36 protein-coding genes and 1 pseudogene (2 of these 37 cut by a window edge) are annotated in these 57,671 nt (G+C 63.3%); 22 read left to right on the top strand and 15 right to left on the bottom strand.

Features of this window, described 5'->3' with window-relative positions; translation table 11 throughout:
* On the top strand, positions 1–1,711 hold the 3' end of the coding sequence (locus tag NUH19_RS07720; RefSeq protein ID WP_262315979.1) for an MMPL family transporter. The gene continues 2,024 nt to the left of window position 1, outside the view; 1,711 of the gene's 3,735 nt are visible here — the last part of the coding sequence; the start codon falls outside the window, past its left edge; the stop codon is at positions 1,709–1,711.
* Positions 1,712–2,029: 318 nt separating this feature from the next.
* Here the strand turns inward: NUH19_RS07720 and NUH19_RS07715 are convergent, their stop codons facing one another.
* A complete protein-coding gene (locus NUH19_RS07715; RefSeq protein WP_262315978.1) occupies positions 2,030–2,398 on the bottom strand; it encodes a hypothetical protein in 369 nt (122 codons plus the stop codon).
* Positions 2,399–3,464: 1,066 nt separating this feature from the next.
* Positions 3,465–4,526 carry a D-alanine--D-alanine ligase family protein gene (locus NUH19_RS07710; RefSeq protein ID WP_262315977.1) on the bottom strand — a complete coding sequence of 354 codons (1,062 nt, stop codon included), beginning with the start codon at positions 4,524–4,526 and terminating at the stop codon, positions 3,465–3,467.
* A 194-nt stretch (positions 4,527–4,720) separates the two neighbouring features.
* Here NUH19_RS07710 and NUH19_RS07705 point away from each other — a divergent pair, with 194 nt between their 5' ends.
* On the top strand, positions 4,721–5,716 hold the full coding sequence (locus tag NUH19_RS07705; RefSeq protein WP_262315976.1) for a D-2-hydroxyacid dehydrogenase: 996 nt from the start codon (positions 4,721–4,723) through the stop codon (positions 5,714–5,716).
* A 177-nt stretch (positions 5,717–5,893) separates the two neighbouring features.
* Positions 5,894–7,351, top strand: a complete 1,458-nt coding sequence (locus tag NUH19_RS07700; RefSeq protein WP_262315975.1) for an NCS2 family permease — start codon at positions 5,894–5,896, stop codon at positions 7,349–7,351.
* Between the two features lie 94 nt (positions 7,352–7,445).
* Here NUH19_RS07700 and NUH19_RS07695 read toward each other — a convergent pair whose 3' ends face one another.
* Positions 7,446–7,820, bottom strand: a complete 375-nt coding sequence (locus tag NUH19_RS07695) for a winged helix-turn-helix transcriptional regulator (protein ID WP_262315974.1) — start codon at positions 7,818–7,820, stop codon at positions 7,446–7,448.
* Between the two features lie 143 nt (positions 7,821–7,963).
* Between NUH19_RS07695 and NUH19_RS07690 the strand changes: the two genes are divergently transcribed.
* On the top strand, positions 7,964–9,145 hold the full coding sequence (locus tag NUH19_RS07690; RefSeq protein WP_262315973.1) for an NADH-dependent flavin oxidoreductase: 1,182 nt from the start codon (positions 7,964–7,966) through the stop codon (positions 9,143–9,145).
* Between the two features lie 433 nt (positions 9,146–9,578).
* The gene (locus NUH19_RS07685; protein WP_262315972.1) at positions 9,579–15,764 is read left to right on the top strand and encodes a S8 family serine peptidase; all 6,186 of its coding nucleotides are present in this window, start codon (positions 9,579–9,581) and stop codon (positions 15,762–15,764) included.
* A gap of 217 nt (positions 15,765–15,981) precedes the next feature.
* Here NUH19_RS07685 and NUH19_RS07680 read toward each other — a convergent pair whose 3' ends face one another.
* The 3 genes and pseudogenes from NUH19_RS07680 to glpK all read right to left on the bottom strand — a co-directional run bounded on the left by NUH19_RS07680 (position 15,982) and on the right by glpK (position 20,075).
* The gene (locus tag NUH19_RS07680) at positions 15,982–16,686 is read right to left on the bottom strand and encodes an MIP/aquaporin family protein (RefSeq protein WP_262316003.1); all 705 of its coding nucleotides are present in this window, start codon (positions 16,684–16,686) and stop codon (positions 15,982–15,984) included.
* Between the two features lie 8 nt (positions 16,687–16,694).
* Positions 16,695–18,532: pseudogene (gene glpO, locus NUH19_RS07675) on the bottom strand (type 1 glycerol-3-phosphate oxidase).
* Positions 18,533–18,566: 34 nt separating this feature from the next.
* Positions 18,567–20,075: a glycerol kinase GlpK gene (glpK, locus tag NUH19_RS07670; RefSeq protein WP_262315971.1), complete on the bottom strand. Its 1,509-nt coding sequence runs from the start codon at positions 20,073–20,075 to the stop codon at positions 18,567–18,569.
* Between the two features lie 681 nt (positions 20,076–20,756).
* On the opposite strand from glpK, the gene glf reads away from it, so the two are divergent.
* Entirely contained in the window at positions 20,757–21,866 is a 1,110-nt protein-coding gene (gene glf / locus NUH19_RS07665; RefSeq protein ID WP_262315970.1) for a UDP-galactopyranose mutase, read from the top strand.
* Positions 21,867–22,022: 156 nt separating this feature from the next.
* Here the strand turns inward: glf and NUH19_RS07660 are convergent, their stop codons facing one another.
* From NUH19_RS07660 to NUH19_RS07645, 4 genes are all read right to left on the bottom strand, one after another.
* On the bottom strand, positions 22,023–23,663 hold the full coding sequence (locus NUH19_RS07660) for a hypothetical protein (protein WP_262315969.1): 1,641 nt from the start codon (positions 23,661–23,663) through the stop codon (positions 22,023–22,025).
* 575 nt (positions 23,664–24,238) lie between these two features.
* A complete protein-coding gene (locus NUH19_RS07655) occupies positions 24,239–25,303 on the bottom strand; it encodes a PTS sugar transporter subunit IIC (protein WP_420844679.1) in 1,065 nt (354 codons plus the stop codon).
* 19 nt (positions 25,304–25,322) lie between these two features.
* Positions 25,323–26,261, bottom strand: coding sequence for a 2-dehydropantoate 2-reductase (locus NUH19_RS07650; RefSeq protein ID WP_262315967.1), 939 nt, complete (start codon positions 26,259–26,261; stop codon positions 25,323–25,325).
* A gap of 149 nt (positions 26,262–26,410) precedes the next feature.
* A complete protein-coding gene (locus NUH19_RS07645) occupies positions 26,411–27,265 on the bottom strand; it encodes a helix-turn-helix transcriptional regulator (protein WP_262315966.1) in 855 nt (284 codons plus the stop codon).
* A gap of 126 nt (positions 27,266–27,391) precedes the next feature.
* Between NUH19_RS07645 and NUH19_RS07640 the strand changes: the two genes are divergently transcribed.
* Both NUH19_RS07640 and NUH19_RS07635 read left to right on the top strand, forming a co-directional pair.
* Positions 27,392–29,206, top strand: a complete 1,815-nt coding sequence (locus NUH19_RS07640; RefSeq protein WP_262315965.1) for a glycoside hydrolase family 127 protein — start codon at positions 27,392–27,394, stop codon at positions 29,204–29,206.
* A gap of 444 nt (positions 29,207–29,650) precedes the next feature.
* Complete coding sequence (locus tag NUH19_RS07635; RefSeq protein WP_262315964.1) at positions 29,651–32,251, top strand: glycoside hydrolase family 38 N-terminal domain-containing protein; 2,601 nt, start codon at positions 29,651–29,653, stop codon at positions 32,249–32,251.
* A gap of 166 nt (positions 32,252–32,417) precedes the next feature.
* On the opposite strand, the gene NUH19_RS07630 is transcribed toward NUH19_RS07635, so the two are convergent.
* Positions 32,418–33,143 (bottom strand): GntR family transcriptional regulator, encoded by a 726-nt coding sequence (locus NUH19_RS07630; protein WP_262315963.1) that lies wholly within the window; start codon positions 33,141–33,143, stop codon positions 32,418–32,420.
* Between the two features lie 72 nt (positions 33,144–33,215).
* Between NUH19_RS07630 and NUH19_RS07625 the strand changes: the two genes are divergently transcribed.
* The 4 genes from NUH19_RS07625 to NUH19_RS07610 all read left to right on the top strand — a co-directional run bounded on the left by NUH19_RS07625 (position 33,216) and on the right by NUH19_RS07610 (position 38,645).
* Entirely contained in the window at positions 33,216–35,606 is a 2,391-nt protein-coding gene (locus tag NUH19_RS07625) for a glycoside hydrolase family 38 N-terminal domain-containing protein (protein ID WP_262315962.1), read from the top strand.
* Entirely contained in the window at positions 35,593–37,434 is a 1,842-nt protein-coding gene (locus NUH19_RS07620) for a class I mannose-6-phosphate isomerase (RefSeq protein ID WP_262315961.1), read from the top strand. Before NUH19_RS07625 ends, NUH19_RS07620 begins: the two co-directional genes overlap by 14 nt.
* A gap of 73 nt (positions 37,435–37,507) precedes the next feature.
* Positions 37,508–38,392 (top strand): ROK family protein, encoded by an 885-nt coding sequence (locus tag NUH19_RS07615; protein WP_262315960.1) that lies wholly within the window; start codon positions 37,508–37,510, stop codon positions 38,390–38,392.
* Between the two features lie 52 nt (positions 38,393–38,444).
* Positions 38,445–38,645 (top strand): DUF3955 domain-containing protein, encoded by a 201-nt coding sequence (locus tag NUH19_RS07610; RefSeq protein ID WP_262315959.1) that lies wholly within the window; start codon positions 38,445–38,447, stop codon positions 38,643–38,645.
* Between the two features lie 84 nt (positions 38,646–38,729).
* On the opposite strand, the gene NUH19_RS07605 is transcribed toward NUH19_RS07610, so the two are convergent.
* Together NUH19_RS07605 and NUH19_RS07600 are read right to left on the bottom strand one after the other, a co-directional pair.
* On the bottom strand, positions 38,730–40,841 hold the full coding sequence (locus NUH19_RS07605; protein WP_262315958.1) for a glycoside hydrolase family 3 protein: 2,112 nt from the start codon (positions 40,839–40,841) through the stop codon (positions 38,730–38,732).
* Between the two features lie 106 nt (positions 40,842–40,947).
* Positions 40,948–42,081, bottom strand: a complete 1,134-nt coding sequence (locus NUH19_RS07600; RefSeq protein ID WP_262315957.1) for a GntR family transcriptional regulator — start codon at positions 42,079–42,081, stop codon at positions 40,948–40,950.
* 612 nt (positions 42,082–42,693) lie between these two features.
* Between NUH19_RS07600 and NUH19_RS07595 the strand changes: the two genes are divergently transcribed.
* The 10 genes from NUH19_RS07595 to NUH19_RS07550 all read left to right on the top strand — a co-directional run bounded on the left by NUH19_RS07595 (position 42,694) and on the right by NUH19_RS07550 (position 54,715).
* A complete protein-coding gene (locus NUH19_RS07595; RefSeq protein WP_262315956.1) occupies positions 42,694–44,016 on the top strand; it encodes a family 43 glycosylhydrolase in 1,323 nt (440 codons plus the stop codon).
* 13 nt (positions 44,017–44,029) lie between these two features.
* Entirely contained in the window at positions 44,030–45,619 is a 1,590-nt protein-coding gene (locus NUH19_RS07590; RefSeq protein ID WP_262315955.1) for a type 2 periplasmic-binding domain-containing protein, read from the top strand.
* 105 nt (positions 45,620–45,724) lie between these two features.
* Positions 45,725–46,645 (top strand): ABC transporter permease, encoded by a 921-nt coding sequence (locus NUH19_RS07585; RefSeq protein WP_262315954.1) that lies wholly within the window; start codon positions 45,725–45,727, stop codon positions 46,643–46,645.
* On the top strand, positions 46,639–47,544 hold the full coding sequence (locus tag NUH19_RS07580; protein WP_262315953.1) for a carbohydrate ABC transporter permease: 906 nt from the start codon (positions 46,639–46,641) through the stop codon (positions 47,542–47,544). The genes NUH19_RS07585 and NUH19_RS07580 overlap by 7 nt, the downstream gene beginning before the upstream one ends.
* Before the next feature lie 236 nt (positions 47,545–47,780).
* Positions 47,781–48,416 carry a DUF624 domain-containing protein gene (locus tag NUH19_RS07575; RefSeq protein ID WP_262315952.1) on the top strand — a complete coding sequence of 212 codons (636 nt, stop codon included), beginning with the start codon at positions 47,781–47,783 and terminating at the stop codon, positions 48,414–48,416.
* 80 nt (positions 48,417–48,496) lie between these two features.
* Complete coding sequence (locus NUH19_RS07570; RefSeq protein ID WP_262315951.1) at positions 48,497–49,462, top strand: Gfo/Idh/MocA family protein; 966 nt, start codon at positions 48,497–48,499, stop codon at positions 49,460–49,462.
* A gap of 30 nt (positions 49,463–49,492) precedes the next feature.
* On the top strand, positions 49,493–50,824 hold the full coding sequence (locus tag NUH19_RS07565; protein ID WP_262315950.1) for an ROK family transcriptional regulator: 1,332 nt from the start codon (positions 49,493–49,495) through the stop codon (positions 50,822–50,824).
* Positions 50,825–50,834: 10 nt separating this feature from the next.
* Positions 50,835–52,229 (top strand): glycoside hydrolase family 30 protein, encoded by a 1,395-nt coding sequence (locus NUH19_RS07560; RefSeq protein WP_262315949.1) that lies wholly within the window; start codon positions 50,835–50,837, stop codon positions 52,227–52,229.
* A 50-nt stretch (positions 52,230–52,279) separates the two neighbouring features.
* Positions 52,280–54,454 (top strand): glycoside hydrolase family 31 protein, encoded by a 2,175-nt coding sequence (locus NUH19_RS07555; protein WP_262315948.1) that lies wholly within the window; start codon positions 52,280–52,282, stop codon positions 54,452–54,454.
* A gap of 78 nt (positions 54,455–54,532) precedes the next feature.
* Positions 54,533–54,715, top strand: a complete 183-nt coding sequence (locus tag NUH19_RS07550; RefSeq protein ID WP_262315947.1) for a hypothetical protein — start codon at positions 54,533–54,535, stop codon at positions 54,713–54,715.
* An 852-nt stretch (positions 54,716–55,567) separates the two neighbouring features.
* On the opposite strand, the gene NUH19_RS07545 is transcribed toward NUH19_RS07550, so the two are convergent.
* Both NUH19_RS07545 and NUH19_RS07540 read right to left on the bottom strand, forming a co-directional pair.
* Entirely contained in the window at positions 55,568–56,632 is a 1,065-nt protein-coding gene (locus NUH19_RS07545) for a glycoside hydrolase family 172 protein (RefSeq protein WP_262315946.1), read from the bottom strand.
* 72 nt (positions 56,633–56,704) lie between these two features.
* Positions 56,705–57,671, bottom strand: partial view of an alpha-amylase family protein gene (locus tag NUH19_RS07540; RefSeq protein ID WP_262315945.1) — the 3' portion only. It continues 635 nt past the right edge of the window; only the last 967 of its 1,602 coding nucleotides appear in the window; its start codon lies off the right edge, out of view; its stop codon occupies positions 56,705–56,707.

Genomic DNA, 57,671 nt, shown 5'->3' with positions numbered 1-57,671 from the left:
AGCGACCGGGCTGACCAAGACGCTGGCGACGGTTCGCACGACGATGACCCAGGTGGCGCTGCGCAACGTGGCCGCCACCGCGGCGGAACGCGCAATCATCACGCAGGCGCAGGCCATCGTGGCCGACGACACGGCCAGCGCCGCCGCCAAGAAGGCCGCGCAGGCCATTGTGACCAAGGCTCAGGCCAACCTGAGCGACAACCTGCAGGCCAACACCAAGGCGATCAGCGGTGTCGCCAGCCAGGCCGGCGCCTTGACGCTGCCCGATCTGACCAAGCTGCGCGAGCTCGCCGCCGCCTTGCCGAGCGACGACGACATCGCCGAGCTGAAAAGCGAGCTGCAGAACGCGCAGGCGCTGATGCAATCGGCCGCCGGCATGCTGGACCAGGCCGACGCGCTGAGCGGCCAGACCGCCAAGCTCGGTGAACTGACCACGGCCTTGACCCAGCTGCAAACCGGGCTCAAGACCCTGCAGACCAACTCCAACGCGGCCGTTCAGATCGCCACGCAGCTCAACGCCGGCGTGAACGGCTCGGGGGTTGACCTGAGCAGCCAAAAGACGATCCAAAACACGATTCAAAACGCCGCGATGACGCGGCAGCTGGCCGCCTTGACCGGCGGCGTCTCGCAGTACGTGAGCGGCGTCAACCAGGTGGCGAGCGGCACCAGCCAGCTGGCCGCCAATGCCACCGGCCTGTCGTCGGGGGCCGCACAGCTTTTGGCCGGCTCCCAGCAGTTGGCCGCTAACGTGCCGGCCCTGACCAGCGGCCTGACACAGGAACGCGCCGGGCAGCAGACCATGTACAACACGCTGGTCGGACTGACCGGTCAGATGACGCAGCTGCAAACCGGGCTCGGCTCGGCCACCGCCGGCCTGACCCAGATCGATGGCGGTGTTCAAACCGCCAACGGCTACCTCACCGGCCTCAAGCATTCCGCCGCGGCCAAGGAATTCTACATTCCCAAGGCTCAGCTGACGGGCAAGGCCTTCGAGCCGGCGCTTGACCAGTACCTGTCCAAGGACCAGACCGCGACGCAGCTCACACTGGTTTTCAAGGTCGATCCGGCCTCCGCAAAGGCGATGGCCAAGGTCACCGCGCTGCAAAAAGAGGTCCAAAACCAGCTCCGCGGCACGGCGCTGGCCGGCGCCACGGTGGCAATCGGCGGCCAAACCGCGTTCACCGCGGATACCCGCGACGTTGCGTCCAGCGACTTCATGCGAACCGCCGTCATCATGCTGGTCGGCATCGCGCTGGCCCTGATGGTGGTGACCCGCTCGCTGCTGCAGCCGGTCTACATCCTCGGAACGCTGCTGTTGGCCTACTTCTCCTCGCTCACGCTGACGCGCCTGCTCAGCGCGGCGTTGCTCGGCCAGGCTGAGCTGACGTGGAACACGCCGTTCTTCGGCTTCATCATGCTGATTGCGCTGGGCGTCGACTACAGCATCTTCCTGATGATGAAGTACCGTGAGTTCGGCCAAGAGCTGGCGCCGAGCCGCGCCATGGTCCAGGCCGCCGAGATCATCGGCGCCGTGGTCATCTCCGCGGCGATCATTCTCGGCGGCACCTTCGCCGCCCTGATGCCGTCCGGGGTGCTGACGCTGATTCAGGTCGCCATCACCGTGATGATCGGGCTGATCATTTTGGTGGTGCTGCTGCCGATCATTTTGTCGGCGAGCGTCGCCTTGACCTACGATCGGCACGACGCGTAACCGCTGAACCCGCAAACCCAACCGCTATCGGTTGCGGCTTGCGGGTTTTTCGCTGTGGGGACCCAACACCTTCGCGCGGCAGGCAGACTGCGCAAAGTGCGGTGCGTGGCCCTTGCTTGACCGCCGCGGAGGCACCGATTTTTGGCCAAAAAAATACCACGAGCAAGCTCGTGGCAGTGGTCGGGTGCGGGAACCTTCAGAACGCCGAAGCGCCGATTCCGTACCCCGACCGTGGTTTGGCACCGTCGTTCAGTATCGCATGTTTACGCGGCGGCGTCAACGGCAATCGGGCGGCGGGGGCGGCATTCCGCCGCGACGTCACCGTGCCGTCGCGACCGTGGCCGCCTCACGCACCGCCTGGGGTAGGTCGGCCGCCTCCGCGAAGTCGGCCAGCCAGTTTCGCGCAATGTTCAGCGCGTGGTTGTGGTAGTAGTTCAGGATGTGCTTGTTGGAGCGGGGCAGCACGGGGGCGGTGGCGACGGACTGGGCCGCCGCCGTCAGTCGCGGAATCACGATGGCGTTAAGCGCCGCCTGCTGCGCCGGCGTCCCGTTGTGCCACGCCAGGCGGTAGTCGTTGACGCCGATGAAGTTCTCGTACTCGCGCTGCGGCAGCGCGTCGATCAGAGCCTGCACCGCGGCCTCGCCGGACGGCACCTCGGTCAGATTATTGTCTTGAAAAATAAGCATGGGAAAACCTCCACTTTTTGTATTAAAAGAAGGCCGTACACGTATGCACGACCTCCCAAGTGGTTGATCTGCATCCGTCTATGGTGGGGCACGTTGCCTTACGGTACGTTGCCGGTTGGTCACAGTGCATAGCCACTACCAACACTCTTGATACATACAGTCTTCTTTGCCTACATCGTAACCGATGTGTAGGGGAAAAGCAAGGGGCGAGTGGGCCCTGACAAATGATGTGGGGTCGTGATACACTGGCGGGGCTGGGAGCTCTGCATACCCCAGGGTGATATCGCATCTCCCGGCGGTGAGTTCTCCGTTGTCCGTTCTCTTCACACTGGTGTTCGCCCCCGCGGCGGCAACATTGCTGGCCCAGCTTATCACTGGCCTTTGGGCTGAGTGGCGTCACGCAAGCCAGCACCCTGGTCGACATGCCAGACGCTCGGTAGGTAAACACTGCGTCGTCAACAAGCGTCGCAGTAAAAAACCGCAACGTTAAGTCATGCGCCGGCCGACACGCACCGCTCACGGGTCGCACTACTTGTGGGCGGTGTTTTTTTTACGTCGCCGAAGAAAAAACGAGCGTCCCATCTCTGGACGCTCGTCGCCGGCATACATTGGGGCACTACTCCCAATGCGGTTTGTCACCGTGCCGTTCTCTTCAAGGCAATACTACCATATTCGGTAGCATTTGGCTACGTATGCGTCCTGCCATAAACGGGTTCCACCGATCATCGCCAACGCGTCCAGCTTGCACCGGTGCTTGAAGCATGACCCGCTTCAAGCACCAGCGCGACGCTAGCCGTCCCGCTAAACCCGCGCTTTGCCACCCTCTAAACGGGTTCCACCGAGCATCGCCAACGCGTCCAGCTAGTAAAGGCACTTGGGGCAAGGTGCCGCCCCAAGTGCCTTCACTACGCTAGCCGGTTGGCTAAGCGCTCGGTGCCACCCTCTAAACGGGTTCCAAAGCGCAACGCGGGAGCGTCCAGCTTGCACTGGTGCTCGAAGCATGACCCGCTTCAAGCGCCAGCGCGACGCTAGCCGTCCCGCTAAACCCGCGCTTTGCCACCCTCTGCTAGTTGGTCATTCCGTCCTCGTACAGCTTCAGCTTGCCCTTGACGATGCTTTCGACCAGCTCGCCGTACGGCACGTTTTCGGCCTCGGCCTCCTGCGGGAGCAGGGACAGCGGGGTCATGCCCGGCAGGTTGTTGGCCTCGATCACCCAGACGCCGTCGTCGTTGGTCAGAAAATCGACGCGGCCGTAGTTTTGCAGGCCGAGGACCTTCATCGTCTGAACGGCGACGCGCTTCATCTCGTTGTGGACGCCTTCGTCGAGGTTGTCCGGCGGGGTCACGAAGTCGGTGTGGCCGGCCTGGAACTTGTGCTCGAAGTCGTACCAGCCGTCGTGAACCAGGATTTCGATGGCCGGGAAGGCGTGGCCGTTGACCACGCCCAGCGAGAACTCGCGGCCGGTGATGAATTCCTCGATGATCGCGGAGTTGTCGAAGCGGAACACGTCTGTGAGACTGTCAACAAGCTCTTGTGCATCATGCACAATGTGGGTCCCGACGGAGGAGCCGCCGGAGGTTGGCTTGACCACGACCGGGTAGCCGAACGGCAGGGTGTGGCCGGTGGCGCCTTCGTCGCGGGTGATCTCGACGTAGGCCGCGGTCTTGATGCCGCGCTGCAGCATGATTTCCTTGCTGTACACCTTGTTCATGGTGATGCCAGAGGCGGTCGAGCCGCTGCCGGTGTACTTGATGTTGTTCAGGTCCAGGTAGGCCTGGACCTTCCCGTTCTCGCCGTCGCCGCCGTGCAGCGCGAGAAAGACGATGTCGGCCGCCTGGCAGATGGCCAAGACGTTGGGGCCGAACAGCTGCGTGGTGCCGTCTTGGCGCAGCGCGTTGATGTCCGCGTCGGTCAGGATGGCGTCCGAAATCTTGAGATCGGCACTGGTGTTGGCGTCGTCAAAAACGCTGACCGGTGCGGCGCCTTGTGGTAGGTCGAACCCCAGGAACAGATCGATGAAGGTGGCCTGGTGTCCCTGCGCCCGCAAGGCGTTGGTGATGCGGTAGCCGCTTGAGATCGAAACATTGCGCTCAGTGCTTCGCCCACCGGCTAGTACGGCAATTTTCATAGGTATTATGCCTCCCGATTGTTTTAGAACCTTAAGCATAACACACCAAACCCTGTTGTGATACAGAAGACACCGCTTTCACCGAACTTTTAGGATTTCGGTCGCGTTAAAATCGAATGAGGACGGTAGCCAGTCGCGTTCGTGATTGCGTATACTTAGATACACACTATCAACGCAGCAGGAGGCGGACTTTTTTGAAAATCATCACGTACGGCGCCCACGACGACGAGCTGACTTACATGACGCAATGGCAGGCGCGAACCGGCCACACGCTGGACATCCACAAGGCGCCGGCGACGGTTGCAAACCTCGCCTGGGCCGCCGGTTACGACGGCATCAACCTGCTGCAGACCACGCCGGTCACCCGCGCGATGTTCGAGCGCATCGCGAAGCTGGGCATTCGCTACGTCACCATTCGCAACGTCGGCACCGACAACATCGACCTGACCGCGGCCCGGGAGCTGGGCGTTCACCTGGCCAACGTGCCGGCCTATTCGCCCAACGCGATCGCCGAGTTCGCGGTCACCGCGACGCTGACGCTGCTGCGGCGGCTGGGGGAGAGCCAGGCGGCGCTTAACGCCGGCGATTACCTGCAGGCGACCAAGTTCATCGGCCGCGAGCTGGCGCAGCAAACCGTCGGCGTGATCGGCGCCGGCCGCATCGGGCGCGAGGCGATCCGGCTTTTTGCGGCGTTTGGCGCCAAGGTCTTGGCCTACGATCCCCACCCGGTGCAAGACGCCAGCCTGGCCTGCCGCTACGTCGACCTGCCGGCGCTTTTGGCGCAAAGCACGGTGGTCGACCTGCACGTGCCGGGCATTGCGGCCAACGACCACCTGATCGACGCCGCGGCGCTTCAGGCGATGCCGCAAGGGGCGCTTTTGATCAACACCGCCCGGGGCAACCTGGTCGACACCCAGGCGCTGATCGCGGCGCTTGAGTCCGGCCACATCGGCGGCGCCGGCATCGACACCTACGAGAACGAATCGGCCAACCTGCTGGCGCTGCACGACCAGGGCCGCTTCGAAGACGCCCAGTGGGAGCGGCTGCGGGCGCTGCCGAACGTGCTGTTGACGCCGCACATCGCCTACCACACGGAGACGGCGGTGCAGAACATGGTCGACTTCTCCTTGAATTACCTGGTCGAGTTTCTGACCACCGGCAGCACCGCCACCGAGGTGCTGCCGCGGTGAGCTCGCACAACTGAACACAATCACAAGCACCGGGCGACTTCCTCAGGAAAGTCGCCCGGTTTTTACGTTAAACACGAACATTCGTGACATAAACATTAAAATAAACCGGATTTGCGCTTGAATTTTGGCTCACAATCCCTTACACTGTGTCTATCAAAGGCGAACGAAAGGGTCATCATGGAAAAATTCTTTCAGCTTAAAGCGAATAATACTAAGTTCTCAACCGAAATTATGGCGGGTTTAACGACGTTCTTCGCGATGTCGTACATTCTCTTCGTTAACCCGCAGGTGCTGTCGCAAACCGGGATGCCGTCGCAGGCGGTCTTTTTGGCCACCATCATCGCCAGCGCCGTCGGGACGCTGGTGATGGGGCTTTTCGCCAACGTCCCTTACGCCCTGGCGCCGGGGATGGGGCTCAACGCCTTTTTCACCTACACCGTGGTGTTCGCACTGGGGTACAACTGGAAGCAGGCGCTGGCTTTGGTCTTCATCTGCGGGATGATCAACATCCTGATCACCGTCACTAAGGTGCGGAAGATGATCATCATGGCGATCCCCGAGGTCATGCAACACGCCATCGGCGGCGGGATCGGCGTCTTCATCGCCTACATCGGGCTCAAAAACGCCGGCTTCCTGCAGTTCACGTCCGATAGTAGCAACATCTTAAGCATCAACAATGCCGCCTACAACGCGGCGACCAGCAACTACAAGGACGGCGTCACCGGCGTCGTCACCGGCGGCGGCATCGTGCCGGCCCTGGTCAACTTCACCGACCCCGGCGTCCAGCTGGCGCTGATCGGCCTGGTCCTGATGACCATTCTGGTGGTCAAAAAGGTCCCAGGTGCCGTCTTGATCGGCATCGTCGCCGTCACCTTGATCGGTATTCCGATGGGGGTCACCGACCTGACCTTCAACGCCGCCAACAGCCTGGGCAGCTCCTTCTCCCAGCTCGGCACCACCTTTGGCGCCGCGTTCTCCCACGCGGGGATGGGGAGTTTGTTCACAAGCCCAACGCAGATTTTCATCTCGCTGATGACAATCTTCGCCTTTAGCTTCTCCGACACCTTCGACACGCTGGGCACCTTCATCGGCACCGGCCGCCGCACCGGCATTTTCTCCGCGGCGGATGAAAAGGCGATGGAGGACGGCCACGGCTTCTCCTCCAAGATGGACAAGGCGCTGTTCGCCGACTCCATCGCCACCAGCATCGGCGCGGTGTTTGGCACCAGCAACACCACGACCTACGTGGAATCCGCCGCCGGCATCGGCGCCGGTGGCCGCACCGGCCTGACCGCGGTCACCACCGCCGTCGCCTTCCTGGTCTCCGCCGTCTTCGCGCCGCTGATCTCCATCGTGCCGACCCAGGCCGTCGCCCCGGCCCTGATCTTGGTCGGTGTGATGATGCTGGGCAGCTTCAAGGAGATCGACTGGACCGACCTCGCCGAGGCCGTCCCGGCCTTCATGGCGTCGATCGTCATGGGTCTGGTCTACAACATCTCCTACGGTATCGCGGCCGGCTTCATCTTCTACTGCATCGTCAAGCTGATCACCGGCAAGGCTCGCGAGATTCACCCGATTCTGGCCATCGTTTCGGTCGGCTTCATCCTGAACTTCATCGTGTTGGCGGTGCTGTAAGCCGCCGCGTCAAGATTGTGAAAAAAATGTCGCAGGTCCCCGAACGGTGGGGGCCTGCGACATTTTTGGCTAACTTGGCGACAGACTGGCGGCCTCAAAACAGCAGGAAGCCGTCGTGTTCCGGGTGCAGCAAGGTGACATCCTCGCCGGCCGCGGCGCGAGCGGCGATGGCGCTTTCGCCCCAGGCCGACATCGCGACCAAAACGGTGCGTAGGCTTTTGCCGCGTTCGGTGAGGGCGTACTCGACCTTGGGCGGCACCTGGGGGTAGACGGTGCGGCTGACGATGCCGTCTCGCTCAAGCTCGCGCAGCTGCTGCGTCAGCATTTTCTGGGTGAGACCTGGGATGTTGGCGAGCAGGAAGCTCGGCCGCCGGGGACCGCCGCCCAGGTGGCAGAGGATCACGGGCTTCCACTTGCCGCCGATGACGGCCAGCGTCGCCTCGATGCCCAACCGGTAAATTTTGCTCATAACGTTGTCTCGCTCCATTTCTTACTTGCAGGTGCCTGACCGACTTTATTGTGGGTACTCGCACAATCGGCCGGTTCGCGTATACTGAATTACGTCGACAAAATGCTAACAAAAAATAAGCCAACGCACAAGGAGCAATGACAATGGACACAAACTTTCTGACACCCTACCGTTTTCACAACGGTCTGACCGTCAAGAACCGCATCGTGATGGCACCGATGACCACGATGACCAGCTTCCACAACGGGATGGTCACCACCGACGAGGTCGCCTACTACGCGCGGCGCGGCGGCGGTCCCGGCCTAATCATCACTGGCGTCGCCAACGTCGAGGCCAGCGGCAAGGGCTTTGAGGGCGAGCTGTCGGTGGCGTCAGACGCGATGATTCCCGGGCTCGCCCGGGTCGCGGCCGCGATTCACCAAGATGGCACCCGCGCGATTCTGCAGATTTTCCACGCCGGCCGCAAGAGCAACCACAAGATTCTGCGCGGCGAGCAGCCGCTCAGCGCAAGCGCCGTGGCGGCCGAGTACCCGGCCGATTCCGAGGTACCCCGGGCGATGACGGCGGCCGAGATTGACCAGCTGATTGCCGATTTCGCGGCGGCGACGCGCCGCGCGGCCGCCGCCGGCTTCGACGGGGTCGAGCTGCACGGGGCCAACACGTACCTGCTGCAGCAGTTCCTGTCGCCCCACGCCAACCGCCGCACCGATCAGTGGGGCGGGGACTTGACCCGGCGCATGGCACTGCCGCTGGCGGTCATCGCCGCCGTCAAGCAAGCGGCCGCGGCGGTTGAGCGGCCGTTCATCGTCGGCTACCGCCTGTCGCCGGAGGAAATCGAGACGCCTGGGCTGCGGCTGGCCGACACGCTGGCCTTTGCGACGGCGATTCGCGACCTGGTCGACTACCTCCACCTGTCGATGGGCAGCTACAAGCGCAGCTCGCTCAACGACAAGCAGGACACGCAGCCGCTTTTGGCCAAGTTCGCCGCGATTACCGCAGGCCACTTGCCGCTGATCGGCGTCGGCAGCATCGAGCGGCCCGCAGACGCGCAGGCGACGCTCGACTTGGGGGCGGACTTTGCGGCGCTTGGTCGCGAGCTGATTCGCGAGCCCAACTGGGTCCAAAAGGTCGCGGCAGGTGATGCCGCCAGCCTGCGCGTCAAGCTCAGCCCGGCCGACATGGCCGAGCTGGCGATTCCGCCGGTGATGCAGGACTACCTGCGTGAGTCGTTCGGTGAGGTGATTCACTTCACGACCAACGCCCGGGCCGTCGCGGATTACCAGGCCCAGCTGGCGCCGATGGAGGGCTTCGAAAAGAAGCTGTAGTCGGCGCGGCCGTAGGGCCAGGCCCGACTTCGCCAGTGGTCCGTAGCGGCGTTGCGCCGCCGGTGATTCGAAAAAAATGAGCCCCGGTTCCCCGTTCGCCACGGCAGGGAACCGGGGCTTTTCGACGCCCGATTATGAGAATGGCGAACGAAAATGTTTATTAAATTAGTAAATTATGAGAGACACGGCGACCGGCGGCTTATAAATTATAATGAGAATAAATACCGACTGTCCCCGAAACCGGCCGGTATACACGCATAAATATGCAAGAACGAATAAACTAATTGAATTATGACTTTTTTGTGAATGTCGTTGCAAAAACTTAAAACTAAAAATATAATTCGTTCTAAGCAAAACCTAGCCGAATTCTAATAAAGCCGAACGAGCTGGACGACGGGCGCTGCCATATCAAATTTTGTTCGGGGGTATTTCGATGAAGAAGACACACATTGCGACGCACCTTGCGATGACGGTGATGCTCTTGTCCTCGGTTGGGGCGAACACGCTGCCGCTGGCTCAGGTCATTGCCGCGACCAGCAGCAAGTCGAGCAAGATCGACTCGGCTTCCAAGGCCGCACTGCAAAAGGCCTTGAGTAAGGCATCCACCACCAAGACCAGCAAGAACAACGACAAGTTCAAGACGGCGATCAAGGAACAGCTGACCGCCACCGGCACCGACACCAGCAACCTGACGGCCAGCCAGATTGCCAACAAGGACGTCAAAATCATCGTCCAGCTGAAAAAGGACGCGGCGATTGAGGACACCGGCCGCGCAGACGGCGACGCGGCGACCACCGCGCAGATCAAGTCCGCGACCGACAAGGTGCTGGACGCCCAACAGACCACGCAGGACAAGGTTGAGGCGATCACCGGCAACAAGGTCAGCCACGAGTACGGCTACCTGATCAACGGTTTTGCGATCAAGGCCTCGTTCAAGGACATCCAAAAGATCAAGGCCCTGCCGAAGGTCCAAAGCGTCTCGGTGCAAAGCCTGTACGAGAAGGAAGACGCAGCCGCCAACGAGACCGGCAACGTCAGCTCCGCCTGGAACGCCGATTCCGAGCTGCCTAACGAAGGCGAAGGCACCGCCATTGCGATCATCGACACCGGGATCGATGCCAGCCACAAGGACCTCAAGCTCAGCGAGGAAGGCACGACCAACGAGAAGTACACCAAGGCCGAGATGACCGACCTGATCACGTCGACGGGGACCAAGGGGACCTGGCTGTCCGACAAGGTGCCTTACTCCTTTGACTACGGCGACAACACCAACAAGATTTCCAAGGATAACGGCACCGGTGCGATGCACGGGATGCACGTCGCCGGGATCGCGGCGGCGGATGGCACCGCGGCCAGCGCGGATGAGGAAGAAGACATCGACTACGTGCGGGGCGTGGCGCCGCAAGCGCAGCTGCTCAACATGAAGATTTTCTCCAACTCCAACGGCGGCGGTGACTGGGATGAGGTCATCATCCAGGCCATCGAGGACTCCGTCAAGCTCGGCGCCGACGTCATCAACATGTCCATCGGCGGCAAGGACGGCAACACCGACACCTCCGAGCCCGAGGAGGCGGCGGTCACCGCCGCCACCCAGGCCGGCGTCGTGGTCGCCGTGGCGGCCGGCAACTCCGGCTCCTCCGACTCGAGCAACGCCTCGTCGGACTCGGCCCTGAACAACACCAACGATAACGGCCAGCAGAGTAACCCCGGCCTGACCCCGTCGGCCATCACCGTCGCGTCCTCCGACAACACGGTCACGGTTAACCGCCAGGTCGCCGTGGCCGACGCCTCCGGCAAGCAGATTTTCTCCGCCGACTGGGCGCAGTTCTCCCTGAACAAGTCGCCGATCACCGAGTTCGCCGGCAAGTCCCTGTACTTCGCCAAGAACGGCGAGAACGGGCTGCCGGGTTACGGCGCGACGACCGACTTCGACAGCGGCGTGAAGGGTAAAATCGCCGTGGTCGCCCGGGGCAACAACCTGGACTTCACCGTCAAGCAGAAGAACGCCCTGATGGCCGGTGCGGCCGGCGTCATCATCATCGATAACCAGGCGGCCGACGACGGCACGGCCAGCGCCTTTTCCATCAGCGAAGGCATTCCGACCATCGCGCTGCACAACTCCGACGGCCTGGCCTTCCTGAAGGCCACCGGCTTCGACGGCGGCACGGACGGCGACTCGACCTACACCTTCTCGACCTCCCTGGCCAAAAAGACCCAGGCGACTGGCGGCGAGATGTCTTACTTCAGCTCCATCGGCGCATCCTCGACGCTGGACTTCAAGCCCGACATCACCGCACCGGGCGGCGGCATCTGGTCCTTGGCCAACAACGACTCCTACCAGTCCATGAGCGGGACCTCGATGGCGACGCCTTACATCGCCGGGGCCTCGGCCCTGGTCGTCGAGGCCCTGAAGCACGAAGGCCTGTTCGGGGATGACGCCGCGGCCGCGGCGACGACCGACACCTCTGGCAAAACCATCAACGACCTGATCAACGACGCGATGAACAGCGGTCAAACGGCCGAGACGACCGACGACCAGATTCCGGCCTACGTCAAGACGCTTTTGATGAACACCGCGACGCCAAAGCTTGATTCCGACCACCCGAACGCCGATGGCTCCGCGGCCATCATCTCGCCGCGCCTCGCCGGCGCCGGCGAGGTCAACGTCGGCAACGCGACCAAGTCTTTGGTCGTCGCCACCAGCGCCAACGCCGCGTCCATGCAGGGCTTCCTCGCGCTGCACGAGATCAATTCCAGTGAAAAGACCCTGGGCGTCACCCTGACCAACAACGGCAAGGCGGATGCCACCTACACCTTCGACGATTACGGTGGTGTCTACACCAACGGCAACAACGACACCGATTCGGCGCAGATGTACGACAAGCAGCTGTTCGGCGCAAGCCTGGCCATCACCTCCGTCAACGGCGGCGACCTGAGCACCAAGGGCGCCACACAGACCATCACCGTGCCGGCCGGTTCCGCCGCCACCGTCAACATCAAAATGACGCTTCCACTGACGGCCACGCAGTCCTTCGTCGAAGGCTACCTGGGCTTTGACGCGGTCGGCGATACCGCCGGCGTGACGAACCTGTCCGTGCCTTACATGGGCTACTACGGCTCGTGGAACAACGACTCCAACATGTTCGCCGACACCGCGACGGACAACTCGAACCTCTTCCAGCAGAGTTACATCGGCTACTACGCCAACGGCGATTCGACCGACGAGGATCAGTTCACCGCGTTCGGCCTGGATAACGACGGCAACATCGTGCCGGACAACGTCGCGCTGTCGCCGGAATCCTCGATCAAAACGGCGACGGTGCATGCGACGCTGTACCGCAATGCTAAGGACATCCGCGGCCAGATTTACACCAGCGACCCGACCAAGGACGCCAACGCCAAGTCTTTGCGGACCGTTTTCTACCAGGAATCGGCCTTCAAGTCCTACGCGATGGAAAGCACCGGCGGCCAGTTCGCCCAGCTCGGCGCCGCGGCCACGTACGACCAGTCCAGCCTCGACGGCAACGCTTGGGATGGCTCCGCGACGATTAACGGCGAAACCGAAACCGTGAAGGACGGCCAGTACTACTACGTCATCTCCGCCTCCAACTGGGGCTCCGGCAACACCGATCCCGACGCCGAGCTGACGGCCGACGCCGGCGACACCGAAGACACCGCGGTGGCCACCAGCGACGTCTCGACGGCCGACAACGCCTTGAAGGGCAAGCACGTCACCGTGCTGCCGATCAAGGTCGATTCGACCAAGCCGACGGCGACCATCGAAAAGGACGGCCTGGTTCAAAATTCGGACGGCTCCTACACCGTCAAGGCCACGCTGAAGGATAACCTGTCCGGCCTGGCGACGACCGGCAAGCTGGCCGTCGCGGTCAACGGCGTGATCAACACCGTCGACTACACCCTGGACGACCCGACCAACGACCTTGAACAAGACGTCACCATCGACCTGACCGCGGCCCAGGCGGCGGCGATCAACACCGCCACCAAGAACGACATCCAGCTGGGCGTCTACGACAACGCCGACAACTACGGCGAGCAGGACAACTACCTGACCGTCACCCAGGCCGGGGCCGCCGCCGACGACGCCACCGCCAAGGACACCGGGCTTTCCCTGTACGACCTGTACAACGGCGAGGTGATCAGCGGCGCCGACAAGGATTACAGCGCCAACAACTTGGCTTTGCGCGGTGAGTACACCGGCAAGTCCCTGTACCTGAACGGCAAGGCGATCAAGCTGGCGGATGACGGCAGCTTCGCCCAGACCGTCGCGGTACCGACGGACGGCAAGTGGGTCTTCACGACCGACGAAGCCGGGACGGACATCATCCGCACCATCGAAACGACCAACAAGACCACCCCTGAGTCCGTTTTGACCCTCGACAACGACGAGATCGAGACCAGCGACACTAAGGTGGAGGTCACCGGTAAGGTCTCCAACCCGGAGAACGTGGCCAAAATCACCTACACCGTCGGCATGGGGACGGACCTGTCCTTCGACTCCGTCCTGAGCGGCCTGAGCACGGCTTTGACGGGGGCGGCGACGAAGACCGACATCACCACCGACATGGCGGCCGATGGCACCTTTGACGCCAACCTGCCGACCAGCTACGGCACGTTCAGCCTGAACATCACGGTCACCGACAAGGACGGCAACTCCAGCATGGTCACCGCGCAAGTGGCCTCGTACGGCGATACCGATTTTGCCGTCGACCCGCAGAAGCTGATCACCCCGACCGACGGCGCCAAGTTCGACACACCAAACGTCGTGACCTCCGCCAACTTCGGCGGCCTGGCCGTGATCCTGATGCTCGCGTCCGGCGCCAACTACGCCTCGCAGGCTGACGACGGCACCGGCACCATCAAGATTGCCGGCCGCCTGAACGCGCCGGTCGACCACTTCTACCTGAACGACGTTGACATCATCGCCGACGCCAAGGCCAAGGGCGACACCACCGAGTACAACCCGGAGACCCGGGCGTTCTCCGTCACCCTCGACAAAATCGACCTGACCAAGAACCAGGAGCTGAAGATTCCGGCCATCGCCACCGACGACGTGACCGACGGCTCCGGCGATTACGCCGGCGACACCAGCCAGAAGATCATCACCAGCGGTTCCTACGACTTCCTGATCGACGCGACGGCGCCGAACGTGGCGCTGAACAAGGCCAAGGGCGACATCTACACCAACGAGTCGACCTACAAGCTGACCGGGACCTACGATATGTCCGCTAGCTACGTTTTGAAGATCAACAACGACATCATCGATGCCAAGCAGATGGGCTCCGCGCTTTTGAACACCGGCGCCACGGACACCACCGAACAAAAGACCTTCACCTACGAGTACCCGCTGACCAAGGGCGCCAACTCGATGAACGTCACCCTGTACGATCAGCTGAACAACAGCAACACCACGACGTTCAAGATCTACTACTACAGCGCCAAGCTGAACCAGCCGACCGTCACAACGGATACCACGGCCTTGACCGATGGCAGCGTCAAAATCACCGCCACGGCCGGCGCCGCCTTGGCCGACGCACCGACCAACGAGAAACGCAGCGTTCAGTACAGCACCGATGGCGGCAAGACCTGGACCACGCTCAACGGCAGCCTGACCACCACCCAAAACACCAAGCTGCAGTTCCGCACCACCGACCAGTACGGCAACACCTCCGACGCGGTCGAAGGGGATGTGACCAACATCGCCAAGGACGTCGCCGCAGAGGCCACCGCAGACGTGACCTACAACGCAGACGGCACCGAGGCGACCCTGACGGCCGGCTACGACAAGGACCTGACCGCAGCCGAAAAGGCGGCCACCCACCTGCAGTACAGCACGGACGACGGCAAGACCTGGCAGGATTACACCGCGCCGGTCACCATCGATCAGTCCGAAAACGTCCTGGTTCGCACCACCGACGACTTCGGCCACACCGGCACCCCGACCAAGGCCGTGATCCAGCTGAAGGCCGCAGGCGACGGCGACACGACCGGCGATACCACTGGCACGACGACCGGGACGGACGACGGCGATACCACCGGCGATACGACCGGGAGCGATGACGGCGACACCACCGGCACGACGACCGGGAGCGACGACGGCGACACCACCGGTGCCACGACCGGGAGCGACGATGGTGATACCACCGGCGCAACGACCGGGACGGATGACGGCGATACCACCGGCACCACGACCGGGAGCGACGACGGTGATACCACTGGCACGACGACCGGGACGGACGACGGCGACACCACCGGTGCCACGACTGGTGATACGACCGGGACCGACGCAGGCACCCCGAACGGCGACGCAATCGGCACCAGCGACGGCACCAGCACCGGCAGCACCATCGCCGGTGGGACCGCGACTGGCAGCACAACCGGTTCGGCCGCAACCACAATCGCCGACGGCACCGGCGTTGCCACGACCGGCACCGCGACCGGCACGACGGCGCAAGCCGCAACCGGCTCGACCAGCAGCAAGGGTTCCGACCTGCCGCAGACCGGCGAGAAGGTCGCCTGGAACGTCGCCGTGATGGGCGTCGTTCTGGCGGCAGCCGCAGCGGTTGCTGGACTGTTCGGCTTCAAGCGCAAGCAGGATTAAGCCCAAGAACTGAGTCACGCAAAGAAGACCTGGTTCACCACGCAACGGTGAATCAGGTCTTCTTTTGGTGTCGCGGCGGGTTTCAACCGGGCCAACTTGCGGGAACACCAGTCGTTCGGCGGCGTGGTGCGACCGGTCACGGGGGTTTCACGTGAAACACCGCACATGGGCTCGGCAGTGGTCCGTTCAAGTCGGTAGCCGGACCGGCAGCGGCCACTCAGAGCAGATTGAACAGCCAGGCCCCCAAGGTGCCGCCGACCACCGGCCCCAGCACCGGAATCCAGGCGTAGCCCCAATCGGCGCCGCCCTTGCCGGCGATCGGCAGGACCGCATGGGCGAGGCGGGGCCCGAGGTCACGCGCCGGGTTGATCGCGTAGCCGGTGGTGCCGCCCAAAGAGAAGCCGATCGCCGTGATCAACGCCCCGACGCCGAGCGGGGCCAGGCCGGCGGTCCACTGGCCCTTGGTGAAGGCCAAAAGCATGAAGACCAAGACCAGCGTTCCCAGCGCCTCGGAGAAGAAGTTGGCCAGCGGGTTGCGAATCGCCGGGGCGGTCGCAAAGGTGCCGAGAATCGCCGCCTGGTCGTGGGTCTCTTGCCAGTGCGGCCAGTACTGAAGCCACACCAGAACGGCGCCGACGAAGGCCCCGAGCATCTGGGCGGCGATGAACGGCACCACGCCGGCCCAAGGGAAGTGGCCGCTTGCGGCGAACGCCAGGGTGACGGCCGGGTTCAGGTGAGCGGGGCCGAGAAAGGCCGCCGCGTAAACCCCCAGCGTCACCGCCAGGCCCCAGCCCAGCGCGATCGCCAGCCAGCCGGCGCCTTGGGCCTTGGACTTGGCCAGAGACACCCCGGCCACGACGCCGTCGCCGAGCAGCACCAAAACCAACGTGCCGATGAACTCGCCCAGCGCCTGGGTCATGATCGTCGTCGTCATGCGAGCACCTCCTTTTTCAGGGCCGTCAGCTGGCTTTCGGCAATGGTCTGGTCCAGCTGAGCGGCCATCGCGGCCGCGGTCGCCGCATCCCAGTCCAGAAGCCGCGCCATTTCGGCCAGGACGGGCCGCTTCAGTGCGGCCAGGGTCTCCGCGTGAAACAGGATCGCGTTGGTGCGGCGCAGCAGGTAGTCGACCGGCGTCAGGACCATCTCCTCGTTCACCGCGTAGCGCAGCGAGAGGGTCTCCTTCAAAGACAGACCGGCCGCCGCGCCGCCTTCGCCGTAGGTCACCACGCGGCCGGTGTTGCTGCCGAAGCGGTTCGCCAGGTCAACGGCCGCCGCCTCGGGGATGCCGGCGTCTTGCGCGATGCGGGTGTAGAACTTCAGCGTCTCCTCGACGTTGGTCGGGTCAAAATGGCCCCCGGACACCTGCAGCTTCTTGCTGTCGACGGTTTTGACGGTCTGCTGGAACCGCTCGCTCAGCACCCGGCGGATTAGCGCCAGGGCCCCGGCCGCCATTTTCCGGTAGTCCGTGATTTTGCCGCCGGCCAGCGTGATCAGGCCGTCTGGCTCAAGCGTCAGCGCCGAGCCGCGGGAGACCTGAGACGGGCTCAGGTGTTCCTCGGCGTGGGCCGTCTTGAGGCCGCTGATCGCCCGTTCGACCGCCGCTCGGGTCGCCTGCTGGTTCTCGTACTGATTGACCGTGTCGATTAGCTGCTGGAAGCTTTCGTCCGAAACCTTGCCGGCGTTGGCGCCGCCGCCGTTGTAATCGGAGCTACCGTTGGCGGCGATCAGCGGCCGCAGCCCGACCCAGCTGGCCTCGATGTCGGCCAGCGCGATGTGGGCCTCGGGGTAGCGGTGGTTGATCGCATTCAGCAGGTAGGTCGCGTCGGCCGCGGTGACCGTCGGGTGCTTGTAGTCGCCGGTGAAGTCCGTGTCGGTGGTGCCGAAGTACGTTTTGCCCTCGCGTGGCACGACGAAAATCATCCGGCCGTCGTGGGCCCCCGAGTCGAAGTAGGTCGGCTGCGGCACCGAGAGCTTCGCCGCGTCGATCACCAGGTGAACCCCCTTGGTCGGGCGCAGCTGCGGCTCGTGGGTCAGCATGGCGTCGACCGCTCGCAGCTTGTCGACCCAAGGCCCGGTGGTGTTGATCACGACCTTGGCGTGAATTTCGAAGGTGGCCCCGGTCAAAACGTCCTTGGCCGTGATGCCGATCGCGCGACCCGTCGCGTCGTGCAACACGCCGGTGGCCTCGACGCGGCTGGCGACCAGCGCCCCCAGCTCGGCGGCCTCCTTGATGTTTTCGATCACCAGCCGGGCGTCGTTGTTCACGAAGTCGAGGTAGACGCCGCCACCGAGCAGGTTCTCGGTTCGCAGCCCGGGCTCGCGCTGCAGGACCTCTTTTGGATCAATCGTGTAATTGGCGTACTGGGTGCCGTCGACGCCGGCCAGCCGGTCGTACAGATCCATCGCGATTTTGACCGAAAACATGTCGTAGGTCGCCTCGGGCTCCGCGTAAATCGGCATCAGCATCGGGAAGGGCCGCGGAATGTGCGGGGCGATGCCTTGCACCACGGCGCGTTCCTTGACGGTGTCGCTCACCACGCCGACGTCGAACGTCTTCAGGTAGCGAATGCCGCCATGCACCAGCTTGGTCGAGCGCGAGGACGTGCCTTCCGCGAAGTCTTGCATCTCGATCAGGCCGGTGGTGATGCCGCTGGCGGCGGCATCGCCACGCCGGCGCCGGTGATGCCGCCGCCGATGATCAACAGATCCAAAGGCGTCGCCTCGAGCTGGGCGAGGTTTTGCTTGCGTGTTGTTGCTGAAAAAGCCATGGTATCTCCTCCTGTGTGAATGATGGCGACCGGCTCAGTCTGCGGCCGGCTTGAATGCGATGGTGGCCGCGATTGCGCGTTGCCAGCCGGCGTAAAGCTGCGTTCGCCGCGCCGCCGGCATGGTCGGTTCAAACCGCTTGCCGACGCCGGTCAGCGTGGTCAGCTCGTCCGTGTCTTGCCAGAACCCGACGGCCAGGCCGGCCAGGAAGGCGGCCCCCATCGCGGTGGTCTCCAGGTTGGCCGCCCGTTCGACCGGGGTCCCCAGAATGTCGGCCTGAAACTGCATCAGAAAATCGTTTCGCGCCGCCCCGCCGTCGACGCGCAGGGCCGGAATCCGAATGTGCGTGTCCTGATACATCGTCTCGACCACGTCGCGGCTTTGGTAGGCCAGCGACTGCAGGGTGGCCTTGATGAAGTCGTTGCGCGTGGTGCCGCGGGTGAGGCCAAACACCGCACCACGGGCGTCCGACTCCCAGTACGGGGCCCCAAGCCCGGTGAAGGCCGGTACGACGTAGACCTCGTCGCGGCTGGCCGAGGCCTTGGCCGCCTGCTCCGAATCCGGTGCCGATTGCACCAGCTCCATCGCGTCGCGCAGCCACTGAATCGCGCTGCCGGCGACGAACACCGAGCCTTCCAGGGCGTAGGTCACCTTGCCGTTGATGCCGTAGCCGATGGTGGTCAGCAAGTTGTGCGTCGACATCGTCGGCTTGTCGCCGGTGTTCATCACGATGAAGGAGCCGGTGCCGTAAGTGTTTTTGACCATGCCGGGTTCAAGGGCCAGCTGGCCGAACAACGCGCTTTGCTGGTCGCCGGCCATGCCGGCAATCGGGACGCTGCTGCCGTAAAAATGGTAGGCCGCGGTCTTCCCGTAGACCTCGGAGTTGCCACGCACCTCGGGCAACATGGCCTTGGGAATGTTCAACAACGCCAGAATCTCGTCGTCCCACTGCAGGGTGTGGATGTTGAACAGCATCGTGCGGCTCGCGTTGGTGTAATCCGTCACGTGCATCGCGCCGCCGGACAGCTTCCAGGAGATCCAAGTGTCGATCGTGCCGAACAAGAGCTCACCCTTTTCGGCGCGTTCCTGGGCCCCGGGCACCTGATCCAGGATCCAGCGAATTTTGGTCGCCGAGAAGTAGGCGTCGATCAACAGCCCGGTGTGGTCGTGAATCAGCTCGCTGTGACCGGCCGCCTTCAGCGCGTCTGCGATGTGGCTGGTCTGGCGCGACTGCCAGACCACGGCGTTGTAGACCGGCAAGCCGGTCTGCTTATCCCACACCACCGTGGTTTCGCGCTGGTTCGTGATGCCGACCCCGGCGATCTGCCGGGGCTGGATGCCGCTGTTGATGAAGGCCGTCGCAATCGTCGACAGCACCGCGTTCCAGATTTCGTTGGCGTTATGCTCCACCCACCCGGGCTGCGGAAAATACTGCGGAAACTCGCGCTGCGCGTCTGCGACGATGGTACCGGCGTGATCGATGATCAAGGCCCGGGTGCTGGTGGTTCCCTCATCAATGGCGAGGACGTATTGTTGGTCTGCCATCTGTATTCCTCCTCAAGAATTTCATTTGTACGACCCCATGATAGCGGTTTCAATTCGCCGAGTAAATCGGTTGTGTACAATTCTAATAATTAAATTGAAGACGTTTGAATTTTGCACGGCCAAAAACGGTCGAAGCCGGCGCCGCGTCCGGGTTAGGGGGCAGGGGGTCGGCGATGATACCGCGATGAGAATGATGAGAAGGGCGGCGAACGGGCGAGTCGCGGGTGGTGTGAGGGTGAGGCGAACGGACGAGTCGCGGCGGGTGACGTGGCGTTAGGGTGAGGCGAACGGGCGAGTCCGGCGGGTGACGTGAGGGGCGGCGAACGGAAGGGTGGCGGCGGGTGACGTGAGGGGCGGCGAACGGACGAGTCGCGGGGCGGCGCCGAACAAGTCGCGACGGGTGGCGGCGAAAAAGGCCGACCACCGCGGCGGTCGGCCCTGAATCCGGAGACCGGGGCTCAAGGGCCTAAGCCCGGAAACCCGGCAGTCCGGCAACCCGGCAGCCCGGCAACCCGGCAGCCCAGCAGCCCGGCAACCCGGCAGCCCAGCAGCCCGGCAACCCGGCAGCCCGGCAACCCTAAAACCCCGAAACCGGCGGCACGGCTGGCGGCGCCAGCCGGCTTCCCTTATAATGATGGGGATGCGGCGCGGCGGCGCCGGAAAGAAACGAGGAGTCGGAATATGAAAATTTTGATCGTCGGCGCCGGTCTTTACGGTGCCGTCAGCGCCAGGGAGCTGGCGGCGGCCGGCCACCGGGTGACGGTGATTGACAAGCGCGACCACATCGCCGGCAATATCTACACCGAAGACGTCGCGGGCATCCAGGTGCATCGCTTCGGCGCCCACATTTTTCACACGGCCGACGCGGCGGTGTGGCAGTACGTGAAGCGGTTTTCAGACTTCAACCGTTTCACCAACGAGGTCATCGCCAATTACAAGGGCGAGCTGTACAACCTGCCGTTCAACATGAACACCTTCAACCGCATGTGGGGCGTGACTACGCCGGCGGAGGCTCAGGCGAAAATTGCGGCCCAACGCGCCGTGCTGGCCGGCAAAACGCCGACCAACCTAGAGGAGCAGGCGATTTCGCTGGTCGGCACCGACATCTACGAGAAGCTTGTGCGAGATTACACGGCCAAGCAGTGGGGCCAGGCGCCGCGCGACCTGCCGGCGTTCATCATCCGCCGGCTGCCGGTGCGGTTCACCTTCGACAACAACTACTTCAACGACCCGTACCAGGGCATTCCGATCGGCGGCTACACCGCGCTGGTGGCCAAAATCCTGGCGTTACCAAACATTGAGGTGCGACTAAAAAGCGACTTCTTCGCGCAGCGTCAGGCCTACTTAGCCGACTATGACCGCGTGGTCTTCACCGGCGCCATCGATCAGTTCTGCGACTACCGCTTCGGGGCCTTGGCCTACCGCTCGCTGCGCTTTGAAACCCAGACGCTGGCTTGCGACAACTTCCAGGGCAACGCGGTGATCAACTACACCGACGCTGCCACGTCCTTCACGCGTATCATCGAGCACAAATTCTTCGATCTCGCCAACAGCCGACCGGGCCACACCGTGATCACCCACGAGTACCCGCAGGACTGGACGCCGGGGGCCGAGCCGTACTACCCGGTCAACAACCCGACCACCGCGGCGCTTTTGGCGCGGTACCAAGATTTTGCGGCCGCCGCTTACCCGACGGTTCGCTTCGGCGGCCGCCTGGGGGCGTATCGCTACTACAACATGGACCAGGTCATCCGCGCGGCGCTGGACGCCGTGCCGCAGGTGACCGCATAGGGTTGGCAGGTCGCGCCAGGGTGCGACCTGTTTTTGTTATATCAAAAATTAATTTGAGGGTCGCCACAGACTTGTGACGGCCTATTAATGGTGATGGTGCAGGGACCGGTGCCCTGCGGCCGCACCGGTTAGGCAAGCGCCGGTGCGATCGCGTCGTCACTGGTGGTCCAGCGGCTTTTTGCCTGCGTTTTGCTGCCACTGGGCGAACAGGCGGTGGCGGTAGGCGGCGTCCTTCAGCTGCGCGTGGTCGATGCGCAGCAGCGGCAGCATCGCGCCGTCTTCAATGGTGTCTTGGGCGGTGACGTGATCCAGGAACCACGCGGGGAAAGTCAGCGCCAGCCACTTTTGGGTGAAGGCCGCCCAGGTATCATCCAACCGCGTCGCCAGCTGCGCATCGCGCTTCGGCAAAAGCCCCGCCAGCAGCTTGTGGTAGCCGGAAAACGTCAGCCGGCCTGCAGCCAGCCGGTCGGTCAGCCGCGTGAGCTCCGGCTGCGGCGCGGTGAGGGACCGCGCAAGTAGTCGGCGCAGGTGGTGAATGGCCCGTGCGTGGGCGCGTTCAAGCGCCTGCCGCTTGGCGGGTGTGACCAGTCGGACCTGCCGCAGGGTGCCGCTGAGGGCGCCTTGGTAGCCCGGTGTCAGCTGCAGCGGGGCCAGCGCCGCGTCGTACACCAAAAACGTGGGGAGGTGCGGATTAAAGTACACGCCGTTGTCGCCATCTGCGGCGGTTTTGCGCCGCGAGCGGCCGCGCGGCGGCGTCACCACCGTGGGTTCAGGGACGCCGAACTCACTGACGCGAACACCCAGGGTGTCGACGGGGGTGAGGCGGCCGTTGGGCGCGGCCATGCACAGGGTCTGAGCCTGCAGCAGGGCGATGGTCAGTTTGGCCGGGGCGGGGGCCGGGATGAAGCGGTTGGATGCAGTAGCCGGTTGGCTCTTCGGGGTGGCGCGTGGTTTAGCTGGTGGCAGCGTCGTCAGCTGCGGAGAAGCGTCAGGATTGACGAGTTGCATAAAGAGTTGGTGACGGTAGGTCGGGTCTCCGAGCCGGTCTTTATTCACGCGAGTTGCCATTTTAGGGCTGAATTTTAGCTCAATCATTTTAATGTCGCGCGGGTGTGAAATCAGTGGTTGCTCGGGTGCAAGCCGTGCAAGCGCCTCGAAGATTGGCCGCATGATGGCAATTTGCCGTTGCTGAACCCGGGCGAGACCCGCACGTTGTGACGCCGAGAGCACACGGGCCTTCAGGGTTTGTTGTTCCTGAAACGCAGAAAAGCTAAGTTGTTCCTTTTGAAATTGCGTCAGAAGTCGCAGAAATCGGTTGCGGCTGGGCTGTGTCGGCAACAGGTTGATCCACGCCAGCGTCGGTTGAACAATTGAATCCTTGGCTTGACGCAGTAGCCGTTGGATCTTAGCGACATAAGTTGCACTGGGGGCGGCACGAAAAAAGCGCAGCCGACCGGATACTTCGAAGCGGTCGCCGATGCGCCACAAAACACCGAGGGGGGTGTGGGCCGGGTCGAACTCAAGGTAACCATCTAGTGGTGTGAACGGAATTTTGGTATTGTCGAGTAGCGACACTGCGTCAATCCGAACCGACAGCAGCTCATCTTGACTAGTCTGAAAGCGGTCGTCCAAAAGTATGCCAGCGTAAGTTCCAAGGAGCGTCACGGTTAATCGCACATTGGGGTGATTCGATTGCATGGCGGCACCTGCTTTCTTTTTTCTGTCAGTATAAGCGCGATGTCGCCAAATGTAACGAAATCTGTCTGAGTGAAACGTTGACACAAAATAAACTGTCACAAGTCGACGGACGCTCGTCAAAAAGGCCTTTAAATCAGCGATTTTTGAACCGATAGGGCTTCGTCAAAAAAAGTGGCGCAAAAAGTTTGACGCCAAATTGGTATGGTGTTATGATGCACCCAGATGATTATCTTAGTGCGGGGCGACGACTCAAAGCCACGGTCGCCGGAGTAGCCACCGCACGGGAACGGTCCGGAGCGCAAGCGCCTCCAGTACCATACCCATGCCAAGTCGCAGTGTATCGTCCACGCGACTTTAAACTCGAGAGCTTTAGTGCAACTCCTGATCCTAGGAGAAACCAGGGGGAAGGACTTCCACCCAGCCGTTGCAGTCCTGCGACCGCCACCCACAGTGTGGGGTAGCCGTGTGGCCACAGGGACGACTGGTGTACCACCCGTACCACGAATCGGTAAGACGAGGTTAGAACCTAACAGAATCAGGCCAAGGCCACCGCGTAGTGTAAGCGCGGTGGCTTCGGCGCGTCCATCGAACTCAGCAATCGCGCAGAGACCAAAAACAAGCCCGTGCCGCCCATTTTTTCCGGGTGGCACGGGCTTGTTTGCGTTGTGGTGAGGTCAGCCGAGGTAGGCGAAGACCTCTTTTTCGTCGTAAATGTGCAGCAGCTTCTCGTAAACCAGGCGCGAGGCCAGGCCGGCCGCGATTGGAATCACGAACCAAACGAGCAGCGCAATCAGCGCGTTCAGCCCGGCGTTAATCGAGGCCAGCGGCCCAACCAAGCCGACCAGCCCGAAACCGGCGCTGGCCGGGGTGCCGAGGACGTTGAGCAGCGCCACCGGGATGCCGGAGATGATCGCGGTGGTCAGAATCGGCAGCAGAATGATGGGGTGGCGGAACAGGTTGGGAATCATCAGCTTCATCGCACCCAGGCCGACGGCAATCGTGACCCCGGACTTATTGGTCCGCCAGGAGTGGATGACTAAAACCACGGTGGTCACGGCGACGCCCATGGCGGCCGCGCCGGCAGACAGGCCGTTGAGCTGAATGGCCATGCCGATCGCAACGGTGGAAATTGGGGTGATAATCAGCATCGCGAACATGCACGTGATCAGGATGCACATCAAAATCGGCTGCAGGGTCGTGAAGGAGTTGATCAAGTTCCCAATCCAGGTCGTGATTTTGGCGACGTAAGGCAGAATCAGAAAGCCGATCCAGCCGGCGCCGGCGCCGACCACGATCGGGGACAGCACGATTTTGACCGAGCCGAACTTGTTGCCGATCAAAAGCGTCAGCCCGACGGCAAGTGCGGCGGTGATCATGGTGTTGATCAGGTCACCGGTGCCGGCCGAGACGTAGATGCCGGCCGCCTTGGTGGCCGGGTTGATCGCCGCGCCGTTGAACTGCGTGACACCGGCGCCGACGTAGGCCGCACCGGCGACAATTGCCATGTCCAAGGGGCCGAGGCCGAACTGCAGGGCGATCAACGCGCCGATCAGAAGCGGGGTCGCACACTGGAACACGACGACCACGTGGGTGAGGGACAGCGCGATCGCGTTTTGGCCGAACAGCTTGAGAATCGCGGCCAAAACGGCGTTGGGGATGAGCCCCACGATGATCCCGGTGGCGGTACCGGCCAGGACCTTGTTGAAGAATTCCTTCGGCGTGAGTGTTGCTTTTTTCATATCAGCCATGGTTTGCCTCCTATTTGGCACCGACGAGCTGTTCCTTGGCGTGAATCAGCTGGGTCAGCAACGCGCAGTACGGCGTGGCGATGCCGTAGCGCTGGCCTTTTTGCCAGACCGCGCCGTTGATGAAGTCGATTTCGGTCAGCCGGTGGTTCACAATCAGGTCTTGGTACATGGACGGGTAATGCGCGGCGATGGCAGCTGTGAAGGTCTGCGCAATGTGTGTGTAGACCTCGGCCTCGTCCAGCGCGATGCCTTCATGCGCCGCGACCTTGGCGAATTCGCCGATGATGGTCTTCAGCAGCGTCTCGGCCTCCGCGGTGGCGCCGAGCTCGCCGATGTTGCAGTCCAAGAGGCTGCACAAGCTGTTCAACGTGCCGTTGACGCAGGCCTTGCGCCAGATGGCGTATTTGACGTTTTGGCTGTAGGTCGGGTTCAGCCCAGCCGCTTGGAACGCGGCCACCACGTCTTGGGTGAAGGCTTCGCCGGCCGGGGCGAAGTTTTGCAGCTCGACTTCGCCCTCCCCGAGCAGGGTGACGTGGCCCGGGCCGGTCATGCCGGCGGTCCACATCGTGATGCCCAGAATCAAGTGGTCGGCGGTGACGAAATCCTGCAAAATGTCCTCGTGACCGATGCCGTTGAGCAGGCACAGGACGTAGGTGTCGGGGCCGATAATCGGCCGCACCGCCTCGAACATCGCCCGAAGCTGGTTGGACTTGGTGAACGCGATGATCAGCTCCGCGGTTTGGCCGAGCTGGTCGATTTCTGCCGGGGAATAGATCGGCAGGTGGGCGACGGTTGCCTGGCCGTTGAAGTCGGCCTGCAGCCCGTCCTTGCGAATGGCGTCGATGTTGGCCTGCCAGCCGTCGACCAGGGTGACGTCATTGCCTGCTTGGTGAAGCATCAGCGCGAAGCGGCTACCCATACCACCGGCGCCTAAAATTGTGATCTTCATGTCGTTGCCTCCTAGTTGTGAATAATTGCACATTACGGCTTTAGTATAACGGCCCCGCTGTGACGCCACAAGAAGACAGTCATGAGAATCGGATGATAAAACGCTTCAACTTATTTACCGGGATGATAAATCGAAATATTTTATTATTTTTATCGAAGGATGAATGGCGGCCGCTCGCCACCGTGACGAAACTGCGACGGCGGCCGGCCGGTGACCTGGACGAAGCGCCGCGCCAGGTAGTTGCCGCTGGGGTAGCCGACCTGCCGCGCGATCGCGTCGATGGACTGGTCGCTGCTGGTCAAAAGCGCCAAGGCGTGGGTCAGGCGGATGCGGGTCAGCGCCGCGTCCGGGGTTTCATGCGCGACGGTCCGCATGCACCGCGCGATGTAGCTCGGCGCGTAGTTCAGCGCGGCCGCCAGCGTCTGGTACGTGATGGCTTGATCAAAGTGGGCCTCGAGGTAGCGGGTGGTCGCCGCCGCCACCCGCTGCGCCGCGTTTTGCGTCGGGGCTACCGCCCGGCTCAGCTCGAGCAGCAGGTCGTGGAAGGTGACCTGGGCGGCCAGCTGCGCTGCGTCGTCGGTGCGAATCGCCAGGGTGATCAGCCGGTCCAAAAGCGGCGCGGTCAGGGCCAGGGGTGCGGGCTGCTGCTGCGGCATCACCAGCCCGGGGAACACCGGGTTCAAGGCTGTCGTGGCCGGCGCCTTTGGCACCGGGCCGGCCTGCCAGCCAGCCACCGGGCGAAAGTGTAGCCAGTAAAAGGCGGTGGTGGTCGTCACCGGCCGCCCGGCGTGGCGCCCGACCGGCGGCATCAGCAGCGCGTGGCCGGCCGGCACGGCCAGGTCGCGGCCAACGACTTGCATCAGCAGCTCGCCTTGGCTGACCACCAGCAGATCGAACACGCCGAGGTCGCGCCGCGTCGGATGGGCGCGGCCGGGCGCGTAGGTATCGCGACCGGCGAACAGGAAAATGGGTAGGGCGGAACCGAGAAAGGTGACGACGGGCATGACGGCCTCCAGGTGGGTCAGATTAGGCAGATTCAGGGCAACATCGGCTAGCGCTTGTGAAACCGCTAACGGCTATGCTGGAACCAGCTTAACACAGCACATCATGCGAAAGAAGGCACAATCACAATGACACATTCAGGGTTCAATGCGGCGATGACCAAGCTGCCGCTGGGCGCGATTCGCCCCCGCGGCTGGCTACTGGATCAGCTCAAAATTCAGGCGGCGGGGCTGACCGGCCAGCTTTACGCGCACTGGCCGGATGTCGGGCCGCAAAGCGGCTGGCTCGGCGGTCCGGGCGAAAGCTGGGAACGCGGCCCCTACTACCTGGACGGGCTGCTGCCGCTGGCCTACCTGCTGGACGACGCGGCCTTGATCAAGCGAGCCGAGCGCTTCGTGGACTGGACGCTCGCCAGCCAGCGGCCAAACGGCGACTTCGGGCCGACGACCAACGACGACTGGTGGCCGCGAATGGTGATGCTCAAGGTGCTGATTCAACACGCGGAGGCCACCGAAGATCCGCGGGTGGTGCCGTTTTTGCAGGCCTATTTTACCTACCAGCTCCAGGCGCTACCCGAGCGGCCGCTGGAAGGCTGGGGCCAGGCCCGAGGTGGCGAGAATGTGTTGTGCGTCATTTGGCTATACCAACGCACCCAAGATCCCGCGCTGCTGGCGCTGATTCACCTGCTGCAGGCGCAGACGCTGGACTGGGCGGAGACGTTCACGCACTTCCCGTTCACCCGCTACGTGACGGACTGGGACCACCGCAGCCACGTGGTCAACGTCGCCATGGCGCTGAAGTACCTGGGCCAAGACGCGGTGCTAGGCGATGCGGCGGCCTTTCGTGAGGCACTGCACCAGGCCATGACCGTGCTCGATCAGTTTCACGGTCAGCTCAACGGCATGTTCACCGGTGACGAGTGGCTGGCCGGCACCGACCCGAGTCAGGGCACCGAGCTTTGCGCCGTGGTCGAGCTGATGTTTTCGCTGGAAAACCTGCTGATGAGCCTGGGCGACGCCGAGTTCGGCGACCGGTTGGAGCTTGTCGCCTACAACGCGCTGCCGGCGGCGGTCGCGCCGGACTGGGGCTCGCACCAGTACGATCAGCAGGTCAACCAGGTGATGTGCTCCTACGCCAAGCGCAACTGGACGCAAAACGGGCCGGACGCGAACCTGTTTGGCCTGGAACCCCATTTTGGCTGCTGCACCGCCAACATGCACCAGGGCTGGCCGAAGTTCGTGCAGCACCTGTGGCTGATGTCACAAACTCGCGGCCTGACCGCGATTTCCTACGCACCGTGCCGCGTGACCACGCCGCACCTGAGCGTGACGGTGCAAGGCGATTATCCATTCAAAAACCGCGTGACGCTGGCTGTGCAAGGCGATGGCACCCCCCAAAAGCTCAGCCTGCGCATCCCGGCCTGGGCCGACGCGGTGACGGGGACCCTGGACGGTTCGCCGCTGCCGCTTGCCGTCGAAGCCGGCTACGCGACGCTTGAACGCGCGTGGGGGACGGCGACGCTTGCACTTGAGTTTGCCACCACCGTGCGGTTCGTTCACCGACCGCAAAATGCCGTCGGGGTGCGGTACGGGGCCTTGCTGTTCGCGCTGCCGATTCAGACCACCTGGGTGCCGCACGGCGAACACGACACGCTCAAAGACTGGGAGCTGTGGCCGCACAGCCGCTGGCAGTACGGCATCGTGCCGCAAAACGCGACGGTCCAGGCGGCCGCGGTGGCCACGCAGCCCTTTGACGCCGCCCAGCCGCCGGTCACCGTGACGGTCAGCGGCCGCGCCATTTTGGACTGGGGGCTGCTCAACGATTCGGCCGCCCAGCCGCCGCTGTCGCCGGTGGCCACCGGCGAACCGCTGGAGGAGCTGACCCTGATTCCATACGGGGCGGCCAAGCTGCGGATTGCGGAGCTGCCGACGGTTCAAGGCTGATTGTTGGCAAAACGCCACCGAACAAACAGGCGCTAACCGCCGCCAAGTGCTTCTTGGCGGCGGCTGGCGCCTGTTTGCATTGGCGTAGCAGGCACCTACTCGTGGTCGCGGCGGTTGGTGGTCCCTCGGCAGTTTCTCGCAGGGTCGCAATCGGTATGCAGGCGCAACTCCGCCGAGCCGATCCGACCCGATCCCGGGCAATTCCGGGAAATTCCGGGTCAATCCCGGGCAATTCCGGGCAATCCCGGGTCAATCCCCGGTCCGTCTCGAGCTAATGCCAGCCAATCCAGAGCCGGGCGCGGCCTCGCCGAGCTGATCTGAGCCGATCCGAGCCAATCCCGGGCCAACCGCGCTGCACCGGGCTTTCATAAGAGCCTGCAAGGGACGGCGCGACCCGCTATACTGGAGGGGAAAGCTAATGAAACCGATTGCGGAGGCATTCATATGAAGACACTGTACTTGATCAATCATTCGCACACTGACATCGGCTACACCGCCCGTCAGGAAGACATCGCGGCGTACCACGTCGACTACATTCGCCAGGTGCTGGCGATTATCGCCGACCTTGAGGCCAAGGGTCGCGCCGACGAGTTCGTCTGGACCTGTGAAAATTTCTGGCAGGTGCAAAACTTCTGGCACGAGGCGACGCCGGCGGAGCAAGCCGCGTTTTTGGCCGGGGTCGAGGCTGGGCACATCGATATGTCGCTGAATTACCTCAACATGACCGAGCTGGTCGACGCGACCGCGCTGGATCACAGCCTGGCCCGGGGCCGGCGGTTCGCCAAGCGGCTGCGGCGGCAACTGGATTCGGCCATGACGGCGGATGTGAACGGCTTCGCATGGGCCTACGCAGATAAACTGCTGAACAATGGCATCGAGAACCTGTTCACCTGCATTCACGGCCACCACGGCCTGTACCCGTTGTTCAAGAATCAGACGGCCTTTTGGTGGGAAACCCAAGACGGCCGGCGGCTTCTGGTGTGGAACGGTGAGCATTACCAGATCGGCAACGAGCTGGGCATGATGCCCGACGCACCGGGCAGCTACTCGATTAAGGATCAGTTCTCAGGGACCCCGGATAGCGAGTGGCGTGAAGTGGCACACACGCGCATCAACAAGTACTTTGATGCACTTGCCCAGGAAGGCTACCCGTACGATTTTGCCCCGGTGATGATTTCGGGCATGTCGACGGACAATGCCGGCCCCAACGAGGCGGTGGTCGACCGCATCGCCGAGTGGAACGCGCAGTACGGCTCGGAGATTCAGGTCAAAATGATCGGCGTCACCGGCTTCTTTGCGATGCTGCGCGAGCAGACGGCCGTTGCCGACCTGCCGGCCTACCGCGGCGATTGGAACGACTGGTGGGCCGACGGGGTCGGCTCGACCCCCGGTGCCACCAAGATTTACCGCGCCGCCCAGCGCCAGTACCAGCTGGCCGAACGGCTGACGACCACCGGCACCGCCGCCGCGGCCGCAGACGCGGCCACTGACGGACTGACGGCAGATGCGGCCACGGCCGCGCCAACCACGGATGCAGCCACCGCCGCACCGGCCACGGCCGCGCCAACCACGGATGCAGCCACCGCCGCACCGGCGACAGACGTGCCGACCACGGATGCGGCCACCGGCGCCACCGCAACGCCCGACCCGGCCGCCCTGGCCACGGCCGAAAGCCAGCTGATGCTTTTTGCCGAACACACCTGGGGCTACCACTCCTCGGTGTCCGAACCCTGGGCGACGATGGTCAACGAGCTCGAGTACCGCAAGGCCAACTACGCCGTGACCGCCGGCATGACGGTGAACACCTACCTGAACAAGCTGACCGCCGCGAGATTCGGCCGCGTCTGGCCGCGGGTTGCGCGAAACAAGACCTACAAGGTGGTCAACCCGCACGACCGCAACGTCACGGCGCCGGTCACCCTGGCCCTGGCCTACTGGGAGACGCTTGGCGGCAAGCGCCTGAGTGCCGCGGATGTGCCGTACATCGAGGCTTACGACCTCGCCACCGGGACGGTTTACCCCCGCCAGGTGACGCCGGCCGCCTCCGATTACGAAGTCGAGGTCGTGGTGAGCCTGGCGCCGCACGAGGAAAAGCGGCTCGGGCTGCGGTTGGGTGATGTGAATCACGAAACAGCCGACTACCACTACGTCAACTTCGTGCAAGGCGCCGAAGGGGTGCAAGACATCGCCTACCCCGGCAAGCCCAACGAACTGACGATTACGACCGACGCTTTTCTCTGCCTGCTGGACGAAACCCGCGGCATCAAGACGCTAATCGACAAGGCGACCGGCAAGAACCTGCTGCGGGAGGCGGAGGCGCCGCTGTTTGCCGGCATCTACGAGGTCACCCCGGTCAAAACCGACCCGTGCCAAGAACGCCGGCGCATGGGTCGCAACCGCAAGGGCAAAGGGGTGCGGCGCGATTTTGCCCGGCTGACGGACATTCGCAACGTCGCAGACGGCGCCGTGTTCCAGACCATCGCGCTGGATTACGCGCTGGCCGGCACCCAGCTGTACAGCGTCCAGCTCAAGTTTTACAAGCACCTGCCGAAGATTGAGGCGACGGTTCGCGTTCAGAAAAACAACGAGTGGGCACCGGAAAACCTGTACGTCTCGCTGCCGTTTGCGGCGCAAGGCGACCTGTATGCCGAAAAAGGCGACCGCCTGTTCCGGCCGGCCATCGATCAGCTGCCCGGCACCAACACCGACTTTTTCCTGCTCAATTCCGGACTGCTGTACCGCCAGCCGAGCGGCCACATGCTGGGTCTGTGCCTGAAGGACACGCCGCTGGTCACGTTGGGCGACCTCGATCCACACCTGATTCAGCTCGCCGGGCCGCAGACGGCAAAGAAAAACCAGGCGCCGCTATACGCCTGGGTCATGAACAACTTCTGGGAAACGAATTTCAAGGTCGACCTGTCCGGCTTCTACGAGTTCGGCTTCGATCTGTTCACCCAGTCACGCACCGAGTCGCTGGCGGATGCCCATGCGGCGCTGGTGGCCGAAAACCTCGGCGTGGTGACCTTAATCACGAACGAGGACTAGCCGGATTCGCGCCGCGGCGCCATTCAGGCGCCGCGCTGACTGCGTGGCCTCGCCGCAGCACCGCGAGGCCTCACCGCTGCAATCGGGGCGAACCGCCGTGTCCGGGTGCCGGTCGCCCTCGCTCACCGCGTCACAGCGTTGAGCCGCGACGGTCTGCCGCACCACCTCAGTGCGTGAAGTCCAGCACGAAGCGGTAGCGGTCGGCGGCGTAGTAGCAGTCGCTGTACTCGCGGTAGTCGGCCGCGGCCGCGGCCACCAGGCGTTCGCGGCGCAACAGCGGTGCGGCCTTTTGCCCGGCGAAGGCGTCGGTGCCGCCCGGCACGGCGGTGATCACCTCGCGCTGCACCACCGGTTCGATGCCGTGCCGGGCGAGGAAATCATAAAAGGACTTCTTGGTCTGAATGAAGCGGCTGATATCGGCGGTGGCCAGCGCCGGCGCCACGAAGTAGGTCTTGAACACCGCGACCAGGCCCTCGTTGTCAAACACGCGTCGCGACAAAAGGGTGACTGGGGCCCCCAGGGGCAGCGCGAGCATCTCCGCACAGCGCAGGTCGGCCAGGACGCGGGTCAGGTCGGCCTGTTGCTGCTTGTGGTCCTCGAACACCTCGTCGATGGCCAGCTGCTGCGGCCGAATCAGCGTCTGGTTCGGCGCCGGCTGGGTCCGGGCGTTGGCCACCCGCGGCGCGTGGCCCGGTACCTTGGTCAAAAGCTGTTCCTGAAGCAGCGCGGCGATCGCCTTGCGAATCGTGATGCGACTGACCGCATACTGCGCCGCCAGCGCCTCCTCCGTCGGCAGGGCGGATCGCTCCGGCCACCGGCCGCTTGCGATTTGACGCCGAAAATCGGCGGCCACCTGCTGGTACAGCGGCATGTTGGCATTGAGATCAGGCATCGCATTTCCCCCTGTGATTTTGTTACTTTCATCATAACGATTTGCGATTTTAAACACAAAGGAGAGTTTACCATGACGTTCACAATCGACGTTTTGCACTACTCACACACCGATGTCGGCTACACGGACACGCAGGAGAAAATGCGGGCCCATCACATCGGCTTCATCAAGGAGGTTCTGGACCTGATCGCCCAGGAGCCGCGCTTCAAGTGGAACTGCGAGACCTACTGGCCGGTCGAGCAGTTTTTGAAGGAGGCGACGCCCCAGGAGCAGGCGGCCTTCGTCAAGGCGGTGCAGGCTGGCAACATCGGCCTCTCCGGCAGCTACCTGAACCTGACGGAGCTGGTCTCGGCGCAGGTGTTCGATGAGGTGATGGCAAAGACACGCCGCCAGCGCGACGCGTTGCACATTCCGGCCAAAAGCGCGTTGACCTCGGACATCAACGGTTACTCGTGGGGCATGGTGGAAGGCCTGGCCAAGGCCGGCGTCACCAACCTGATGTCTTGCCTGCACACTCACCACGGCTACCACCCGCTGCGCAAGCAGGCGCCGTTTTGGTGGGAAGGGGCCAGCGGTCAGCGCATTCTGGCGTGGAACGGCGAGCATTATAACCTGGGAAATGAGCTGGGAATTTCCGAGGCGGCGACCTTCGAGTACACCCTCCAAGACGGCCTGAACGACACCAAGCTGTCGCTGTTCGACCGCTCGTGCGAACGCATTCAAAATTACGTGCAGACGCTCACGGAACAGGGTTACGCCTACGATTTTGTCCCGATCAGCCTCAGCGGGTTGATGACCGATAATTCGCCGGCGACGCTGAAAATTCTGCACTTCATCGACCGCTACAACGCACTCGGCGGCGACATTCAGTTGCGCATGGTCACACTCGATGAATTCTTTGACCAAGTGCGAGCAAGCACTGTGCCGATTCCCACTTACCGCGGCGATTGGACCGACTGGTGGGCCGATGGCATCGGCTCCACCCCGGCCGATGTGATTCAGTACCGCCACGCGGCCCGCGACTACGCGGTGGCCGAAAAGCTCGACCCCAAACACGAGCTGGCGCCGCAGGAGTGGTACGACACGGCCCGGGACAACCTGATGTTTTACGCCGAACACACTTGGGGTTACTCCAGCTCGATCACCGAGCCCTTCCACCCGCAGGTCAACAACCTCGACCAGTGGAAGCGGCTGTATGCGCTCAAGGCCGCCGAGGCGGCGACCAAGATTCGCGAACGCATCCAGCAGCAGCACGGCGAAACGCCGCTGTCTTTGAGCAAGGAAATTACGTTTCGGGCCGTGAACCCGCACGACTTCCCGATTCGGACCATGCTCAAGCAGGACCTGGAGGTGTGGTTCGGCCACGAGCATTTCGAGGTGATCGACCAGGCGACCGGCCAGCCCGTGCCATTCCAGATCAGCCACTACTCGCGCGGCTACGAGCTGTGCATCTGGCTGGACCTGGCGGCACGTGAAGAGAAGCACTTCTCATTGCGCGAGGTGCCGGCACCGCGGCCGTTTTCGGCCGGGATGCGCCAGCCCATCGGCCTGGACGGCGTCGACGACTTGGCTTGGCGGCGTGCCGCAGAGCTGGCCGCCGGCGGCACCGCCACCGTTGACGGCTTGGAGAACGATTTTTACAAGATCAGTTGGCAGGCAGGCGCCGGTATCACGAGCTGGCTGGATAAGACAACGGGTGAAGAGCGCCTCAAGCCCGGCGAGCTAGGGGCGTTCACGCCGGTCTACGAGGTGACGCCGCTTGAGCTGGGCGACAACTACCAGTCCGTGCGGCGCAACCTCGGCCGCAACCGCAAGGCGTTTCGCACTCAGCGGTCGGTCGGGCAGCTCAATGACGTGAAGGTGCTTGAGAACGGGCCGCTTTACACGCGGGTGCAGCTGGGGTACCGGCTGGCCGCGGGGCTGCAGGACTGCGCCGTGATTCTGACCGCCTACAAGCTGAGTCCCAAGGTCGACGTCGACGTGCGGTTCCACAAGCTCAGCGAGTGGCGACCGGAAAACGTCTACCTGGCGCTGCCGTTTGCGGCTTCGCAGGTTGCCCTGGACAAAACCGGTGCCATCGTGCGGCCGCGCATCGACCAACTGCCGGGAACCTGCATCGATTTTTACGCGACGCAAAACGGCGTGGTCTTTGAGGGCCAAGACAACTGGGTGGTGGCCAGCCAGGACGCACCGCTGGTCACGCTGGGCGACCTGGCCGCTCACCCGATTCGGCTGATGGGCGAAGGCGCCAGCAACACCGACCCCGTCTACTCGTGGCTGATGAACAACTTCTGGGAAACCAACTTCAAGGCCGACCTCGGCGGCTTCTACCAGTTCCATTACAGTGTGCAGCCTTTCGCAAAATCCACGCTTGCGCAGGCCTTCACGCAGGCAGCGGCGCTGAACCAGGACGTGTGGACCTTCTATCGCTTCGAGAAAGGGGCAGGGCATGACTTACGATAAATTTCCGGTGCAGCGGGTGCCGGGCTTCGCGGCGGTGGCCGGCTGGCCGGCCGTGGTGGCGCGGCTGCAGGCGCTGATTGACGCCGCGGCAACGGGCGTGACCGCGACCGGTTCAACGGCCGAATCCGGCAATTCGCCGACCGGTTCGGACGCGACGGGTAGCGACCCGGCGACTGACGCCACCGCCACCGCCGCCGCGGCCAGCGCCAGTGGCCACGTGGTCGTGGCCGTGGAGTGCTACCCCGGGGTTCGCCAGGCCGAGCTGGCGGCGGCCCTGGCCACGCTCGACGCCGAGCTGGTGGCGAGTGAGGCGAGCTGCATCACGGACGCCGCTTATCAGCGGCTGATTGCGCCGTTTCTCACAGATGACCGCGTGTTTGGCATCATGAACACGCTGACCCTGCAGGACGCGTACGACCCAGCCAAAACCGCGGCGATGCGGCAGGCCATTGCGACCAGCACCGCCCCGGTCACCGTGGTTTACGGCGTCGGCGCCAGCCTCGTGTGTGACTATTCGGTGCTGGTTTACTGCGATTTGCCGCGCTGGGAGGCCCAGCTGCGCTATGAGGCCGGCAGCCCGAACTGGAAGTCGGCCAACGGACAAGGCGATCAGTTGCGCAAAGTCAAGCAGGGGTACTTCGTCGAGTGGCGCATGGCCGACCGGCAAAAGGCAAAGCTGCTGTCGCGCCTCGATGCCGTGATCGACACCACAATCGCCGACGCACCGCGCCTGGTCGCCGGTGCCGGGCTGCGAGCCGGGCTGCGCCAGCTCGCGCAAACCCCGTTTCGGCTCAAGCCGTACTTCGCGCCCGGCGTCTGGGGCGGCCAGTGGACGCGCGAGCAGTTCGAACTGCCTGGTGATGTGCCGAACTACGCATGGGCCTTCGACGGGGTGCCGGAGGAGAACAGCCTGCTTTTGACCTTCGGCGATGTCACGCTGGAGCTGCCGGCGATGGATTTGGTGCTGGATCAGGCCGAGCGGCTGCTGGGAACGCGGGTTTACAGCCGCTTTGGCGCCGAGTTCCCGATCCGCTTTGATTTTCTCGACACCATGGGCGGCCAGAACCTGTCGCTGCAGGTTCACCCGACCACCCAGTACATCAGGGACCACTACGGCATGCCTTACACGCAGGACGAAAGCTACTACATCATGGCTGCCAAGCCCGGCGCAACGGTCTACCTGGGTGTGAAAAACACCACAGACCCGGCTGCCATGATCAGCGCCTTGCAAGCCGCCGACGCCGGGACGGCGCCCTTTGACGCCGACCGCTACGTCGCCAAGTGGCCGGTGCAGCCGCACGACCACTTCCTGATTCCCGCCGGCACGGTTCACTGTTCCGGCAAAGACACCGTGGTGCTTGAAATCAGCGCCACGCCGTACCTGTTCACCTTCAAGCTTTGGGACTGGGGCCGCCTGGGCCTGGACGGCCGGCCGCGGCCGGTTCACATCGAAGACGGCGAGCAGGTGATCGCCTGGAACCGGCGCGAGGCTTACGTCAACGCCAACCTGATCGATCAGGTCCACGTTGAGCAAGACACTCCGAATGTGAAAAAGGAAACCACCGGCCTGGCGACCCAGGAGTTCATCCAGACCACGCGCTACTGGCTCAAGACCCGCGCCGGTGCGGTGGTGGCCGCTAACGGCAGCGTCCACATGGCCAACGTCGTCGAAGGCACCGGCGCCATCGTGTCGTCGACGCGCGACGCCTTTGCGCCGTACCAGGTTCATTACGGCGAGACCTTCATTGTTCCGGCCGCCGCCGGGGATTTTCGCTTGACCCCGCTGGATAAGACCTGCGCGGTGCTGGTCGCCACGGTGCGGCCGTGAGCCAAGGCGGCCGGGAATCCCGTCTTGTCAAAAACACCACGACGCAAGCGCTGCGGCTTGAGAAGGAGGAAACATGCCAGATCAATTACTGCTGGACGTCGGCGGCACCGAGATCAAAGCGACGCGGGTGACCGCCGCCGGTCGGCCGGTGGGTCCGGCCAGGCACTACCCGGCCAAGGCGACCGAGTCGGCGGCAACCATTGTGGCTAATTTTGTCAGCATCATCACCGCGGCCGCGGCGGGGGATGCGCTGGCCGGCGTCGGCCTCGCCTTTCCCGGGCCCTTCGATTACGCAGGCGGCGTCAGCCTGATGCGGGGACTTGGCAAGTACGACGCGCTGTACGGCATGCCGCTGACGCCGGCGATTCAACACGCCGCGGCCCGGACGCTGCCTTGGCTCACCCACGCGCGGTTCGCCTACATTCACGACATCGCCGCATTTGGGCTGGGTGAAACGCGCGGTGGCGTGGCGCGAGACTGCGAACGCTTCATGTGCCTGGCCATCGGCACCGGCGCCGGCTCGGCCTTCGTGGCGAACCGCCGGCTGGTGACCACCGGGGCCGGAGTGCCGCCGCACGGCTGGCTGTATGACACCCCGTTTCGCGCCGGCATCGTCGACGATTACGTGTCGGCGCGAGGGCTGACGCGGCTGGCCAAGTGCCACACCGGCGTGGCCTACAGCGGGGCCCAGCTGGCGGCACTGGCGGCGGCCGGCGACGAGGCGGCCCGGGCGACCTTCACGGCGTTTGGCCAGGTGGTGGCCCAGGCCGTGGCGCCATTTGTGAAGGATTTTGCACCACAAGCGCTGGTGCTCGGCGGTCAGATTGCCAAGAGCTTCACGTACTTCGGCCAGCCGCTGACGACCGCGCTGGCGGCGCATCACGTCGCTTGCCTAGTCGAGCCGGACTTCGAGGCGGTGGTCAACGCCGGCATCTGGGCCAGACTTAACCAAAACTGAAGCCACCGGCTCGCACCCAGCTGGTAAACTGGCAGGGAGGGGGTGAGCAACGATGAAGCGTTACCTGGGACCGCTGATCCTGGTGCTGGCGGGCATCGCACTGCCGCTGATCGGGGCGCAGTTCTCCTACGTGGCCAAGAACGGCCTGGTGCATGAGCCGTTCTTCTTCACCGTGCCGCTGGGCGAGGCGATGCTCGCGGCCGCGGCCATTTGGGCGCTGGTGACGGCGTGGCGGCGGCACCGCAGCAAGTAAACGATGCCTAGTCATTCACAACGTAAAAACGGGCGAACGCCGCGGTCAACCGACCACGGGCGTTCGCTCGTTTTTTGGCGTATTCTACTTGCTCAGTGTCACGTGCAGCGCCTGCTGGCCGGTCAGCGCGGCCGTTCGCGCGTCCGGCTGGCCGAAGCCGACGTACACGTCGTAGTCGGTGTCGGGCAGGTGGGTGCCGCCTTGGGCATCGACCACGCACAGCGCGTCCGCCCCCACGGTCAGCGTCACCCGCTGCGTCTGCATCGGCGCCACGGTGACGCGCTGGAAGGCGGCGAGCCGGGGATGCGGGGTCGCGTCCGGATGGTTGGCCCGGAGGTAAACCTGCACCACCTCGGTCACCGGATACGGCTCCGGATTGTGAACCTGGACCGCCACGGCCGCCTCGCGGTCTGCGGTCAGCCAACGAACGCCGGCGTCTGCCAGCGTCATGTGGCCGTAAGTGAGGCCGTAGCCGAACGGGAACAGCGCGGCTTGGGGCATGTAGCGGTAGGTTCGCTTGGCCATCGCGTAATCCGTGAAGGCCGGCAGCTCCGCCGTGCTTTGGTAAAACGTGATCGGCAGCTTGCCGGTGGGGCAATGCCTGCCCAAAAGCACGTCGGCGACGGCCTGGCCACCCAGCGCCCCCGGGTACCAGACGTCGAGAATGGCCGTCAGGTTGGGATGGGTCTCCAAGCCACCGAGCGTGACGGCCGAGCCGGCCGTCAGAATCAACACGACCGGCTTGCCGACCGCGAGCAGTTGCGCGAGCAACTGCTGCTGGCGACCGGGCAGCGCCAAGTCGCGCCGGTCGCCGGCCGCCTCGGCGTTGCCAGCGTCACCCTGCTCGCCTTCGATGGTCGCGTCCATGCCCAGACACGCAATCGTGAGGTCGCTGTGTTCCGCGGCGCTGACGGCCTCGACCAGGCGGTCAGCGGGCTCGGCCAGGGGCTCGGTGCGGTCCAAAAACAGGTGGCAGCCCTCGGCGTAGTTAAGCCGGACGCCTGCCGGTAGCACCTGCCGCAGCCCGGCCAAAATGGTGGTGCGGTTGGAGGCGGTGCCGTTGTAGTTGCCCTCAAGGACCCGGGTGCTGTCGGCGGTTGGCCCGACGACGGCCACGCTGGTCAAAGACGCCAGCGACAGCGGCAGCTGCCCCGCGTTTTTCAGCAGCACGAAGCTCTTGGCCGCGGCCTCGAGCGCCAGGGCGTGGTGAGCGGGGGTGTCGTTTTCGGCGTAATCGATCTCGGCGTAGGGGTCGTCTTCGGCGAACAGGCCCAGCCGCATCCGCGTGGTCAAAACCCGCTCCGCGGCTCGCGTGATCGTGGCCTGGTCGACCAGCCCGGCGGCCAGTGCCTGGGAAAGCGCCGGCGCCAGGTGGCCGGCGCAGAGGTCGCACCCCGCCTGCAGCGCCTGGGCGATGCTTTGGGCGTCGCTGGTCGTGTAGTGATGCGTCGCACAAACATCCTCCTCGGCGCCGAAGTCGGAGACGACGTGGCCGTCAAAGCCCCATTTTTGGCGCAGGGTCTCGGTCAACAGCGTGGCGTTGACCGGCGCCGGCACCCCGGCGACGGCGTTGTAGGCCGCCATCACGCTTTCGACGTGGCCCTCCTGCACCGCCGCCTTGAAGGCCGGCAGGTAGGTTTCGGTCAGGTCCTTGGGCGTCGGCCGCGCGTCGAACTCGTGGCGCAGCGCCTCGGGGCCGCTGTGAACGGCGAAATGCTTGGCGCAGGCGGCGACGCGCAGGTAGGGGCCGTCGCCCTGCAGGCCGTGGATGTAAGCGACCGCGTTTTTCGCCGTCAAGTAGGGGTCCTCGCCGTAGGTCTCGTGGCCGCGGCCCCAGCGCGGGTCGCGGAAAATGTTGACGTTGGGCGACCACACCGTCAGCCCCTTGTAAATCCCGAAGTCGCCGTGTGACACGGCGTCGTTGTGCTTGGCGCGAACCTCCGTGCCGACGGCGGCGCCGATTTTGGCCAGCGTCGCCGGGTCGAACATCGCCGAAAGCCCAATCGCCTGGGGAAAAACGGTCGCGGTGCCGGCCCGGGCCACGCCGTGCAGCGCCTCGCTCCAGTAATTGAAGGCCGGCAGGTGCAGCCGCGGAATCGCCGGGGCGTCGTATTCGAGCTGCGCAATCATTTCGGCCGGGGTCATCTGGGCCACCAGCGCCTGCGCCTTTTGCCGTGCTTGAGCATCTGAGATCATGAGTGCCTCCTTAGGCAAGCCTTCGCTAGAGCGAAAAGCCAAGAAGATCGGCAGAACTATAGTCTGCTGTTTGACGCGTCAGGGTCGAAACGAATCGTGACGTAACCTATGAACGCGGGGCTCCGGTCGTGTCGCCAACAACCAAGTCGACATCGACTAATTGGCGATAGCGCTTGTCATGATTGGCCATCGCCTCTTTAAGGGTTGTGACGGCGGCTTGGCTAAGTGCCTGCTCGCGTTGGTGAATGTGCGTGAAGCGTGGCGTTTGCTCCAAATAGTAGTCCGGTGAGTCAAAGCAGGCGATGGAGAAGTCGTCAGGCACACGATAGCCAAGGTCCGTCAGGCACATGTACAAGAAGGTCGCCGGATAATACTCGGCGATGAAGAACGCCGTTACGTTAGGATTGGTTGCGATGAATGCGCGTAGTTTCGGCAGGAACTGGCGCTTTTTTTCGGCGATGTCGGTCGGGTCTTTAAAGTCAAAGGTCGGCAGGGTCAGGGTGCCACCGAGATAATTAGTGTTGGTGTCATCCGTGTAGTTGGACAGGTACAACTGTGCGGTCAGCACGCGGTCCCGCAGCGACGAGTCATTGCCGACTTCGCCCTGCGCCACGGCAATTGTTCGGTGCCCAATGTTGATTAGGTGGTCTAAGAGTAGTCGCGTCGCCGCCTTGTTGTCGGTTGAAACGAAGTTGGCGTTGGCGTCTTGGACGTACCGGTCGAGCAGCACCACCGGAAAGTCGCTGAGAATCATCTTCAGAATTTCGGAACTGATGAATTTCCCGGGGACCGGCCAGATGATCAGGCCGTCGACCGGGTATTCTTTGCACTCGCGGATAATCTGCGCCTCGCGGTACTGGTCGTCTCTTGTCCCCATGTAAAAAAGGCGCAGGTCATTGTCCTGAGCAATTTGTGAGGTCTCAAAAAGTAGGTGGGTCCCAAAGCAAGGGGTGATTTCGGGTAGCACGACGCCGATCACGCTGTGGTGGGTGATCGGGGCGGTGCCGTCGGAATCCTCACCGGCGGTTTTGACGAAAGTGCCGCGACCGGCGAAGCGCTCGATCAGCCCCTCGCCTTCCAGCGCGTCTAGGCTCTTGCGAGCGGTGACGCGGGAAACCGAGAAGCGATCGACCAGCTCCTTTTCCGTTGGCAGCTGGTCGCCGGGACGGTAGGTGCCGTCCCTGATCTGGGACTTGAGGTGGTCGGCGATGGTGACATAAATCGGGTCTTTCTTTGGCATTGGCTATCCCTCACGTAGGAATTTGAATTGGTTGGTGCGGTGTGGTGGCGCGGCCGCGAACGGCACGGCGCAACAAGGCCCACTGGTCTACCCGCGGTGCGGATCGCCTGCCAGAGAGCTCGCATACATTATAACAAATAATACAAACGGTTCAATGCCATTTTTTGAAAGTTGCAGATGAAAACGGGCACCGTTTTGGCATGACCGTTTGAAACGCCGTCACATCAGGGGTTGCGACCTGTAACCCAATTCGGAACATGTCACGAGCTTGGAACGCGATGGCGAACACGAGGTGACTTCGTAAAATTATTTTACCAACCTAACCGGCACCGGTACGTTGCTTTTGGTCGGCGATCAGCGCCGAAGCCAGGCCCAAAGCGAAAGATTGTCAACTTAACGGTATGGTTGGGCGACACAAACAAACGGCGTGTTGAAATGTTACAAATATACAGACAATGTAGACGACCTTTAAATATTGTGGTATCTTACGAGCGAAGGTGTTTGAGAGCGCTTCACATCCGAACGCACGGCGTTTGGTATAGACTGTTCGGCGCGATGTCGCACTCAATCCTTTTGGACCTAATGCCATTATTTTGAAGGGAGCGAAACTTCTTGGACAACTTGGCGAAGCGACGTCACAGATCCTATTCGATCAACCCATTTGTTCAAAGCATTTTCACCGCCGACCCGTCGGCGCATGTGTGGAACGACGGTAGGCTGTACGTCTACCCGTCCCGCGACATCGATCCGGCGCAGGGCTGCGACTTCATGGATAAGTACCACGCGTTTTCGACCACGGACATGGTCAACTGGCGCGACGAGGGTGAGCTGTTCGACTCATCCAAGTCGCCTTGGGGCCGGCCCAGCGGCGGCTTTATGTGGGCGCCGGACTGCGCCTACCGCAACGGCCACTACTACTTCTTCTACCCGCACCCAAGCGAAGAGGCTTGGAACGACTCGTGGAAGATCGGCGTGGCAAGCAGCACGAGCCCGACGCAAGGGTTCGCAGACCTCGGCTACATCGAAGGGGTCGGCGGCTTTGCGATGATCGACCCGGCCGTGTTCGTCGACGACGACAACACCCCGTACTTCTACTACGGCGGCGGTGGTCACTGCATGGCGGCGGTTTTGAACGACGACATGCACTCGCTCAAGACCCCGCTGGTGCCGATGGAGGGGCTCGGCGACTTCCACGAGGCGTCATGGACGTTCAAGCGCAACGGCATCTACTACCTGACCTACTCGGACAACCACTCGGGCAACAACCACCTGTGCTACGCGATGAGTGACAACCCGCTGGGGCCGTGGCAGGCGATGGGGCCGTACCTGGCGCCGACCAACTGCGAGACCAGCCACGGCTCGGTGGTCGAGTACAAGGGCCAGTGGTACGCATTTTACCACTCCGACGACCTGTCTCAGGAAGGCGTGCTGCGCTCCATCTGCGTCGATCCGGTCGAGTTCAACGAGGACGGCACGATGCGCCTGGTGGTGCAAAGCCGCAACGGCCGGCTGCCGCTGGCGGATGCAGCGCCGACCCCGCTCGGCCAGCTGCAGGCCTACGGGCTCAACGAAGCCGAGCTGACCGGCGTGGCGGCTCGCCCGTTTGCCGGCAACTACCAGGACCTGGCCACCGAACCGATCGACCGCGCCGAACAGGTTGTGACCTTTGACGCCGTGGACGGTTTTGCCACCGGCCGGGTCAACCTCGGCTTCCACTACGCGACGCCGGCCAAGTTGGCCAAGCTGCAGCTGTTTGTGAATGGCAAGTTCGAGACGCTTTTGAACCTGCCGTTCTCCGGGGCCCTCGATAACTTCGACGGCTTCTCGAATTACACGGTCACGATTCGCCCAGGGAAGGTGAACCAGATCAGCATCAAGGGGTATGAAGGCACGTTTGCTTTAGAGGCTTTATCGGTAGAAGACTACGGTGAATAAAGGGGAAAACATAATGATCAAAAGTAAGAAGCTTTGGTTCATTTCCGCGGCGATCCTTTCGAGCTTGATCTTAGTGGGTTGCGGTGGCAGCAAGTCCAAGGAAAGCAGCGGCAAGGACGCGGCTTACCACATCGTGCGGCGCGGGTTCCAAGACGTGCGGCCGGATGCCAACAAGCTGTGGATGTGGAAGGAACGCTACAAGCAGTCCGGGGTGAAGGTTGATTTTGAAGAAATCACCGACGCCTCGCTGGCCGACAAGAAGAACGTGCTGCTGGCCTCCAAGGACCAGCCGGACGCCTACTACGGCATGAACTTCTCCAACACGGAGCTGGCCAAGTACGGTGGCCAGGGCCTGTTCATTCCGCTGGAAAAGCTGATCAAAAAAGACGCGCCGAACCTGCAGAAGCTGTTCGACAAGTACCCGGACATCAAGGCGGCGCTGACGCAGCCCGATGGCCACATCTACGCGATGCCTTACCTGAACCTGGAAGACAACACGAAGAAGATTTACTTCAATAAGAAGTGGATGGACAAGCTGGGGCTGAAGGCGCCGACCAACCTGAAGGAATTCAAGACGGTTCTGAAGGATTTTGTCACTAAGGACCCGAACGGCAACGGCAAAAAGGACGAGCAGGGCTGGTACAACGACACGACCAACAGCTTCAGCAACACGCTGGACCGCCAGATTATGGGCGCTTACGGCCTGACCAACGCCGGCGACTTCTCCACCTCCGCGCTCTTTTACCTGAGCAACAACGGTAAGAAGGTCAAGATGACCGTCACCGACCCGAAGTACAAGGAAGTGCTGAAGTACGAGCGTGACCTGTACAAAGAAGGCCTGATCAACCAGCAGACCTTCGGCAACGTGACCAAGGAAAAGTGGCTGGCCGACGGCACCGACGGCATCGTCGGCGCCTACACCGAGTCTGGCCCGGCGCAGTTCGGTGCCAAATCCACAGATTACGTCGGCATTACTGGGCTGAAGGGCCCTGCCGGCGACAAGTCCACTGCGGTTTACTACCCGATGGTGGCCGGCCCATCGGCCTTCATGGTCACCAGCGCCTGCAAGAACCCGGCCCGGTTGGTCAAGTGGATGGACTACATGTACGGTGAAAAGGGGATTATCCTCGGCGCCTTCGGTAAGAAGGGGGTCACCTACAACATTGAAAACGGCAAGATTGTTTACGACAAGAAGATTCTGGACTACAAGGACGGTATTCAGCTGGGTGCCTTCCAGTGGGTCGACAACGTCTACGGCGGCGGCTACCCATACGTTGAACCAACGTTCCAGCAAGTGGCTAACGCACGTAAGATGACGCTGGACCAGTACTGGCAGTGGGCGAGCCCGGCAACGCACTCCCACAAGTTCATCGGCAAACTGGTCGGCGACCTGCCAACGACTCAGGAAGAGGCGGACACCGTGACGCCGATCATGAACGACATTGGCAAGTACGTCACCCAGGCGCGTGTTGATTTTGTCACCGGCAAGACCGACATCGACTCCGGTTGGGATGCCTACGTCAAGCAGATCAAGAAGCTTGGTGCGGACAAGTATATGAAGATTAAGCAGACTCAGTACGATCGCTACATGAAGGCGCGTTAATTTCCATATCGAGCAGGAGGCGGAACGGTTCATGGTCACCATGGGACGTTTCGCCTTCGCTTATCCGCCGCGTGGCAAGTCCCAAATCGAAAAGGAGTCAAAGACATGACGAACACCAATACCAAAAGACGGCTGATGCCGCGGTTCAAACACCCGTGGCTGTACATCATGCTGATTCTGCCGGTCATCTACTTCTTGATCTTCTGTTACGGTCCAATGTACGGGATCGTGATCGCGTTCAAGAATTACTCACCGGTACTCGGGGTCTTCAAGAGCCCCTGGGTCGGCATGGCGCAGTTCACCCGCTACTTCCAGTCCAACTACTTCATGGAAACGCTGATCAACACCCTGCGGCTCAGCCTGTACAGCCTGGTGGTCGGCATTCCACTGCCGATCATCTTGGCGGTGATGTTCAACGAGCTGAAAAACAAGCGGTTCAAGGCCATCAGCCAAACCATTTCTTACGTGCCAAACTTCATCTCCGTCGTCGTTGTCGTGGGGATGGTGCTGTTCTTCACGTCCCCGGTCGACGGGGTGTTTAACACCGTTTTGAGCTTTTTCCACATGCACAAGGTCGACTTCATGGGCTCGACCAGCATCTTTCCGCATGTGTACGTCTGGTCCGGCGTCTGGCAAGGGGTTGGTTGGGGGACCCTGATTTACACCGCGGCCATGTCCGGCATTCCCCAAGACCAGTACGAGGCGGCCTACCTCGATGGCGCGACCAAGATGCAGACCATCTGGCACATCACGCTGCCTTCGATCAAGCCGACCATCGTGATCAACTCGATCCTGGCCGCCGGCGGGGTGCTCGGCGCCGACTTCCAGAAGATCCTGCTGATGCAAAACGACATGAACCTGCCGGTGTCGGAAGTGATTTCGACCTACGTCTACAAGCTGGGGGTCGTCGGCTCGGACTTCAGCTTCTCAACCGCGATCGGCCTGTTCAACAACATTGTCAACTTCGTCGTGCTGATCGCCGTCAACCAGATTGCCAAGAAGGTAGGTGACACGAGCTTATGGTAAACCTGAAAGTAAAAGCCGAGACCAAGGCCGACCGCACCTTCGATGTGGTGAACGTGATCCTGGTCGCCATCATCACGCTGCTTCTGCTGTATCCGCTGTGGTTCGTGGTCATGGCGTCGTTCAGTAACCCCCGCGAGATCTTCAAGACCCCTCTGCTGCTGGTGCCGCAGGGCTTCAACCTCGAAGGGTACAAGATGATTTTCACCAACAAGGACATCTGGACCGGGATGCGCAACTCGGTGATCTACACCGTGTTGGGGACCTTGGTCAACCTGGTGATGACCACGCTGGCCGCCTACCCGCTGTCGCGGCGCGAGCTGAAGGGGAAGGGGCCACTGACCTTCTTCTTCACCTTCACCATGTTCTTCTCCGGCGGCCTGATTCCCTCCTACTTGCTCAACCAGATGCTGGGCATCGTCAATACCGTGTGGGTGATGGTGATTCCGGGCGCGATCAGCGTCTACAACATGATCATCATGCGGACCTACTTCGTCCAGAGCATTCCCACCGAGCTTGAGGAAAGTGCCTACCTGGACGGCGCGTCGGACATGCAGCTCTTAATCAAAATCGTGCTGCCGCTGTCGACGCCGATCATCGCCGTCATGACGATGTTCTACGGGCTGGGCCGCTGGAACAGTTACTTCGATGCGATGATCTACCTGTCCAACCGCAGCCTGTTCCCGTTGCAGCTGATCCTGCGCGAAATCCTGATTCAAAACCAGACGCTGGCCAACAACAGTCAGCTTCTGACGACCAACACGATGGACACGATCAGCCAGTCCAAGGAGGCCATCAAGTACGCCTCGATCGTGATCTCGACGCTGCCGATCCTGGTGCTGTACCCGATCACGGCCAAGTACTTCGAAAAAGGGATCATGCTGGGTTCCGTGAAGGGTTGATCGCAGTCTACGCCGGCGACGTCGGCACGGGTTGCGTGTGGTCTGGGTTGTGACCAAGCGCAATCGCGGTCGCCGAAGCCAGCGTCGCCACAGGCGCGTGACGGTGCCTGTGGGGTTCGGGGTGTGTGACCGAACCCATGCGGCGCTGCGGCGACCTGATTGCCGCCGCGCCAGGCGTGACGGCTCGTGACACTATCGCAATCGTGGATCACAAGCGGATCCGGAAGGGTGAGATTATGGCAGCTTTTGTCTATCGGTTTTGCAGTTACTACCTGAACTTGCTGGTGCTCAACGTCTTGACCTTGGTTGGGATCCTGGCCGGCGGGGTGGTGCTGGGCTTTTTCCCGGCCATTCTCAGTGCGATGTCGCTGTACCGCAAGTTCCACCGCGACTTCGACTCGTACTTCAAGTTCCGCTTCATGGTCAAGCTGTACGTTGAGCGGTACCGGGCCAATTTCTGGTCGGCCAACCTGCTGGGGCTTCAGGTCCTGGGGATTGCGGCGTTGTTGTACCTGGAGTTTCGGATGACCACGTTGCTGAGCGACCCGGTCACCGTGTTCTTCCGGTACGTGCTGGACGTGGTGATCGTGATCAGCGTGATCAGCTTCCAGACGCTGTTGGCGCTTTATGCCTACTTCGACCTGCCGAAGTCGCGCTACATCCTGCAGGCCTACCTGGTCACCCTGACCAGCCCGGTGCAGCTGGCGGCGATCCTGGCCTTTCTGGTCGGCTTCTACGTGGTCTTTCGCTTCCTACCGGCGTTCTTGCTGCCGGTGTTCATCACGGCGCAGCTGGCCGGAACCTTCCACATTCTGCACAAGCGGTTCCGTCACCTGGCCGAGTTGAGCAAGCAGGTGAGCCCGGCGGCCTGACCACCGGCGGGTTGCAGGGCCTGTGGTGATATCGTCACGGGCCCTGTTTGTTTGAATCAAAAAGCATTAAGGAGGAGCTTATGCCAAATTTACGCTGGGGCATCATCGGCCTGGGGCGGATCGCCCGTGAGTTCGTGGCGCAGTTTCCCGCCGGTCAGACCCTGTACGGCTGTGCCGCGTCGGCGCCTGAACGGGCGGTCGCCTTTGCCAAGGACCTGGCCGTGCCGCACGTGTACGACAGCTACCGGACGCTATGCGCCGATCCGGCCATCGATGTGGTGTACATCGCGACCACCCATGATTTTCACGCCGCCGACATCCGGCTGGCGCTTGAGGCCGGCAAGCACGTGCTGTGCGAAAAACCGATCACGCTCAACGGCCGCCAGCTGGCGGCGCTGACCGCGCTGGCCGTTAAGAAGGGGCTGGTGCTGATGGAGGCGCAGACGATTTACCACATGCCGCTGTACCGGGCCATCGAAGACTTTGTGACTGCTCACGCGGTGGGGCCCCTGCGGCTGGTTCAGGCCAGCCTAGGCGAGCAGGTGCCCGTCAATCTTGAGGACCGCTTCTACAACCCGCAGCGAGCCGGCGGCGGCCTGCTGGACATGGGCATCTACCCGCTGAGCCTGACGCGGCGCTTCATGACTGCCAGGCCAAAGCTGGTCGCGACTGCGGCCACCAAGGCCGTCACCGGGGTGGATCTCACCAGCACGTTGGTGTTAACCAACGCCCAAGGCGAGCAGGCCGTGTTGGTGACCAGCCTGGCGGCGCGGCTGCCCAACCGCGCCTACCTGACCTTTGCCGACGGCTCATTTGAAATCATCAACTTTGGCCGGGCGGCGCAGGCGACCTGGCTGCCCAACGAGGGCGAGCCGGTGACCGTCAGCGCTGGGGCCACCAGTCGGGCGATGGGCTACGAGGCGCAGGCGCTGGCGCAAGCCGTCGCGTCAGGCACCAACCCCACCGCGGCCTGGACGGCAGACACCATGGCGGTGATGGACGCCGCTCGCGCTCAGTGGGGGCTGCGCTATCCCGGGGAGGATTAGCGCAAGCGCCATACCTTTGGAGGTGGGACCATGCAGGAAGTGAAAAGTCGGGTGCAGGCCGAAAACGAGCAGCGCATCCTGCTCGAGGTGTTCAACCGCAAGCTGACGTCACGCAGCCAGATTGCAAGCGCCAGCGGCATCAACAAGGCCACCGTGTCGGCGCTGGTGGCCGACTTGCTGGCGGCCGGGCTGTTGCGCGAGCGCGGCCAGGGTCAAAGCACCCAGCTCGGAGGGCGGCGACCGACGCTTTTGACCATCAACTGGGACCTGGGGTACGTGGTCAGCGTCGGCTGGGGCAAGACGACGCTGGACCTGCTGTTCGCGCGGCTCAACGGCGCAGTGCTGACGACGGCGCAGTTCCCCATCAGCGGGATGGCCGCGACGGCGGTACTCGAGCTGATTGTTGCCCAGATTGCGGCGTATCCGCGTCACCAGCGCCTGCTGGGCATCGTCGTGGCCGTGCCGGCGGTGGTGGACCGCGAGCGGTCCGTGGCCACGGGTTTTCCGGGGCTTGCGGCGCTTGATCCGGTCGGCGCCTTGGCGACGCGCTTCCGGGTGCCGGTGTCCCTCCACGCGGCGGCCGACCTGGCGGCAATCTACGTGCGTGATTTTCAGCGCCGCGGGGCCGGCGAGGACCTGGTGTGTCTCAGCACCACGGACGCCGTCGCCGCCGGCATCATCATCGGTGGTGAGCTCTACACCGGCTATCGCCACACGGCCGGGGCGGTCGGCACGTTGGCCCGGCCGCGCGGCGCCGCCGCGGGTCGCACCGGCGGGACCACGAATCGGTCAGGTGAAGCCTCGGCGCGGCCAGGCGGGACTGCGGATGCGTCAGGTGAAGCCTCGGCGCGGCCAGGCGGGACTGCGGATGCGTCAGGTGAGGTCTTGGCCCGACCAGGCCGAGCCGCGAATCAGCCAGGCGAAGGCTGCCCGGGGCCCTTGGTGGGGCAGCCGGTGACGTCGGAGCTCGCGCTGCGGCAGGCGGTGGCCCAAAGCCTGGGTGACGGGCCCTACACGACGGCGGCCATCGCGCAGCTGGCGACCGCTCGCAACCCGGTGGTCACCGCCTTGGTTGGCGATTTTTGCCGGGGGCTGGCGGCGGTCATATTTAATCTCGCCACGGTGCTTGGCCCGGCCCGAATCGTGGTAAACTCCCCTTTGGTGGCCGCGATGCCGCGGCTTTTGGGGGAGTTGCGCAACCTGCTGCCGACTGCGATTCGCACGACGGTCACCCTGACCGCCGTCACCGGGGTTGATCACTGCGAGCTGCTCGGCGGCTGTTCGGTGATGGCCCACGCGCTGCTCGGGGTGGCCGACAACCGGCTGGCTATGGGCGCGACTGTTGCGCAAGACACACAATAGGAGGTTTGAGATGTTCAAAGTTGTTCAATCCACCGCGACCGCGGCTTGGCAAACGCCGCCGGTAACGGCCGCAGACGACAGGCAGGCCGCGCTCGGCGTCGCCGCCGTATCGCCTCGGCCGTTTTGGGGCTTTGGCACCTGCTTCAACGAGCTGGGGATGGTCGCGCTGCAAAAACTCGCCGCCACCACGCGAGCGGCGGTGCTCGACGCGCTGTTTGACCCGGCCGGCGACTTGCACCTGCAGATCGGCCGGCTGCCGGTCGGGGCCAGCGATTACGCCGTCGACTGGTACAGCCACGACGGCGTTCGCGGCGACTACGCCTTGGCGCATTTTAATATCGACCGCGACCGCCAGTGGCTGTTGCCCTACATCCAAGAGGGGCTGCGCCGCAACCCGAACCTGTTGCTATTCGCCTCGCCGTGGTCGCCGCCGGCCTGGCTGAAGTACCCGGCGGTGTACAACTACGGCCACCTCAAGGCCGACCCGCGCAGCCAGCAGACCTACGCCGACTACCTCGTTCGCTTCCTGCAGGCCTACGCGCAAGCCGGGGCCCCGATCGCCCAGCTGCACGTGCAAAACGAGGTGGTGGCGGATCAGAAATTCCCGTCCTGCGTCTGGTCCGGACCACAACTCGCCACTTTCATCGGCGACTACCTCGGCCCCGCGATGACCGCGGCGGGGTTGGACACGCAGCTGTGGCTGGGCACGATCAACTCGGCGGATTACGCCGCTTTTGCCGGCGCGGTGCTGGCCGATTCTCAGGCCCGAGGCTACATCCGCGGCGTCGGCTACCAATGGGCCGGTAAGGCGGCGCTGCAGCAGACGGTGGCGGCCTACCCCGAACTCGATTACCTGCAGACGGAAAACGAGTGCGGCGACGGCCAAAACACCTGGGCCTACGCCGAGTATGTGTTCGATCTGATGCGCCACTACATCACCAACGGGGTGGCCGGCTACACCTACTGGAACGCGGTGCTTGAAATCGGCGGCGAAAGCACCTGGGGCTGGCGGCAAAATGCGATGATCTCGGTGGATCCGACCACCGGCACCGTCTCTTACAACCCCGAGTTCTACGTCATGAAGCACGTCGCCCATGCGGTGCAGGCCGGGGCCCATGCGCTGTCGCTGACCGGACCGCTGGCCGGCAACGCCCTGGGCTTTGAAAACCCGGATGGCAGCCGGGTGGTGGTGATCAGTAATCCGCTTGAAGTTGAGCGGCGGGTGACGGTGAGCCTGGGCGGTGCGGTCGGAAGCGGGACCGGCACCGCGGCTGAGACCGCGACCGGCACCGGAAACAGGACCGCCGCGGCCGCCGTCCAGGCCCAGCGTGTGATCCAGACCGGTGCGGCGGTGGCGGTGACCTTGGCGCCGCACAGCTTCACAACGGTGGTCAGCGCAGGCTGAAAACGCGATCGACCGTGCCGAACGCGCGGCCAGAGATGATGGAGGGGACTATGACAGTTTTCGCAGCAGGGACGGATTTTCTCGAGTGGCGGGTGCAGACCGAAACCGTTCGCCTCACCGCCTGGGGGGCCAACAGCCTGCGGGTGGTGAGCCGACCCAATGGCGAGCTGGACCTGACCAGCCCGGCGTTGCTTGGGCCGACCCGGGCCGCAACCGTGACCATTGAGGCGACCCGGGCCAGCATTCAAAACGGGTCGCTGACCGCCGTGGTCGACCTGACGCACAACGGTGGCGGTCAGCTGGCCTTTTACGATGACCAAGGCCAGCTGTTGCTCAAGGAGGCCGACGACGGCGGGGCCCTGATGCACCGGGCCCGGGACTTTCAGCCACTGGGCGGCGGCGACTGGCGGCTGAAGGCGACCTTCCAGTCGGCGCGAAACGAGCGGCTGTACGGCATGGGGCAGTACCAGCAGGACTTCTTTGACCTCAAGGGCTGCAACCTGGAGCTGGCGCAGCGCAACTCGCAGGTGACGATTCCGTTTTACCTGTCGGATCAAGGCTACGGCTTCTTTTGGGACAATCCGGCGGTCGGCTCCGTCTCCTTCGGGCGCAACACCACCGAGTGGCGAGCCGACAGCACCGCCCAGCTGGACTACTGGGTGACGGCCGGCGCCACGCCGGCGCAGATTGTGACTCAGTTCACCGCCGTGGTCGGCCGGGCCCCGGAGATGCCCGAGTACGGGCTGGGCTTTTGGCAGTGCAAGCTGCGCTACGCGACGCAGGCGGAGGTCCTGGCCGTGGCGCGTGAGTACCACCGGCGCCAGATCCCCATCGACGTGTTGGTGATCGATTACTACCACTGGCCGCGCTGCGGTGACTATCGCTTCGATCCGGACGCGTTCCCGGACCCCGCGGCGATGGCGGCCGAGCTGCACGAATACGGCATCAAGCTGATGGTGTCGGTGTGGCCGCAGATTGACGTGCGAAGTGAAAATTACGCGGAGATGCGCCAAAACGGCCTGCTGGTTCAGACCACCCGTGGCCTGGATGTTCAGATGATTTTCCACGGCAACAACGTGTTCTATGACCCGACCAACCCCCGGGCTCGCCGCTACGTCTGGGACAAGGTGAAGCACAATTACCTGGACCAAGGCGTCGACTTGTTCTGGCTGGACGAGGCGGAGCCCGAGTTCGGCACCTACGACGCGGCGCTGTACCGCTACCACGAAGGCGCCGTGCTGCAGGTCGGCAACCTCTACCCGCGCGAGTACGTACGGGGCTTCGCGGAGGGCCAAACCGCGCTGGCGAGTCAAGGCGGTGCGGCGGCGGAGCGGGTGGCGGCCGCACCGGCGGCCGCAAGCGCTGCGGCGGCTGAAACCCAACCGGTCTCGACCCAACCGGCCGCACCCCAGGCGACCGCAACACCGGGTGCCGCAACTCAGGCGACCTCAGCCCCGGCTGTTGCGACCCCGGCGACCGCAATCGACACGCTGACCCCGGCCGTCAACCTGGTTCGCTGCGCCTGGGCCGGTAGCCAGCGCTACGGGGCGTTGGTCTGGTCCGGTGACGTTCATTCCACCTGGCAGGATCTGCGCAATCAGATGGTGGCGGGGCTTCAGATGGGCATCGCCGGCATTCCTTGGTGGACGACGGACATCGGCGGGTTCCACGGCGGCCAGGCCGCGTCGCCGGCGTTCCAGGAGCTTCTGATTCGCTGGTTCCAGTACGGCGCCTTTTGCCCTGTCATGCGCATTCACGGGGCCCGGCAGCCGTTCACCAAGGTCTACAAGGTCAGCGGCGAGGAAACCGAGGGCGAAGGTGCCGCCAACGAAATCTGGAGCTTCGGCGAGGCCAATTACGCAATTATGAAAAAATTCATCCTGATCCGCGAGAAGCTGCGGCCGTACTCGCGCCAGGTCATGCATGCGGCACATACGCAGGGACTGCCGGTCATCCGGCCGTTGTTCCTAGCGTTTCCGGCCGACGTGGCGACCTGGACCGTCGCCGATGAGTACCTGTACGGCCCGGACATCCTGGTCGCCTCGGTGACCACGCCGGGCGCAACGAGCCGCGCGGTTTACCTGCCGGCCGGCGCGAGCTGGACGGATGCGCGAGACGGCCAGCAGTATGCAGGCGGTCAGACCATCACCGCCCAAGCGCCGCTCGAGACGCTGCCGGTGTTTCTGCGCGACGGCCGCCCGACCGTGCTGCAGGGTGAGCTGTGACGGGCGGCAAAAGTGTTGGTTCTTGTTGCGCGATTCGTTATACTGTGCGTATCGACTAACGCAAAGCGAGGTAAAAACATGGCGGCGTTTCAGACAATCGACGACTACGTTCAGTTCTGGCAGACCTGCACCGTGGCGCAGCTTCAGGCCATCGCCCAGGAGCACATGGGCGGCTTCGACCCGGCCGCGGACAAGGCGGCGCTGGTCGCCGACCTGAAGCGAGGGATGGCAGTCTGGTGCGAGCAGCACGACGGGGAGTAGGCGCTGCGCGGCCACCGCGGGGCCGGTCAAAGTTATGTCAACCGCGAGCAAGCCAAGCACTGTGAAACTGGCCCGAGGCGTGTGCTGAATCAGGGCAGGCAAAGTTATGTCAACCTAGTTTGGCGGCTGGCAACCCGCCACTGCGCAAAGTGATGCCACCTTCTGGCAACCGAGCGATCCAACGGCTCGGTCAAAGTTATGTCAACCAACATTGACCCGGGTTGCCACCGGCCGCAACGCAAGGACCGCTCAGCAGTGGGCGGTCCTTTTTGGTGGCACCGCGGTTGCCACAGTTAGCCGCCTGGGCGAGCTTATAAATTGACGGCCAAAATGACAGGGTTTACACTAGCTCTAGATGATTATCTTAGGACGGGGCGGCGGCTTTGATCACAGCCGCAGCACGGCCACCGTCTATGGGGAACGGTCCGGGACATAAGCATTCCCAGTACCCCACTCATGCCATGCCGAACCAGGCAACAACGCCGACGTTTTCGTGCAACGGTCCCCTCCGATTGGGACCGACCACCAGGGTGTGGACCACCACCCACCGGCCGCGTTTTGTCCCGCCTACTCGCACTGCGAGGTAGCTGCGGCGGGGCATTGACCGGTGGCTTGTACCGCTTGTTTCAAGCGGCATCGCGACTTGCGCCCGAGCCGGTCGCGACCGCCGCGTCACCGCACTAACCAGCAAGAACACCGAGGCCGCCGCGCGTTTTCACCCGCGGTGGCTTCGGCGCGTCCGGCGCAGCCTGTGCCGGACGTTTTTGAATGCCACACAAAACGGGTTTCCCCACGTTCGCGCCGCCAACGGCCGGTGCAACGCGGGGGAACCCGTTTTTCGTGGTGCCGACCTCAGTTGACCTCCAGCCAGTCGGCGTCAAGCCGCGGTTCAAGGGACGCGCAGTCCGGCCGGTCCAGGTAAAAGAACGCGGTGGAGGCGATGTCGTCTTGCTGGGGGAGGTAGCGGCCGCCGCTGCGCCAGCCCAGCGACTGCAGCGTGACGCGCAGCCCGGTGGTGAAGCGAATCGGATCCAGCACGTGCCAGCGGTACAGGCCGAAGCGCTGCTGGCTTTGGTACAGACCATCCGGTTGAATCACCTGCGGCAGCCCGAGAAAGGCGGTCGAGTAGCGGCCGTATTGGCCCTGCGGTTGCTCAAAGTTCCACGCGCCGCCGAAGTAGTCCTCGGTGCCGGTGCCGCAGATGGTCGGAAACTCGCGGTCGGCGTCGAGGTAAAACTTCATCTCGCCCTCGCCCCACCAACCGGCGCTGTTGCTTTGGTAGGCGAGGTACGTGCCGACAAAATGCCCGGTGCCCTCAATCTGCGGCAGGACGGGGTGAACCGCCTTGGCCGCCAGCGGGTGGCTGCGGTGCCAGTAGGCCTGAAAATACAGGCAAGGCGAAGCGATTGCCTCCAGCGCGTAGTCGATCTGGTAGTACAGCGGCAGTGCTTCATCGCCCAGGTTGACGATTTTGATCGTTGCGTGGCTCAGAAACGGCATCTCCCAGTAGCAGTTCATGCCGCCGGCCGGGTTGACCGCCACCGGCAGCGAGTTAATGTTGCAGCGCGTGTTCCACCCGTTGCAGAAAAAATCACCGTACGGGACCCGCACCCCGGGCAGGGCGGCGTCGTCCCAGGTGAACTCGAGCACCAGGCTGCGCCAGTGGGCGGGAAAGCAGGTCATCCAGATGTGCTTAATCGCGCCTTGACCGGTGATGTCGGCCAGGGTGGTGGTGCTGTGCGGCGCAAGTTCGACGGAAGGGGAGACCTTCCAGCCGACGCCGAGCTCCCGGGCTGCGGCGGCGCCGGTGCCGGTGGTGGCGCGACCCCCGCCGCTAGGTTCACCGGTCGGGTTTTCGGCAGAAATCGAGCGGCTCAGGGACGCCTTGGCGTGGGTTAATTCGGATAGCAGGGACATGGGGAAACCTCCTTGGGTTTGGAGAAAAGCGACTTTGTTCGGCGTGGACCAACCGGCGGCAAGCGGCAAGCGTCACATCGGCGCCAGCGGCGATGTCTCCCAGTCGTAGACATCGCGCCGGCTGCCATCGGTCCAGACCTGTGGGTAGCGGCCGTCAAGCACCGATACCGGTGCGTAACGGGCGGTTTGCGCCACGTTTTGCGCGAAGGCCTGAGCAACCGCCGCTGCTTGCTCGGCGGGGAGCTTGCTGAAGTCGCAAGAAACCAGCAGCGGGGTGCCGCTTTGGGCCAGCAGGTTCAGCCACTGGCGATTTTGGGCCCAGTCAATGTCCGGGGTGAGGCCCACGCAATCCGCGTCGGCGAGGTAAAACGTCCGGTGCTGCGGCAGGCGCATGGCCAGCGAATTGACGCCCATCGCGACGGTGCGGCGGAAGCTGCGGCCGCTGGTGTCGTCGCCAATGCGCATCAGGTCGATGAAGCCGGCGGCGAGGTGGCCGACCACGTTGCAGCCGTTGAGCAAAACCGGTCCCGCGGCCTCCCGAATCGCCCGGTAGAAGTTCTTCACAATCTCGGCTGTGGTGTGGGTCTGATCCTGGAATGCCAGCGGTCCTTGTGCGTAGTCGAGCCCCATGGTCGGCCCCCACTGGGCGAACACATCGACGGTGGAAAAATCGAACTTGATCAGCTCAAACCCCCAGTCGCCGAAGCGTCGCACGTCGGCTTGCACCGCGGCCAGCACGGCCGGGTCGCTGATGTCCAGCGTGAAGGCGTCGCCGTCTTGGCGCAGCGCGTGGGGCCGAAGCGCCGCTGTCGTGGTCAAAAGCGGCCGAAACCACAGGCCGGGCCGGGCCCCGGCCGCCTTGATGGCCGCGGCGACGGCGGCCATGTCGCCGAACTTGGCGTTACCACCGGTCCAGGGGCCGCCGTTGTAGGCGGAACTGTGGTCGCACTGCCAGCCGTCGTCAACCACGCACCACGGCCGAACCGGCAAGCCTTGACACAGCGCCGCTACGGCCGCGGCGTTGTGGACGACGTCTTCG

Origin of the sequence: Lacticaseibacillus parakribbianus, from assembly GCF_025490915.1 — a bacterium.
Classification (GTDB): Bacteria; Bacillota; Bacilli; order Lactobacillales; family Lactobacillaceae; genus Lacticaseibacillus; species Lacticaseibacillus parakribbianus.
The sequence above is the reverse complement of the archived record's forward strand: the minus strand, read 5'-3'. Positions and strand labels throughout refer to the sequence as shown.

What these genes read in the sequence shown, in the direction of transcription:
- NUH19_RS07715 (WP_262315978.1), bottom strand. Translation starts at nt 2,398, where the DNA reads ATGCTTATTTTTCAAGACAATAATCTGACCGAGGTGCCGTCCGGCGAG.
- NUH19_RS07710 (WP_262315977.1), bottom strand. Translation starts at nt 4,526, where the DNA reads ATGAAAATTGCCGTACTAGCCGGTGGGCGAAGCACTGAGCGCAATGTT.
- NUH19_RS07700 (WP_262315975.1), top strand. Translation starts at nt 5,894, where the DNA reads ATGGAAAAATTCTTTCAGCTTAAAGCGAATAATACTAAGTTCTCAACC.
- NUH19_RS07695 (WP_262315974.1), bottom strand. Translation starts at nt 7,820, where the DNA reads ATGAGCAAAATTTACCGGTTGGGCATCGAGGCGACGCTGGCCGTCATC.
- NUH19_RS07690 (WP_262315973.1), top strand. Translation starts at nt 7,964, where the DNA reads ATGGACACAAACTTTCTGACACCCTACCGTTTTCACAACGGTCTGACC.
- NUH19_RS07685 (WP_262315972.1), top strand. Translation starts at nt 9,579, where the DNA reads ATGAAGAAGACACACATTGCGACGCACCTTGCGATGACGGTGATGCTC.
- glpK (WP_262315971.1), bottom strand. Translation starts at nt 20,075, where the DNA reads ATGGCAGACCAACAATACGTCCTCGCCATTGATGAGGGAACCACCAGC.
- glf (WP_262315970.1), top strand. Translation starts at nt 20,757, where the DNA reads ATGAAAATTTTGATCGTCGGCGCCGGTCTTTACGGTGCCGTCAGCGCC.
- NUH19_RS07655 (WP_420844679.1), bottom strand. Translation starts at nt 25,303, where the DNA reads ATGAAAAAAGCAACACTCACGCCGAAGGAATTCTTCAACAAGGTCCTG.
- NUH19_RS07650 (WP_262315967.1), bottom strand. Translation starts at nt 26,261, where the DNA reads ATGAAGATCACAATTTTAGGCGCCGGTGGTATGGGTAGCCGCTTCGCG.
- NUH19_RS07645 (WP_262315966.1), bottom strand. Translation starts at nt 27,265, where the DNA reads ATGCCCGTCGTCACCTTTCTCGGTTCCGCCCTACCCATTTTCCTGTTC.
- NUH19_RS07640 (WP_262315965.1), top strand. Translation starts at nt 27,392, where the DNA reads ATGACACATTCAGGGTTCAATGCGGCGATGACCAAGCTGCCGCTGGGC.
- NUH19_RS07635 (WP_262315964.1), top strand. Translation starts at nt 29,651, where the DNA reads ATGAAGACACTGTACTTGATCAATCATTCGCACACTGACATCGGCTAC.
- NUH19_RS07630 (WP_262315963.1), bottom strand. Translation starts at nt 33,143, where the DNA reads ATGCCTGATCTCAATGCCAACATGCCGCTGTACCAGCAGGTGGCCGCC.
- NUH19_RS07625 (WP_262315962.1), top strand. Translation starts at nt 33,216, where the DNA reads ATGACGTTCACAATCGACGTTTTGCACTACTCACACACCGATGTCGGC.
- NUH19_RS07620 (WP_262315961.1), top strand. Translation starts at nt 35,593, where the DNA reads ATGACTTACGATAAATTTCCGGTGCAGCGGGTGCCGGGCTTCGCGGCG.
- NUH19_RS07615 (WP_262315960.1), top strand. Translation starts at nt 37,508, where the DNA reads ATGCCAGATCAATTACTGCTGGACGTCGGCGGCACCGAGATCAAAGCG.
- NUH19_RS07610 (WP_262315959.1), top strand. Translation starts at nt 38,445, where the DNA reads ATGAAGCGTTACCTGGGACCGCTGATCCTGGTGCTGGCGGGCATCGCA.
- NUH19_RS07605 (WP_262315958.1), bottom strand. Translation starts at nt 40,841, where the DNA reads ATGATCTCAGATGCTCAAGCACGGCAAAAGGCGCAGGCGCTGGTGGCC.
- NUH19_RS07600 (WP_262315957.1), bottom strand. Translation starts at nt 42,081, where the DNA reads ATGCCAAAGAAAGACCCGATTTATGTCACCATCGCCGACCACCTCAAG.
- NUH19_RS07590 (WP_262315955.1), top strand. Translation starts at nt 44,030, where the DNA reads ATGATCAAAAGTAAGAAGCTTTGGTTCATTTCCGCGGCGATCCTTTCG.
- NUH19_RS07585 (WP_262315954.1), top strand. Translation starts at nt 45,725, where the DNA reads ATGACGAACACCAATACCAAAAGACGGCTGATGCCGCGGTTCAAACAC.
- NUH19_RS07580 (WP_262315953.1), top strand. Translation starts at nt 46,639, where the DNA reads ATGGTAAACCTGAAAGTAAAAGCCGAGACCAAGGCCGACCGCACCTTC.
- NUH19_RS07575 (WP_262315952.1), top strand. Translation starts at nt 47,781, where the DNA reads ATGGCAGCTTTTGTCTATCGGTTTTGCAGTTACTACCTGAACTTGCTG.
- NUH19_RS07570 (WP_262315951.1), top strand. Translation starts at nt 48,497, where the DNA reads ATGCCAAATTTACGCTGGGGCATCATCGGCCTGGGGCGGATCGCCCGT.
- NUH19_RS07565 (WP_262315950.1), top strand. Translation starts at nt 49,493, where the DNA reads ATGCAGGAAGTGAAAAGTCGGGTGCAGGCCGAAAACGAGCAGCGCATC.
- NUH19_RS07560 (WP_262315949.1), top strand. Translation starts at nt 50,835, where the DNA reads ATGTTCAAAGTTGTTCAATCCACCGCGACCGCGGCTTGGCAAACGCCG.
- NUH19_RS07555 (WP_262315948.1), top strand. Translation starts at nt 52,280, where the DNA reads ATGACAGTTTTCGCAGCAGGGACGGATTTTCTCGAGTGGCGGGTGCAG.
- NUH19_RS07550 (WP_262315947.1), top strand. Translation starts at nt 54,533, where the DNA reads ATGGCGGCGTTTCAGACAATCGACGACTACGTTCAGTTCTGGCAGACC.
- NUH19_RS07545 (WP_262315946.1), bottom strand. Translation starts at nt 56,632, where the DNA reads ATGTCCCTGCTATCCGAATTAACCCACGCCAAGGCGTCCCTGAGCCGC.